Raw genomic sequence first — 57,671 nt, forward strand, 5'->3', positions numbered from 1 at the left:
ATTTCCTCCCGGTATATTTAAACTTGATACTACACCGGAACTAGCTGAAAAATTTTTCTCAGGCTGCTCTGCATTTATTCTACACTCAATAGAATGTCCTCTTACTTTTAAATCTTCTTCTCTATATTTTAATCTTTCACCATAGGCAATTCGTATTTGTTCTTTTACAATGTCAACATTAGTAACAAATTCAGTTACAGGATGCTCAACTTGAAGTCTTGTATTCATTTCCATAAAGTAGATATTCTTTTGCTCATCGATCAAAAATTCAACAGTTCCAGCACCACAATAACCACATTCAATAGCAATAGCCTTGGAAAAATCAAAAAGTTTTTCTCTCAATTCATTCTCTAATATTGCAGCTGGAGATTCCTCAATGAGTTTTTGATTTCCTCTTTGAATACTGCACTCTCTTTCCCCAAGTATAATTACATTATTGTATTTATCCACCAATATCTGTACCTCAATATGACGTGGCTTCTCAATGTATTTCTCTATATAAACCTCTTGATTGCCAAAAGCCTTATAAGACTCTTCAACACATAAAGAAAAATTTCTTTCAAAATCTTCACTTCTACATACTTTCCTTATCCCTTTTCCTCCACCACCATTTGCAGCTTTAATAAGCAGTGGGTACCCTAAAGTCCCTGCCACAATTTTTGCATGTTCTTTATTTTTGATTATCCCTTCAATTCCTGGAATTATAGGAATTCCAATAATCTTTACTTTTTCCTTAGCTAACATCTTATTTGTTCCCATAGTATTAATTACTTCTGGAGAAGGTCCTATGAAAACTATATTATTTTCCAAGCATTTTTCAGCAAACTCATAACTTTCGGATAAAAAGCCATAACCTGGATGAATAGCATCCACATTATTCTGTTTAGCAGCTTCAATTATTCTATTTACCTCCAAGTAGCTTTTACCAGCTTCTGCAGGTCCTATACATAAAGCTTTATCAGCTAACTTAACATGCATGGATTCTTTATCTTTTGAAGAATATATAGCAACAGTTTCAATTCCCATTTCCCAGCAAGCTCTTATTATTCTTACCGCGACTTCTCCTCGGTTAGCAATTAAAACTCTATTAAACATTATTTCCACCATTTTCTTTTATCTTAATTAGAGGTTGATCATATTCAACAAATTGATTACTAGTAACTAGCATTTGTGTAATTATTCCTTCCTTATCAGAAGTTATTTCATTAATCATCTTCATTGCTTCTATGGTACAAAAAGCTTGTCCTTTTGTTATTAAATCCCCAACCTTGTATTTTTCTCCTGTATTGTTGTTAATTAATATAACAACTGTCCCTAATAAAGGAGCATTAATCATATAATCTCCATCATTTACAGTTAATTCATTGAGTGAATCCATACTTTCAACACTATTTTTGTATGCATTATTTATACATTTGTCATTTTGATTTTGTTTATTCATCTCAATATTAATCTTAATTTCGTCACATTCTACTGATATTTTTAGTAAATCATGCTGTTTTGCAATTTTTATCACTTGTTCTATTAGTTCAAAATTCATTTTAAAAACCTCACAAACAACTAAAATAACTTTAATTTATTTTATTGTAACATATACATTAAATTCCAACAATACGTTTTATCTATATTTTCCATTTATTTTTCCAACCATTTTCTACAAATTATTTTTTATGTACTTTAATTATCTTTTAACATCAAGCCTTTTTCATTCACTATCCTCTATAAAACTACAGTTTTCAACGATTACAGCAGCAATATAATTATATTTGAAATTGTCGATTTTAATCGTTTGAATATATTTTTTTAACCACATACTAAAAGCAGTAACATTTTTCTCTTTATCTAATTACATAAGTATCCAGTAACTTTTTTTAACACTTTTAGTGAAATTCAAAATATTTTATAATATTATATTAATCAGAACAATATAAAATCTATAAATTCGCTTAAATGAAACACAAATACAAGTAAATATAAACATATTCTTTATAACAACTTATAGTTAATTTGTGATACTATAATGATTAAATATGATAAAATTTATTCTGAAATAAAAACATAATTACTTGTTAAAAAGCAATTCAATTATTTTTAATACATTTTTCTTTTTTTAATTAATAAAAATATTTTTTATATACAAAAAGGAGTAATAGTATGAATAGATGTTCTTGGTGCGGAAACGATGAGTTATACATTAAATATCATGATGAAGAATGGGGCGTTCCTGTCCATGACGATAAAAAACATTTTGAGTTTCTTCTTCTAGAATCAGCTCAGGCAGGTTTAAGCTGGATTACCATACTAAGAAAGAGAGAGAATTATAGAGCAGCTTATGATAATTTTGATGTTATCAAGGTATCTCAATATGATGATAAAAAGATAGATGAATTACTTAGTAATGCAGGGATAATAAGAAATAGAAGAAAGATTGAAGCCTCTATTAGCAATGCAAAAGAGTTCTTAAATATTCAAAAAGAATTTGGTAGCTTTGATAATTACATCTGGAGTTTTATTGGCAATGAACAGATAGTAAATCACTGGGGTGACTTATCACAACTTCCAGCAAATACAGATTTATCTGATAAAATCAGTAAGGATTTAAAGAAGAGAGGTTTTAAATTTCTAGGAACAACTATAGTATATTCTTACCTTCAAGCAGTAGGATTAATAGATGATCATATAGATAGTTGTTTTAAGCGAGCATAACTAAAATGCTCATATAATATCTCCTACATAACCACTTAATTTCACCAATATTCTTAAAGATAACCTAAGCAAAAAATAAGTCTAGATGATTGTGTTGTTAGACTACAATCATCTAGACTATTTAACTTTTGTACATCTTTAATTAAGATTGAATATAATAAATCTATCTTACTTTGCTTTACTTAATGCATTTTGAACTGCTTCAATGATTCCTCTACTACTAAAAGTTGCTCCTGAAACTGTATCTACACTAGTTGATTGTGCCGAAACAATTTCACTTGTCATAGTATTTTCAGCATAGCTATAGAATCTTGGAGTATCTTGAGAAGATACTGTTTCTACTTTGGTAATCTTTCCACCAACAACAGTAACAGACATTTCTGTTGTACCTCCTCTAAATCCTGTACCTGTACCTGTATAGGTTCCATCCTTATACTTAGCAGATGCTGCACTAGATGAAGAACTTGAATTGGCTCCTGAGCTACTGCTTGAAGAACTACTTGAAGTTGCATTATTAGTTGATGTGCTACTTGAAGCCCCATTACCTATAGTGTTGTTAGCTTGCCCGCTTTGGCTTGTTCCACCAGCATTATCACCTTTATGGTCAAATCCTGTATTTCCATTTGCATTGTTATTTTGCTCATTTGAATTTGTATTATTATCTGATGAAATAGATGTATTACCACTATTATCAGAAGAACTATTACTACTTGATGATTGGCTAGAATTATTTTCATCGCTAGTGCTTGTTGAAGTAGAACCATTACTCGCTTGATTTAAAGCGTCCTCAACTGCACTTATGATTCCATTACTTGTGAATGTAGCACCTGAAACTGTGTCAACTTGAGTTGATTGCGCTGAAATTATTTCATTCATTACAGTACCTGATGCTCTGTCATAATATCTTGGAGTATCTTGTGATGATACAGTTTGGATATCAGTTATTTGACCATTTTGTATTGTAACCGAAACTGTAGTTGTACCACCTCTAAATCCAGCACCACTGCCAGTATATGTTCCATCTTTATAGTTAGATGTTTTTTTTGCAATACCTGAACTTACAGTAATACTACTTGCTGAAGATATTCCAGCCTTAGTTAAAACTGCACCTGTAAGATTAGTTAATCCATAAACACCAGCAAAGGTAGCAATTGCTACAGAACTAGCTAATGCAGGGTTTAAATCTTCTCCTGCTATATTCACAACAGTATTTTTTCTAGGACATATCTCTATACATTTTAAACATTCAATACATTCTCCACCTTTTATGCTTTCATTTTTATAAAGAGGGATTCCCATTGAACATACATTAGTACAAGCTCTGCATTTTCCACACTTATCCGTTGGCTTATTTATCTTTAAAATTCCTATCTTAGATATTATTGAAAATACTGCTCCTAAAGGACATAAATATCTACAGAAGAATCTTTCAACAAAAAATGCACCTATTGTTATAAGCACTAGTAGTATAAGACCTATAAGTAAACCTGAAATAACATTTGAGAAATCAGTTATTTGAGCAAAAGCATCCCAAGGACTTGTACCTTCTAAAATATTACTTCCTAGCGTACAAGTAACTATTAAAAGCATAAGCAAAACACCATACTTTACATACTTTAATGCTGCATCTACCTTTTCATTCACTCTAAACTTAACTTTAAATACATTCTTTGCTATTAGATGTATCCAGTCATTATACGTTCCAAAAGCACAAAACCATCCACAAAAAACTCTTCCCATAAGTATAGTAAAAAGAATTACTATAACAAATTCACTTAAAGCTGGCAAAGCTTTAATAAAGTGAAAGTTACCACTGATTATCATCTTGTAAACAGTTTTAAGTTCAGTAAAGGTCAATGTATAAAGACCAGGTAATAATATAAAAAATACAAGTTGAACTATATGTCTGAATATCTGAATCTTTTTTATCTTCTTAGCCATGTTTTTACTCCTCCTAAGCGACGACCTAACTTAATATTATTATTCTTTAATTAATTCATGAGACAACTTTAATTTCTGGGCAATATTATACTGTCTCGAGTTTAAATTCTTCATTTGTTATTGTTAATAGTTGCTTAATTCCTTCAGTTGCATATATCTTTTTATCCTTAGTTATAAAAATACCATCAATTCCATCCACAGTTTCTAAAATTTTCAATGATTTTTCCACACCTAAAATGAATATTCCTGTTGATAAACCATCTCCATCTATTGAATTGTCAGATATAATTGTTGAACTAACAATTTCACTTTCCGCAGGAAATCCTGTTCTTACATCTAAAATATGATGATATTTATTTCCTCCAATATCAAAATACTTCTCATAATCTCCAGAAGTTACTACAGACTTGTCAGCTACATTTATTGTCATAACGTAGTTACCTCTTGATTTAAAAGGATCTTGTATACCTACTGTCCATGGACTTCCATTCTCTTTATTACCGAGAGCATATATATTGCCTCCAAGATCTATAAGTCCGCTTTTCACTCTACATTTCTTAAATATATTTCTAACTTCATCAGCTGCATAGCCTTTTGCAATACCGCCTAGATCTAGTTTCTGATCATATTTTCTAAGTTTTACCGAGTAGTTTATTTTATCTAGTATTATGTCTTTATAATTTATAAGCTGCATTTTTTCTGCAATCTTCTCTTTCTCAGGAATTTTGTTTTTCTTTCCATTAGAATTCCAAAGTTCTACTAATGGTCTTATAGTCGGGTCGAAGGCTCCTTCTAAAACTTCACTATACCTAACAGCTTTTTCTATTACATCATATGTGTCTCTGCTTACAATCTCATAAGAACTTCCTGCCTTAGCATTTATTCTTTTTATCTCACTTGATTCTTTGAATGCTGACATTTTATCATCTATATCATTTACTCTTGTTATTGCCTCTGCTATTGCTTTTTCAGCACCTCTTCCTGTTGCTCTTAAATGTATAATAGTACCTAAACCATAACTATTTCTTGTTACTGTACCGTTGCCATTATCACCAGTTATAAATATAACTATTATAATTACTGCAATTACTAATATAGCCAATATACCTAATACAGCCATAAACTCATTCAAATAGGACCACCTCATCAATATAATCTTTTACGCTTCTTCCAACTGATATTGTTATTATAAAAAACAAAACTGAGTAAAACATTAATACAAACTGAGAATTAGCTGAGAATTTGGTAAACTAATTTAGAACATACGAAAACTAAATAAAAAAGCTTTAGATTTAGTGAGCTCTTACCCTCTACTAAACCTAAAGCTTTTATAGATAAACCTCATTCAATTTTAAATACACAGTAAATTTAGAGCCTTTGCCTAGCTCACTTTCAACCTCAATCTTACCATTATGAGAATCGATTATACCTTTTACTATCGAAAGACCTAATCCATATCCCCCATGTTCTCTCGATCTGTGAGTGTCACTTCTAAAAAATCTATCATATATTTTATTTATATGTTCTTTAGTTATACCAGTCCCATTATCGCTTACACTTAAAACAGCAAGAACTTCATCGTTAACAGTGTCCAATCTAGTTGATATATTTATTTTACCCTTTTTCTTATCGGTATGAAGCACAGCATTCTGAGTTAGATTATATATAACTTGTTTAATTTGGTTCTTATTAATATCTACTTTTATATTTTCATTTAAATCTAGAACGAGCTCTCTATTCTCACAAAGTATTTTAAGCTGAGGGGCTATTTCTTCTACTACTTCCTTTAAATCTTCTTCATTCATTTCCGTTTTTATATTTTGATCAAGCTTACTTAGAACCAAAAGATCATTTACTAGCTTTGTAAGCCTATCACTTTCTAGTAATATACTATTTAATGCTAAATTTAACTGTTGTTCATTTTTTGCTGCGCCTCTTAATAATATTTCTACAAATCCATGAATCGAAGTTAATGGAGTCCTTAATTCATGAGAAGCATCAGAAACAAAGCGCCTCATCTTCTCTTTTATATACTGCTCCTTCTCAAAGGATGTCTCTATTCTCTCCAACATATTATTAAAGGAATGTGATAGCTTATCAATTTCCAAAAGTCCATTATCTTCAGGAATTCTTGTATGAAGTTCTTTTATATCAATTTGCTCTACAGTATTGGTCATATTTTTCAAAGGGTTCAGTGTTTGTTTAAAAACAGTCCCTCCAATCGCTCCTCCAAGCATAAGCATAAATATTGCTCCACCTAAATATATATACATTTGTTTATCAAGTATTTCTCCCACGTCATTTATAGGAGTGCTTAACTGGATCAGACCTGTTGGAGAGTTCATATCCCCTATCTTTCTCCATACTACTAGCTGTAATGTATCATCACCACTTTTATAAATTTTATAATCTTTTTCCAGGTTTCCTGGTTCATTTAATAGTTTTATATACTCACTTTTGTCATATGTAGGTGGCACTACCGGTGCAAGTTTTTCCTTAAGCTTTTCCTCAACTTTATTATCTACATATTCATTTCCTTTATTGACTTGAGGCTCACTTTCTTGCTTAACAACCTTATAGTCTGCATTACCACCTTTATCAATAATTACGGCACTAGTGATTCTATCCACCAAATTATCAACTATATTATTAAGCTCAATGTTATTGGCATCAACCTTATCAATATTTCCCAGCACCTTGAAATCAATATTATGAAACTTTGCTTGCAGTACTAGCTCTTTACTTTTACATAAATAATCTCTCATGCTAAAATATTGAGTTAATCCCATTATAAATAACAAAACTATAAGAATCATAAAGAATCTTGAAAATACTTGCCATTGGATCCCTCTGGATTTTTTAGTCCTCTTAAATAATTTCATTTAAATTACCACCTTATATCCTACTCCACGTACAGTCTTAATAATACTATGATCTTTGTCCTCAATTTTATCTCTAAGATACCTTATATACACCTCTACTATATTTTCTTCTCCATTAAAATCGTATCCCCAGACTTTTTCAAGTATCTGTGACTTACTTAATACTAACCCATTATTTACAAGCAAAAATCTTAATAAATTATATTGTGTTGGAGGTAACTCTAAAACTTTATCACTATACTTAATCTCATGAGCGCCATCATCTATAGTAAAATCACCTATCTTAATAACATCACTGAGTTCTGGAAAACTATTTCTAACTCTTGCATTAATACGAGCTAGTAATTCCTTAAAGCTAAATGGCTTTGACATATAATCATCTGCCCCTAAGTCTAGTCCTTTCACCAAGTCATCAACCTCATCCTTTGCCGTAAGCATTATTACAGAGGTCTTAACTAACTTCTTGATTCTAGAACATGCCTCATACCCATCCATTCCAGGCATCATAACATCTAAAATTACAATATGAGGGTTTATCTTTTCTACTAATTCTAATGCTTCATTACCATTAAAAGCTTCATATACTCTATATCCTTCAGATTCCAATCCCATTTTTATAAAATTAACAATACTAATTTCATCATCTACCACAAGAATATTTATTTGTTCCTTAGTAATTGGACACATACCACTACTTCCTTTCATATATGACAAATGCGCTTGGAGACATTTCCTAAGCGCAACTATACTTGCATTAAATTAAATATTATTATACACAACTACTTGTAAGTAAACAACCTAAAAAATTTTATATACGATTATGCCAAAATATCATTAACTTCGTTATTGTAAGATGGTTTCACTTAATTTTATATAATTGACATACTTTATAAAAGTAGTAAACTAATTATAAACCATTATATGTAAAATGTTACAATGACTTTAAACCATATGAAATTCTATATTATAAGGAGTGATAAAATGTCTAAAGTATTATTTTTAAACATTCATGGACATGGACATGTTAATCCAACCTTAGGATTAGTTGAGGAACTTGTGAAACGAGGTGAAGAAGTAACTTATTATTGTTATGATGAATTTAAGGAAAGGATAGAAAGTACTGGAGCTACTTTTAAAAACTTTAAAACAGAAGTATTCTCTAGAAGTTCTAGCGATCATAAAAGTAAGAATGTAAGTATGGAGCAAATGCTTAACTTTATAAATTCAGTTCTTCAATCAAGCGAATCATTTATAAATGATTTACTAGATGACATAAAAGGTATTAACTTTGATTACATAATGTATGGTGCTTCTTTCCCTTATGGAAGAATCTTATCTCAGATATTAAAAATCCCTTCAGTATCTTCCTTTGCTATATTTGCTACTCCAAAAGAACTTGAATATGGAGGTGCTAATAAAATAAATATCAACTCAATAAAAGGCCACCCAGTGGTTGATACTTATACAAAAGTATCCAATAACTTAATGCATGACTATGGGGTAGAAATGCCTGGTATTGTGGAATTATTTTTTAATAAAGGAGATTTAAATATTGCATACACTTCCGAATACTTTATTCCGCATCCTGAGTATTATGATTCCTCATTTAAATTTATAGGACCGCCTACCTACGAGATAAAAGAAAACTCAGATTTTCCATTCAATAAACTAAAAGATAAAAAAGTAATTTATATATCTCTCGGTACAGTGTTTAACAAAGCTGATCTGAATATCTACAATCTATTTTTTGAAGCTTTTGGTAATGCAGACGCTGTTGTTGTAATGACTGCTTATAATATCGATATATCTGGGTTTACTATACCTTCAAACTTTATTGTAAGTAATTACGTTCCCCAGTCAGAAATTTTAAAATACACAACTGTTGCTATAACACATGCCGGTATGAATAGTACTAATGACTTAATATATAATAATATACCTTTCATAGCTATACCTTTCGGTGCTGATCAACCGTATATAGCTTCTAGAGTGGAGGATTTGGGGGCCACCATCGTTCTTAATAAGGACAAGCTATCTGTGCAAGTTTTAAGAGCTTCAGCAGAAAAAATCATGTGTGATTCTAGTTATCTTAACAACATTAAAAAGATTAACAACTCCTTTAAACAATGCGGCGGTTATAAGGAAGCGGTTGATTCTATATTCGAACTTAAATCAAAAAACATTGTTTAAGCTACTCTCCTACTAATTATGTACACTTGTACAACTAGATACATAAACTTTAGGGATTGGATATGTATTTTTAAAAAGGACTATGTTTAATTTAAAAGTACTCTTTAAATTAAACATAGTCCTAAATATCGTAATTTATTTATTCTAATTTTTATCAAAGTTTAAAAAATTATATAAAGCCCCTATAAGATTTGAATCATTAGAAAATTCACATCTTACAACTTCTGGCTTAGGTGGATTTAATGTCCCCAGTTTCATGCAAAGTTTATCTATATTATTTCTTATGCTTTCAATTAGTATTTCTTGACTGCTTATCCCTCCACCTATAGCAACTCTTTCTGGGTCTAGAATGCATTGAAGATTAAAGATTTGTACAGCTAAACCATATGTAAACTCATCTAATATCTTTAAAACTTCCTCATCTCCAGAATTGGCATATTCAAAAACCTTATATCCATCCACTTCTTCTAAAGGTAATCCTTTTATTTTTGCAACAGGGGTAGTTAAACCTAAAGTCCCATTTTTAAAACCCCAGTGCTCATCACCTTTTCCATCAGTAAATATAAAACTGAATTCTCCTGCAAAAAAGTGTTTCCCTTTATGAAGTTTTTTATCTTTTATTATACCGCCACCTATTCCAGTACCAAGTATTACAACAACTCCATCATTGCATTCTTTAAGGCTTCCTTTCCAAACTTCAGCTAAAGCTGCACACTTTCCATCATTTTCTATAGTCATTTTTATAGGACAACGTTTTTGAAGAATTTTCACTATTTCTTTTCCTGAATTATATTCTAAGCTCCCACCTGAATATGCATACCCGCGTTTGCTATCAAGAACTCCGGGCATACTTATAGCTATTCCTTCTATATCTTTGCTGTACCTATCATATATTCCTCCAACAGTATCAATAAAATTCTGTATGTTATCTAGTGGAGTAGGAACTTTTCCTTTTTCAAGAAACTCAGCTTCTCCAGACATAACTGCGTATTTTATTGCACTTCCTCCAATATCTAAAACTAGATACTTCATAAAGATCCCCTCTCCTTGTTCGTAAATATAATTAGTGCTTGCAAGCGATCTACTTATTGTATTCATCGACTCTAATTAAATACCTTTTTCTATTTTGGAAAATACAAATATTTTTAAGGCTTCTATTAAAATAGCAGTTTTGGAGAGTTAGCCTATTTATATAATCTATCAATAAACTTGTTAACTTCTTTAATTCCCAATATTTCTTTCTTAGGAATAGCTCTATCTATTCCTTGAGTATTTAACTTCATCTTTATATTAACAGGGTGAAAAGATATATTCTTTGATAAATCCAGCAAAAATTGATTATATTTTTCTTCTTCATTTCCACTAAATCCACAACTCTTGTAGTTTATAAAATCACTAGCTTCTGTATAATCTATATGAAATTCCTCTTTACTTCCCTCTACTTTTAATTTATATAACTTCATCAATATCACTCCATTTTATATACTAATTGTAAGTTAATTTGACCTAACCTCCTAGTGGCTGTTAGGTCAAATCTCTTATATTCTTATCAATTTAGACTTAAGGTAAACATTTACAAACCTTTGTCATTTATTTAATTCAATCACGGCATATTATAAACGATAATTTCATACCAACCTTAATAATTTTAAACTAATTCTTCTTCATGCTCCATCTTATAGTTTAAAGCATCTTGCTTCTTAAAGAATGGATAGTACGCTATTGTAGACCAAGCTATTATTACAATCTGCCATAATGCACCTTTTACGCCCTGAAGAATGAAGCCTGATATTATAGGAGGTGTTGTCCAAGGCACTTCAACAGCTGAGAATGGATGCAAGAATCCAATCTTTATAGCAAAATATGTTACAACTGCAGATACTACTGGAACTAGAACGAATGGTAAGAACATGAATGGGTTCATTACTATAGGAAAACCAAATATGATAGGCTCATTTATATTAAATATAGCTGGCCAGATAGCAATCTTACCTAGAGCCTTCGATTGTTCAGATTTAGCTGCTAATAGTGCAGCTATTACAAGACCTACAGTAAGACCTGAACCTGTCACAGTTACAAACAATGCACCAAATTGTGGTGTCATTATATGAGCGCCGTTAGCTATTGTTAAATTTTTTCCACTTGTTATAAGTGCTTGGTTAGCAAGCTCATTTGCTGTATATAATGAACCTGTTACACCACCAACTATCATAGCTCCATGAACACCAAACCACCATAAGAAAGGTACCGCTGCAGTTAGTATTATAACTCCTGGTAAAGAATCTGTTAAACCTTGAAGTGGTGTCTGCAATACCTTATAAATCCATCCTATAAATGTTGTATTTAAAGCATATTTGAAAAACATATAAACAATCATAGTTCCTAAAAGTATAACAATTCCTGGTATAAGTGCGGAAAACTGATTAGCAACCCCTTGAGGTACTGATTCTGGTAATTTTATTGTGATCTTCTTAGTTAAAAACCATGAATATACTGCTCCTACTACAAGTCCAACTATAATAGCAGTTACCATACCTTGTCCACCTGTCCAACTCTTGTCAATTACATTGGTAACCGTTACTCCTTTATCAGTAGTTACAGAAAAGTTATTTAATCCCAAAAATACAACTAAAGATAAAATACCTGCAGATAACGGTTCATGTTTCTCATTCTTTGCATATGCATATCCTATACCAACAGCAGCTGCCATGGCCATTATTCCAAAGGAAGCATTATAAATTTGAAGTAATGGAGCTATCCAACCTGAACCAAATATACTTGCCATCCAGTCATTAAAAGGTTGATAAGGTATTTGTGCTAGTAGCAAAAATACAGATCCGCAAAGTGATAATGGAAGGGTGTACATTACACCATCTTTCAATGCCACTATAGCCTTTAGATTAACAAATTTCATTACAGCTGATATCATCTTGTCACTGAACTTAGCTTGTTCCATAATTAATCCCCCTTATATTTAATTAATAATTGACTACTTTTCAAACCAAAATAACTTTAGCTTTTAATCATACCTCTACTGCACTAAGGCAAGAGCTACTATCCTAACAACTTTAGTGCAAAATCTAATACTTTGTCTCCTCTCATCATTCCATAGTCAACAGAATTGATAACATCAACAGGTACATTTTTCTTCGAGCATTGTTCCCTAGCGCTATTTATCTTGAACCTTACTTGAGGCCCTAGTAATGCTATATCTATCCCCTCATCTAGTTTTGCAGACAATGTTGATTCTGGATAGGCTTCTATTTCTGCCTCAATACCTTTCTTTTCAGCTGCCTCCTTCATCTTTTTTACTAAAACACTTGTAGACATACCTGCAGCACAAAACAGTGCAATTTTTACCATAATATATTCCTCCTTAAAGAAAACTTTATATAAACGGAATCATCTAAATGATTTCGTTACTATACTGTTAAAAGTAATAAAAAGATTGTTTTCTAAATATGACTTAGTTGAACCTGATTATTTATTAAATTATTAACTACCTTCCTTAATTCAATTATCTGTTCAATAAGATTTTTTTCGGATATGGAAGTCATCAAATGATCTTGGGCATGTACAAACAATACCGAAATTTCAGTTCTTTCCCCTGCAGCTTCTCTTTGAAGTAAATCTGTTTGAACATTATGAGCTAAACTTAATGCATGATTTGCCTTCTCCATCATTTCCTCAGCCTCATGATACTGCCCTTTATTTACTTTATCTAATGCTTCGTAGGCATAAGCCTTTGCATCACCAGCATTTACTATGATATCTAGTACAATCATTTCTAATTCATTCATTTAATAAATCCCCTCTTTCTCATGATAATCTTTACACTTATTACATAGCAATTCACATGCCAAACACTACCATTATATATTTTGATAAGGTTTTCATAGACTTTGTTTTGTATTCTTATATAGTGTTAAAGTATTTATTATTAGTGTTTAAAAAGTAAGTTCTAGAGTTTAACGTATAGCATGATACAATTTCTAGTGTTTGTGATATTTTACAGTTCAATATTAAGTGTTTAATAGAAATGAGAGACATGTCGCTAGTTTATTTAATAATTTTAGATACTATCTGTTTATAAACTTTTTGATTTTAAGCTTAGTGAATAACTATTACTATGGTCTGAACATTTACTTTGCTGTATAATTAAATCAGATGTATATTTTTCCCATAGTAAGGAGGACTTTTCTTGAAAAAAGATGCAATATATGAAAAATTGTTAGAAGTAGATCCTGATCAAGGTATTGATGCAACTACTTTAGCATCAGTTTTAAATATGTCCAGATCAAACGTAAGCCACGAACTTAATAAACTATTTAAAGAAGGAAAAATATTAAAAACTTCTACCCGTCCAGTGCTATTTAGCGTACCTCCAGATTTAGTTAAGGAAAAATCCAGCATGAACAAACTAGATTTCATGCTAAAGACTCAAATAAGTTTAAAAAAGGCTATAGAACAAGTTAAAGCAGCTATTCTTTATCCGCCAAAAGGAATTCCTTCATTAATTTTTGGTGAAACCGGAGTAGGTAAATCAATGATAGCCTCATTAATGCACCAGTATGCTATAGATATGGGAATAAGAGAAAAGGACTCTCCTTTTATAGTATTTAATTGTGCTGACTACAGTAATAACTCTCAGCTATTAACATCAAGACTTTTTGGAGTGAAAAAAGGCACCTATACTGGAGCAGATTCGGATAAAGTTGGATTAATAGAGAAAGCAAACGGAGGAGTTCTATTTCTTGATGAGGTTCACAGACTTCCTCCTGAAGGTCAAGAAGCCCTATTCACATTTCTTGATAGCGGACTTTTTATACCTTTAGGATCTGATAACCCACAAAAATCAGATGTACTCATAATAACTGCTACTACTGAAGATCCTTCATCCTCCTTATTGCAAACCTTTACCAGAAGAATTCCTATGGTTATAAGAATTCCTTCTCTAAAAGAAAGGTCCTTAGATGAGAAGTTATTTTTAATAAAGAATTTTTTTAAACAAGAAAGTATTAAGATAAGTAGAGATATTTATGTTTCCCTAAACACTATGAGAGCACTACTATCTTATGATTGTCCTAGTAACGTTGGACAGCTTAAAAGTGATATTCAATTAATTTGCGCTAGAGCTTATTCTGAATATCTTACTAATATAAAATCTGATGTAAGAATAAGAAGCTCTAGTTTACCTTCTTATATTAAAGAAGGTCTTTATAAAGGCAAGGAGCATCGTCTACTTTGGAACAAAATTGTAGGAACAGAGATAGAATTTTTTAAATTCTCAAATTGCTGCCATAACCTGCAAGATGATATATCCGACGAGGATAATTGTATATATCAAATGATTGAAGAGAAATTAGAAACTTTACAATCACAAGGTATATCTAATATAGCTATCGAAAACATATTAGAAAAGAATATAACAAAATACTTTCATAGCCATGTTATTGGGGTTTCAGACGTAATTAACAGAAAAAACTTGCTCACTATTATAGATAAAGACTGTCTAGACTGCGTAGATAATGTGGTATATTTTTTAACTACTGAACTCAAAAGAAGATTAAATAGCAAAATTTATACTGCCTTAGCTCTTCATATAAACACTTTAATCAATAGGATAAATACAGACAACAGTATTGTTAACCCCGATTTAGATAAATTCAAAAATCTTTATCCTCTTCAATATGAGATTGCTTCTAAGGCTAAAAAAATAATTGAAAAATATATTAATAAATCAATTCCAGAAGATGAGGTAGGCTATCTTACAATTTTTCTTCTGCCTGAAGATGAATTTGAAAATAGCAGAAAGGATAAGGTGAAAATAATATTAATTGCTCACGGTCACTACACTGCTACATCTATGGCAGATGTAGCAAACCAGTTATTAGGAGAAACTTACGTCGTAGGTATAAATGCACCTCTTGAAGTAAGCCCTTTAAAAGTTCTGGACAAGCTAAGAGCATTAATTAAAAACAAACCAAATTCCAGCGGATATCTTTTGTTAGTAGATATGGGATCTCTTACAACTTTTGCTGATGCAATAGTAAGTGAATTTAATATACCAGCTAAAGTGGTACCTCTAGCATCAACTCTTCATGTACTTGAAGCAGCTAGAAAAGCACTCCTTGGATTTTCATTAGAAGAAATTCACAGGGAAGTAACAGCAGTAAATTCATATTTTCAAGGCGATAGATTTGATTTAAATCTTTCAAAGGAATCTAAAAAAGTTAGTATCATAACAGCCTGCTTAACTGGTGAAGGAGCCGCTGTAGCGATAAAAAGTTTCCTAAATAATACACTTAAGTATGATAAAAATTACTTTGAGATACTACATTTAAGTTGTCTCCACAAGAATCAGTTTGCTAAAAAGTTAGAAGATTTAAGAAAAAGAACTGATATATTATGCATTATCTCCTCTTTTTCTGTTTCAACAGATATTAAGCAATATGAAATGTATGATGTAATTAATATGAAAGCAATACCTGAAATCCAAGAAATGATTGATGTAAAAACCACTTTTTTAAAAATGCCTTCACTACTAAAAGAAAACATAGATAACTTTGATGGATATGAACTTTATAACTCAGTACTATCAACAGTAGAAAGGATTCAAAAAAATCTTTCTATCAAATTAGCAGATGAAAAACTTATTGGTATTCTTCTTCATTTATCATTTATGGTAAGCAGATTGTCTAAAAGTGACTACTCTATAGAGTACTTACAACGAGATGATTTTGTGAGAGAAAATCGATATTTCTTTGATATAGTAAAAGATAGCTTAAATCCACTAAAGGATAAATATTTTATAGACATATCTGATAATGAAGTATGCTATGTAACAAGCTTCTTCTTAAATCTTTCTTTTGCTTAAACTAATTAAAGATGAACCACTTCAATCCGAAATCTATTTTCAAAACTCCGCTGGGTTCTGAGTGGAGAATTTGAAAATATAAATTTAATTATGAAGTGGTTCATCTATAGCATTACTTAGCCAAAATGATTTATACTATATAAGACGCCCCAGGAACAACCTGAGGCGTCTTATATAGTATTAGCTATTTTGGGTTTAATATAAATTTCTCAATAACATAAGAAACTCCATCTTCCTCATTACTTTTAGTCACAAACTTAGCTAAAGCTTTTATTCTATCTTCTGCGTTTCCCATAGCTACGCTAAGACCTGCATATTGAAGCATCTCTCTATCATTATCAGCATCACCAATAGCTATTATCTCTTCTCTGGATATTCCAAGATACTTAGCCAAGCTTTCTACTCCTAAAGCTTTATTACAATCTTTGTTCATAAACTCTATCATGTATCCTACAGTTCTAATCACACTGTATTCTTGCTTTAAGTCTTCAGGAACTTCATTCATAATTCTATCAAGAACATCACTTTCTTCTTCAAGAACAACCTTATGTATTTCATCATTATCGTTTATCTCTTTAAGAAAATCTACTTTTTTTACCTTTAGGTTTAATCTTTTTTCCTCAGCCTCTGATAATTTGCTCAATTCACTTACTAAATCTTCTTTCTCAGTAAATGCATGAACATAAGCACCTAATTCTTTTGTTCTTGTATAAATGTATTTGAGATCTTTACCTGTAAGCACTGCACTACTGCTTACTACTGAATAATCTGAGCATCTGCATATTACAGCACCATTAAGACCAATAACATAGTCATCTTCCTTATTAAGCCCTAACTTATCTAAATAATTTTTTATCCCTTGAACGGGCCTCCCGGAAGTTAATACTATCTTTATTCCCAAATCCATTGCCTTCTTTATACTATCTCTTGTAGAATCTAATAAAGATTTATCATTTTGAAGAAGAGTACCATCCATATCTATTGCCATAAGCCTGTACATAATTCACCCCACCCTTTAAATTAATTATTATATAATTGAATTTTAAGGTTCTCCCTAAAGAAATCAGGAAGAACCTTAAAAATTTTAATACTATTAGATTTATTTTTAAACCGTAAACTTAGTTACTAATTGTTTAAAGCTTTCTTCATTCTGCTCTAACCAGTTAATAAATTCTACATTTTCTTCTTTGATAGTGTTAGCTAATTCAAATAAAAATTGTGGAACTTCATCCTGAAGTATATCCCCATAGGAATCACCTAGTCTAGTAACACCTTCTCCTAATGCACCCTTAACATAAAGTTCAAATACATTTTTAGATTCGTTATTTACTCTCTTCATCTTTCCTTGGAAACCTATAGTTCCAATTTCATGTACTCCACAGGAATTTGGACATCCTGATATATGAACTTTTGGTAATATATCTTCAGTTAAGCCTTCTTCTTTAAATTTAGATATTATTTCTTGTAAAGTTTTTTGTCCATTTAATATACCAATTTGGCATGTAGGTACGCCTATGCAAGCTACAGATTGCTCTAATCTAGTTTCTCCACCTAATGTTTTTGTAAGATTTATTAATTTTTCAGCTTCCTGCCCATTAAGATTTCTAATGTATAAGCCTTCATTCATAGTAAGTCTTACTTCTGTTTCATCGATACTTTTAAGTTCATCCAATAACATTTTTAAAACTGATAACTTTAATTGTCCCCCTATTGGATGGAAGTAGACACTATAAAGTCCTTCTTGCTTTTGTTTAAAAAGTCTAGAACTAATTAAATCTGTTTCAGCACCTTGCTTTACTACTTCTTTAGTCACTAAATCTAACTCTAGGTTTTGTGTTTCTTTAACTTGAGCTAAGTGCTTTTTATAACATTCTATAAATTGGTCAGCTCCCATTCTTTCCACTATGTATCTAATACGAGCCTTACCGTGGTTTTCGTAATCACCTTCAGCAATAAATAGATTAGTTATAGCTTCTACATGATATAGAACATCTTTAGGTTCTACTACTTCATCAAATGGCACTGCCAATCTCGGATTTCTCCCGATTCCACCACCTATATATAATTTGAAGCATTCTTTATTATTTTCTTTTACTGCCAAGAACCCTAAATCCGCAACTGTTGCATGAGCCTCATCCGCATCACTGCTTGCAAAGGCAACTTTTAGTTTTCTAGGCAGTTTATAGCTTCTTATCTTACTTACAAAATGCTCATTAACTTTTATAGCATATGGCGTTACATCAAAAGCCTCTTCAGGGTCAACCCCTGAAAGTGGTGAAAGCGCTACATTTCTTGGGTAGTTCCCACCAGCTCCCCTAGTATATATTCCTTCTTCCAATCCTTTTAACATAATCTCGCATATTTCATCTATTCCTAAACCATGAAGTTGTATTGCCTGCCTAGTTGTAAGATGTATTCCATCAAGATTATATTTGCTTGCAAAATCATATATTAATTGAAGCTTATCAATTGATATTACTCCTGAAAAAGTTCTCAATCTAACCATAAATTCTGTTCCACTTCTATGAGCATATACACCCATACCGCCTGAAGTTTTCTTGAAATTATTTCTATTTATTTCTCCACTTAAAAACTTATGTCCTACTTCTCTAAAATCTTCAATATCACTTATTAACTGTTCTTTTAAATTCTCCATTACTTTCACCCCAATAAATAAAGTTATTTTTCTGTCAATTACGCATTCTTATACAAAAGTATACTACTATATTTATTGTAAGTAAAACCATGATTTTAATCACAAACCTATTTAGATGACTAAAACACTATAAAATCTTGTTCTATCATTATCTAAGCTAATTTTCTATTCAAAGTATACTTATAAGAATAGGTGGATTAAATCAATTTATGTTTCATAAAACTATTATAAATTCCTCCCTCATCATGAGTATCAGTGATATCATATGCAATTTCCTTTAACTTATCATTTGCATTTCCCATAGCTATACCATATCCTACAAATTGAAGCATTTCAGAATCGTTAACACCATCTCCATAAGCGTAGCAATCTTCCCTAGATAAATTCAGATGTTTAAGAAGCAGCTCTATGGCTATAGCCTTATGTATACCAGGAAGTGATAATTCGCCACTGTTTTCACCAAATATAGGAATTGTAGCTGAAATAACGTTGAATTTATCTTTAAATTCCTCTTTTATTATCTCTATTGAAATATCTGACCCTAAAAAAGATACTTTATTAATATCGCTTCTGAACAAGTCTTCATCTTCTATTAAGCATTCTATAAATGGTGACATACCTTCCTCTAGTTCCGCTCTTTCTTTTGAATCTAGATTAGGATCTCCAAAAAATATTTCTCTAAGATGTTTTTTGCAGTTTTTACTTGCATATAATCCACCATTTGATTCCAGATAAAAATCTATATTATTATCATTAAAATAAGTTACTAGATGTCTTACATCTTCATCTGCTACTCTTTTATGAAATAGTACCTCTTCTCCTATTTCAATATATCCCCCAGCAGCTGCTATAACTCCATCAAATCCAATCTCCATTATGTGATCAAACAGCTCTGCCTTCGAACGGCCTGTGCACAAAAATACATAATGACCATTTTTTCTTGCTTCTTTTACTGCTATCTGTGCACTCTCTGGAATTATCCCATTATCATTTACTAAGGTTCCATCTACATCTAAAAATATTACTTTCTTACTCACTTGATTTCTCCCTTTATATAAAAAGAAGGTCAACTTTTACATCAACCTTCTAATTTACTTAATATAGATAATTTAAGCTAAATCCTCTCCATTAGTCTCAATTACTTTCTTATACCAGTAGAAACTCTTCTTAGGTCTTCTGCTCAAATCACCATTTCCATCATTATCTTTGTCTACGTAAATGAACCCATAACGCTTTTTCATCTCTCCAGTAGATGCACTTACTAAGTCTATACATCCCCACATAGTGTATCCCATAAGCTCAACACCATCCTTAACTGCCTCTTCCATTTCAATTATATGATCTCTTAAGTAATCAATTCTGTAATCATCATTAATTGAACCATCTTCTTCTACAACATCTACTGCACCTAATCCATTTTCAACAACCATTACAGGTATTTGATATCTATCATAAATATGGTTTAGTGTCCATCTTAATCCCTTAGGATCTATCTGCCATCCCCAATCTGAAGCTTTTAAGTAAGGATTTTTTAATCCTCCTAGTAAATTTCCTTTCGCTTCTTCTTGCTTAGCTGGATCAGCACTTACTGCATTAGACATATAGTAACTAAATGAATAGAAATCTACAGTACCTTCTTTTAGTATATCTAAATCTCCATCTTCCATTTTAATATCTATACCCTTTTCTTCAAAATGTCGAAGAGCAAATCCTGGATAGTAACCTCTCACCTGAACATCTCCACAAAGCATGTTTTGTATTTGATCTGCTTTTTGTGCCAATAAAATATCATCTGGATTACAAGTAAGTGGATAAAGAGTCATATATGCTATCATACATCCGATTTTAAAATCAGGGTTAATTTCATGTCCTAATTTTACAGCTTTAGCACTTGCTACGAATTGGTGATGTAACGCTTGAAATCTTAGTTTAGCTGAATCTTCTCCTTCTTTAACTAATACTCCGCCTCCCATGAAAGCGCCAAAATCAATAGTTAAACAATTTATTTCATTAAAAGTCAACCAGTACTTTACCTTATCTTTGTATCTTCTAAAAATTGTTTCACAATATCTTACATAACAGTCGATAACTTCTCTTCCTGCCCATCCGTTATACTTTTGAGTAAGTCCAAATGGAGTTTCATAATGAGATATTGTTACTAATGGCTCAATTCCGTTTTTCTTTAACTCATCAAATACATCATCATAAAATTTTAAGCCTTCTTCGTTTGGCTCTAATTCATCACCATTTGGAAATATCCTTGTCCAGTTTATTGACATACGAAAAGTCTTAAATCCCATATCTCCAAACATTTTTATATCTTCTTTATAATGTCCATAGAAGTCAATTGCTTCATGGCTTGGATAATATGTTCCTTCTTCTAAAACCGGAGTAATTCTTCTTGGGGTTGTATGTGTTCCACCAGTCATCATATCAGCAGTACTTGGCCCCTTACCACCTTTATTCCATCCGCCTTCGAATTGGTTCGCAGCTGTAGCTCCACCCCATAAAAATCCATCTTTCATCTTCATAAAAATACCTCCTAAATGTTTAATTTAAATTGTAAATTATATTAACATTTATTATCTATTACTCTAAATTACCCTACAGCTACATTATAACCTTTTCATGCTGATGAATTTTTTCTAATTTTGAAAAGATTCAGTCACTACGATTAGCTTATAAATTACCTAAACTATTCGAACTATCACTGAAATTTTACCTACATAAAGTATACTAAATAAAAAAAATCGCTTAATCGTCTTAAAACTTTTATAATTTCCTTTACAGTAAAAATAAATTTGGGATATAAAACAACCTTACAGGTAGTTTTATATCCCAATATTTTATATAAAAAATCCTTAGGTTTATACCCTTAGATTTGTTTACACATATACCTCGCAAACTTTATGTTAAGAATGTCTGGTTTAACTATATATTATTTAAATACCTTTACTCTTTCTTCTAGTGGTTGGAATTGCTTTTCACCTGGTTCTGCTGTTGGTTTTCCAAATGGCATTTGACCGATAAGCTTCCAATTGTTAGGTATGCTCCATTCTGACTTTACATCCTCTTCTATAAGTTCATTGTAGTGTTGCAATGAAGCTCCAAAACCTTCTAGTTCTAATCCTGTCCAAACAACAAATTGATGCATTCCACTTGCTTGCTGTGACCATACTGGGAAGTTATCTTTGTATAGGGCAAATTGCTTTTGTAATGATTCAACCACACTGCCATCTTCGAAGAATAAAACTGTTCCGTATCCGTTTTTAAATGAGTTTATCTTTTCTTCTGTTGAACTAAATTGATCTGCTGGCACAACCTTTCTTAAAGCTTCTTTTGTAATATCCCATAGTCTATCATGTTGAGCCCCTAATAATAGGACTACTCTCGCACTTTGTGAGTTAAATGCTGATGGTACATATTTCACTGCTTTTTCAACTATTTCCTTGATTTTATCATCAGAAACTACAGCCTCTTTACTAATCCCATAATATGACCTTCTAAGTTCTATTGCATCATAAAAATTCTTTTCCATTTTATATTACCTCCAACTAAAAATTTATATTTTATATATGTTACTAGATTTTTTATTTTTATAAACAACGTTCTTATATATTATTGTTACCAACTAACTTATTGTAACTTGGTATATTTAAATTATATGATTTTAATTCTCAATAGTCAAGTATTTTCATAAAATTTTTTAGATATTTTTATTGCATAAAGAATAAAAAACATAAAAGATTTATACTATATCTTTTATGTTTCTATGTTTCATTATATTCATTTTATATATTCGTATACTTGAGGTATACAAATTACCCTTCTATAACTTTTATGTAGACCTTTCTATCTCTCGGCCCGTCAAATTCACAGAAATATACTCCTTGCCAAACGCCTAGCATAAGTTCTCCATTTTCAATTATTATAGTTACCGATGATCCCATCAGTGAAGCCTTGATATGAGAAGCAGAGTTTCCCTCGAAATGTTTATAAGCTTTGTTTTCTGGTGATATATTCTTAAATCCTAATAACATATCACTTACTACATCAGGATCAGCGTTTTCATTGATAGTGATACCTGCAGTAGTATGAGGAACAAATACCACAACTAAACCATCATTTACGCCACTTTCCTTTACTCTTTGTCTTATGGTAGAAGTTATATTTAACATCTCATCAGTGCTGTGCGTTCTTATTTTATATTCCATTTACGATCTCCTTTTATTCTTTATAAATTATAAGCAAAAGAACCCAATCCAAAGGGTTCTTTTAATGTATTTACTATCCTTATATTAATTATTCCGCTATAGCAGATAATCTTTCTAGATCAGCAATTATCACTCTTACTAAATCAAGTTTTCCTCGTGCATAATCCTTGTCATTTAAGTACTCCATACCTAGTTCTATGCATCTTTCTGTCTCTTTATATTCACTTAATAATTTTTCTAATTCGCTCATCAATAACACCTCTAAATTTTAATAAAATCACACCTGATTGAATTTGTACTAATATACTTTAGCTTTACCAATCTTTCTCGGTAGTGCAATACCGTGGGACATCCGCCGAAAACTCGATACTTCCCATCCTCGTCAACTTAAAGATTCTTAAACCTCATTAAGTCCTGGCGCTTTATTTTTATAAAAAGTTTTGAATTTAAGTTTTATTCTAACAAAACCTTCTAAATTTACATTACCTCCTCTCTATTAATAATATGTAAATCACTGATTTATTGAACCTTTTTCTTCTGTACGATTAATAATATTGTTGCATGAATGTACTACTTCATAATAAAACTTATATTTTCAGATTGAAGCGATACATCTTTAATTAAATTTTAGCACACTATATTTATTTTTAACCTTCGTTCATTGAAATTTATTAATTCATTAAAGAACTTTTAGTCACTAATATAAGAAAGTCGCTGAAGTGATCTTCTTCAGCGACTTTCTTTGCATATCTGCCTTTCCACATATACATGAAGAAAATTTGGCACGGCAATAAGTTTTGTTTTTTAAATAATTTTATTAAATAGAGTCAAATATTCAGCATATCCTTCTTCTACTAATCTTTCTTTAGGAATAAATCTTAAAGCTGCTGAGTTAATACAATATCTGAGACCACCTTCTGCTTCTGGCCCATCTGTAAATACATGACCTAAGTGAGAATCAGCATCTGCACTCCTTACTTCTACTCTACGCATATTATGTGTCAGATCAGCTTTTTCCTTTATGAAGTCGTTGTTTATAGGTTTTGTGAATGCTGGCCATCCACAGCCTGAATCGTATTTATCATTTGATGAAAATAGTGGTTCACCAGACACGATATCAACGTATATGCCATCCTCTACATTTATATCATATTCATTTGTAAATGGTCTTTCAGTTCCATTATTTTGAGTTACTTCATATTGGATTGGAGTTAATCTCGCTCTTAATTCTTCATCACTTTCTTTTGTGTATTTAGTATTTGTCAAAATATTTCCCTCCTGTAACTATGCTAATTTTTTATTTACTCTTTAGTTCTACTAATTTTATATAATTAGTAGTTATATCTCTGTAGGTTAAATACCTATCGCATACATTAACATCTGTAGCACCTTTTACGTCTATTATCTTTTTCTTTGATGAATTAGCCTCATCAATTAAATATACGCCATCATTATTAGAGTAATATATTTTATTATCTGCTATATTAACACATATAACATCTTTCTCTAATACTTTATCCTCCTTAGTATCTATATCTTTCATGTGTAGTTCTCCTGTTGGATGACTAAAGTAGTTATAATTTATATCTTTATCATTTAACATAAAACTATACTCGTATTTTTGAGTGACTTGAGAGTACTTAGGTAGCATTTTATCTTGGGGATTTTTTATTAAAATTTCACCAGTATTTAGGTTTCTTGATTTTAAGTAATCATAATCTATACTTGAACTTTTATCACTTATTATTTCATATTGAAAATACTTTTCTGTTGAGCTATCTGGATAATACTCTTTGTAAAAAATCTCTTTATTATTTACATCAAGTATATCCGCATATTTTCCTTGAGATAAAACTTTGTAATTATCCCCATTAGTACTTACTCTAAAGACCTCAGTATAATACTCTGAGTTTATATATCCAGTTAATTTTGTCCCTATTATAGTATCATCAATAACCCTAAGATTATAAAATGTAGTTATAAGATTTTTTTCTTCTTTTACATCAGTCAATTTTTTCTTATCTGTTCCATCTAGATTCATTTTGTATAGATTGTTATTATCTTCGCCATTTACAAAGTAAATAGTTTTATCTTTTTGAACCATATGGGACTTATTATTTATGTTACCTTCTGTATTACCTGTAAATTTTACTATGTCTAACTTACACTCTACAGGTTTATTGATAAGCTCTAGATTTCCTCCTAATATATATGTTCCTGCTGTATCAGTGGTAAGAGGTTTTGCGAACCACTTTACTTTAAACTCTACTTCTTTCTTGTCTATGGTAAGTGCCTTAACTGTATCTGGCATTACCAGACTTTGACCTTCGTAAATTTTTATGCTCTCTTTATTAAACTTTAGTGAGTTTACTATCTCATCTAAACGTGACTTAAAATTTTCTTTATCACTTGTCTTTTCCATATTATCCTTTAATAGAGTTATGGCACCTATAATATCTGCCTTACCTTCTAACGCTTGTGATTTCATTAAAATGGCTTTATTATCTTTATCTGATATCTTAAGGACCTTATCACAATAAACTATAGTATCCTGATATTTTTTTGAGTTCATAGTCATTTCTGCTCTCTTTATATAGTAAAAAGTCTTTATGTTGTTTAAGTTTATAAATATTGAAACTATTAATACCAATACCACTAAAGCAGAAATCAAAGTAATTATCGGCCTTTTTAAACTCTTTTTGTTTTCTATCTTTTCCGCTTCTGCATCATTACTTGATTCATCTATCCTCATTAAACTCCCTCCAAAAAAGCTTTCTTATTATTATATTTTTACTAGGGCTTGGTTATTACTGGATAAGAATCATAACTTATTTTTATAAACTTTAAGTAACAAAATTCTTTAACTTTAATACAATATTATTAAGATATTTTAGAAAGGATTGCTGTATAAAAAAAGAACATAATAAAAAAGTCGCTGAAACGACCAAAAAGGTGCCCAGATTTGAACTGACCCCATAATTTTAGACAAATATTAATTAAGCTATTTTTAGAGACTGAATCCTGTATTGAACAGGACTCAGTCCTTTTAATTTTATCTTAATACGATTATTATTATAATAATCTATATAAGATACTAACTCTTCTATAAAGTGATCTATACTTTCAAATTCCTGTAGATATAGCAACTCTGTTTTCAGTAATCCAAAGAAGTTTTCCATAACTGAGTTATCAAGACAGTTACCTTTTCGCGACATACTTTGCTTAATACCTTTTTCCTTTAGCATCTTTTGATATTTATTCATTTGATATTGCCATCCCTGATCTGAGTGTAGTATCAATTCTATGTCATCAGGAATCTTCTCAAAGGCCTTTTTAAGCATATCAACTGTTTGATGAAATGTAGGCCTTTCGGATAAGTTATAACTTATTATTTCTCCGTTGTACAAGTCAAGGATTGGCGAAAGATATAGCTTTTTTCCAAAGACAGCGAATTCGGTCACGTCAGTAACCCACTTCTCATTAGGTCTATTAGCTTTGAAGTTACGCGATAACAAGTTTGGGGCAATCTTGCCGATTTTGCCTCGGTATGACCTGTACTTCTTAATACGAACCATACACTTTAAACATAACTGCTTCATCAGTCTTTGAACAGTTTTATGATTTACAATATATCCTCTATTGTGCAGTTCTAAAGTAATTCTCCTGTATCCATATCTACCTTTATTCTCATGGAAAATCTGGACGATACAGGACTTAACAACATCGTATTTATCAGATTTCTCCATGCTTTTTATACGATAGTAGAACGTGCTGCGAGGAATGTTTGCAATTTCTAATAAATCAGCTAACTTATATTTATGCCTTAATTCTCTAATAACAACTACTTTGTCTTTTTCGCTGATTTTTCCCTGGCTTGAACTAAGGCATTCAATTTTTTTAGGTACTCATTCTCCATTCGAAGGCGTTGAACCTCAGCAATTAAATCTTCATTTTGTGAGTTATCAGTATTAGGCTTTTTAAACTTATCCTTTTTCATTTTTGCCTTCCTCCCTCTGTTATCTCTATACAGAGCTTCGGGACCATACTCGAGATATATCCGTTCCCAAACACCTACGGTTGAACCATTTGGAATCCCAAAATGAACAGCCCCTTGGAATAGAGATAAATTATTCTTATGGATATATTCTATAACATGAACTTTAAAATCACCAGTATATGTTCCAGACTTCATAGAAAGTCCTTCTACTCCAAATTTCTCATAAAGCGCAACCCATCTTTGAACTACAACTTTTGCTGTAGGGAGTGATTTTGCTACAGAATTGACTGACATACCTTTTTCTAATACATCATTCACCACTTTCAGTTTAACTTCTAAAGTATGTTTAGACATAAAAAATGCACCTCCAAATATTAGTTTTGTCTAATATTTGGGGTGCACTTCAATTTCTGGACACCTTTTTATATTAATTATTAGCTTTTTGCTCAATTAATTTAGCTAAATCATGAGCCATTTTATCTATTTCTTCTTGGTTTTCGCCTTCAAGCATAACTCTTACCAATGGTTCTGTTCCTGAAGGTCTTATAAGAACTCTTCCTACTCCGTGAAGAGCTTCTTCTATCTTCTTTATTTCATTCTTTATTTCTTCATCTTCTTCATGTATATTCTTCTTCTCATTAGGAATCTTTGCATTGGCAAGAACTTGTGGTAATTCATGCATTATAGATGCTAGTTCACTTAAAGTTTTACCGCTTTTCTTAACTATTGAAGCCATCTGAAGAGCTGTTACTAGACCATCACCTGTAGTATTGAAATCTAAGAATATAATATGACCAGATTGTTCACCACCTAATACATACCCATTCTTAACCATTTCCTCAAGAACATATCTATCTCCAACTTTAGTATCTATTGTCTTTATTCCTTCTCTTTCACAAGCTATTTTAAGACCTAAATTACTCATTACAGTAACTACTAATGTATCATCCTTTAATCTTCCTAGTTCTTTCAAATGCTTTGCACAAAGAGTCATTGCAAAGTCTCCGTTAACAAGTTTACCTTTCTCATCAACTGCAAGACATCTATCAGCATCACCATCAAATGCAAAACCTACGTCACAACCTTTTTTTATTACATAATCCATAAGTTCTTCTGGATGAGTCGAACCACAGTTTTCATTTATATTGGTTCCATCTGGGTTGTCATTTATAACAAATACATCTGCTCCAAGATCTCTAAAAGCTTGAACAGCTGCAGAATAGCATGCACCATTAGCGCAATCTAAAGCAACTCTAAGTCCTTCTAGGTCGAAAGCTATTGTTTGCTTTGCAAATTCTATATAGTCTTCTAAAGCTCCAACTTCTCTTCTTTTTCTTCCAACATTCTCCCCTGTAGGACTTGGAACACCTTCAAAGTTACTTTCTATAACTCTTTGTATTTCATCCTCTAATTCATCTTGAAGTTTATATCCTTTATTATCAAAGAACTTAATTCCGTTGTATTCTACTGGATTATGGGATGCTGATATCATTATTCCAGCATCAGCGCCGTATTCTCTTGTTAAATAAGCTATTGCTGGAGTAGGTACAACACCTAGCGCTACAGCCTCAGCTCCCACTGACAATATTCCTGCAACTAAAGCTGATTCAAGCATATCACAAGATATTCTTGTATCTTTTCCAACTAATATCTTAGGCTTATGGGTTCCTTCTGTTAATACATATGCACCAGCTCTTCCTAAGTTATAAGCTGTAAGTGCAGTAAGCTCAGTATTAGCTATACCCCTAACTCCATCAGTTCCAAACATTCTTCCCATATAATATATACCTCACTTTTGCATTTTTACTTTTTTTGTAGAGATGACTCCATCATACTTATACGAATACTTATATTGAGGTAGTTCATCTTTATATATGACTTATTTTATCAAATTAAAGCTTTACTTAAACACATAAACGTTTAATTTGACAAACAGACTATAAATAGCCCCTAGTGTATATTATATGAATGTTGCTGCAATTAATCAACAACGAAGAAATTACAATACGTTTAATTTTCCAACAAAATTTGATATAAACCTTCTATTTATCCTTTTAATATCCAGATAGTCCTCTTTCTCTACATTTCCCCTCAACCTTCATGAAGATAAAATATCCGAGCCAAAGCAATGCAACCATGAATCCGCATAGTATTAAGAACTGCAATCTTAAATCCATTAGAGGTTTTTGTCCAACGAGTATAGACCTAACACTATCATTAAGAAATGTTAATGGTATTGCAAAGGCTATAGGAAGCAGATATTTAGGAAATATCTGAATTGGAAAATAAGCTCCTGAAAAGCCATATAACAAAGAGTTTGATATATCTACTACAGTATTAGCATTTTTTATTATTAGAACTAAGCTGGCCATTATAAGCCCTAAGCCAATCAGTGATATAATTCCAGGAATCATAAACATAATAGCTTTTATTAAATTACCACTAATATTAAATCCAAATAAGAAATGACACACTACACCAGTTACAACTATTTCAACCGTGCATCTTACAAATTCAAATATAGAACTAGAAACTACTAATATTGCTCTATTTACAGGGGCGGTCCAGTTAGCTTCCAAAACTCCATCCATCATCTCATCCTTCATTGAAAAACCTACACTCCACATTGCCGCTCCGCTATAAGATGAAAGCATAAATCCTAATATAAGAAATCCCATATAGTTAGAACTTCCAGTATAAGCCTGAAATCCACTTAGACTGTCTCCTTTTGAAAACACCTTAGCCATAAAATAAAACGGGCTTAACCATATTATTGGATCTACTACAAAGAAAAATATATTCAGAGGGTACCTAAAATATATTTTAGCTTTCATTATAAAGCGTGCTCTTATAACTCTCATAACTTTTTTTAACTCCAAAATAGCACCTCCCTAAAACCTTTCTAAAGATCCTTCCATTTTTACTTTTCTCTCTACTAAAACAAAAACTAATCTTCCTATTATAAGATATATTAAACTCACTATTAGACATGTTATTATCTGACTCAGCACTGAATTTATTCCTTCACCTTCAACCATTACTCTTCTAGCAGCTTCAATTCCATAAGTAAAAGGAAAAACTTTAGATAAAGCTTGCATCCATTCAGGCATAACACTAATAGGAAAGGAGATTCCACATAGTATCATAACTAAACCTCTTACTAGTTGTACTGCTATATTAGAATCCTTAAGCCAAAGCACAAGACTTGCAAATATCATTCCAAAACCAATTACCCCTGGAATCATAACCAAAAATATAGCCAGCCACTCTAATAAATTTCCTGAAAAACTCATTCTATAAATAAAGCTATACTCAACCATACTTACAAATATATAGGTAAATCCTATAAATATATTGACTAAAGCTCCACCAATTAAAATATCAATCTTTCTTATTGGGCAAAGCCATAAAGACTCTAGAGTTCCTCTTCTCTGTTCTTGTCTTAAAAAAGTTCCGAAAGTCCACATCATAGTATTAACCCACATGTATACCATAACCCCTACCGCTATAAAAGCAGTATAATTAGTAGTTCCTGCTATCTCTTTAAAGGTATTAAGTCCTCCTTTGTCTGGTCCTGCAAGACCAACTGCACTTAATATATATATTATTGGGAACATAAGGGGCCATATTATAAGCCCAGGTATCCAATCTTTATACCTTGTGACTTCTGTAAACTCCTTCCTTCCTACAGCAAGAATAGTTCGTATTCTATTCATAACCTCACTCCTAATCCCTAAGCTTCTTTCCTGTAAGATGTATAAATACATCTTCTAAGGATGGTATAACAACATTCATACTTTTTATTGATATTTTATTTATTCCAAGAAAATCTATTATTTCTTGAACTATGTTTTCTTTTTCATCATGATGTATTAATAGTTCATAACTACTTCTTTCTTCCATGTAACTTATAGTTACATTTTTTATATTTTCTATGTTTCTAAGCTTAGCAGTTATTTCATCGGAAATACTATTTACTTCTATCTTTATACTTCTCACATCACTTATAGTCTTTTTAAGATTGTCTGGTGTATCTAAAGTTATTATCTTTCCTCCATCAACTATAGCAATCCTATCACATAGGAAATCAGCTTCTTCCATATAGTGTGTTGTCAACAGTATAGTCTTACCTTCATTTTTAAGGGATGTTATTATCTCTCTTAGATTTAATGCTGATTGTGGATCTAATCCTAAAGTTGGTTCATCCAGCAAAACCACGGGAGCATCTGGAATTAAAGCTTTACCAAGCGCGACCTTTTGTTTCATACCAGTTGAAAATTTTTCTACTGTTTCATCTGCTTTTTCTACTATATCTAACCTTTTTAATATCTTTTCTGTTCTAAGTTTAGCTTCTTTTCTAGAAAATCCATATAAGGATGCAAAATATTCTAAGTTTTCTCTTGCTGTAAGCTTCCAGTAAATACTCCTATCTCCTGCTAGTACTGTCCCTATCTGACCTAATGCTTTAGAAGACTCCTTTTCTACATCTAAACCATTTACTAGAACTCTTCCAGACGTAGGCCTTAAAAGCCCTGTAATCATTTTTATAGTTGTGGTTTTTCCTGCTCCATTGGGACCTAAAAGTCCAAATATCTCTCCCTTATATATATCAAAAGATATTCCTTCAACAGCTATAAATTCTTTCTTCTCAATAACCTTCAAAAATTTCTTTTTTACCGAGATAAAAACCTTCCTTACATTCTCAACTTGAACCACTTTTTGCATTTATTTACACTACTCCTTCTAAAAAAATTGATACCAATTGGTATCAATTTATATTGCTAAATTGTTATCTTATGGATGTACCACTTCGCAATAAAACCTATTATTTTTAAATTCTCTCACCAGAAGCCGTGAGAGTTTTAAAAATAGATTTTGGTTTGAAGTGGTACATCTTTATAGAGTTCCTAGCTCAACTATTAATTTATACATGCCTGAAAATCCCCAGAACCCGAGATTTTCAAACAAGTATAAATTAAGTTTCGAAAGAGGAACTCTTTAATTACATTATCTCTTCTATAGCTTGTTTTTCTGGGTCATAGTTAATAACCTTCTTTACAGACTTCATGAATGCGAAACATATAATAAATAGAAGAGTCGCCCCAAAGCTTCCACATATAACTTGCTTTGCCCCCAATATCCCTCCAAGAACTCCACCTATTACCATACCAATTGGTGAAAGCGCTTGAGTAAAGGTACCAATCAAAGCAAACACCTTTCCTCTCATATCTTGTGGAACGATAAGTTGTGCTGTTGTATTTAATAAAGTGTTAAGTATCGCATTCAAGGCTCCTGCTATAAATAACAATATACAAATAGCATATATATTTTCAGTGATAGGCGCTATCATAATCATAGCCATGCTTATAATCCCACTACTTACAAAAACAAAAAACTTATTTTTAGCTGCTATCTTTATTATTGATAAAGTCAACATCCCAGAGATCATCCCTAGAGTAAATATCCCCATTGCAAGACCATATTTCTTTGCATCTAACCCTGGAGTGGAATTAAAATAAGGCATAAGCAAAACAAAACCTACTTGTGCGAAAAAGTTGATAACACATGCTAATATAATAATATTTCTTAAACCTTTGAATTTTATTGAAAATTTAAGCCCATCGACAAAATCTTCTTTAAAGTTAGATTTTTCTTTTTTATGAATAACCTTAGGAACCTTTAAGAATAATTCAAGAAAACCAGAGAAAAGATATGAAAACCCGTTTAATAAGAACATTATAGGAGCTCCTAGAATTGAAAAAATTGCACCACCAGCCATTGTTCCCATTAAATTAGCTCCTGTATTTGACATTTGATAACTAGAATTTGCTTGTAGAAGCCTTTCTTTAGGTACTAAATCAGGTAATACTGAACTTATACTCGGACCAAAGAACGCTGAGCATAGCCCGAGTACTATCCCTGCAGCCATCACCATCCATACAGACCCTACACCTTTATATATTGCAAAACCAACTGATACTATTGCTACCCCACGTATTAAATCAGCCAGTATAATAATCAATTTCCTATTGGCTCTATCTACCCAAACACCTGCAAAAGGTGATATTGCAATTCTCGGAATCATTGTAATTGCCATAATGGTTCCCATAAGGGCTGAAGATCCTGTAACTGCCAAAACCCAAAATCCCAATGCAATTTCATAAATTGCATCTCCAAAACAAGATACAAGCTGCCCTTGCCAAAGTAAAAAGAAGTTTTTATTCCAAAGTTTTTCTGTGCTTTTCGAAGCACCCTCATCTGTAGTATTGGAATATTGAATTTCTTTTATCTCTTCACTCATAACTTTTTCTCCCATTTAATAATTACTAAAACAGTATCACTTTTTCTATGCTCCATAATCTTTAATGCTCTTAGAGCATCTTCCTGCATAAATAATCCTCCCTTTTTATTATTGTGTAATATTAACCGTATTATATTTTAATCTGATTCTTAACAATTGCTCCATCTAAAATTGTTATATCCCCACTGTACTCTACTGTATCTATCTCACATCTTTCACCAATAGTTATATTTTTACCTCTCACAATACTAGCTTTTGTTGCTTCGAGGTATATGTTATCTCCTTCAATAGAATCACAAATCAATCTACTTTTACTAAAAGAAGCGAATCTTATGAAATTCATAAAAAGCGAATCCTTCGCCCTAAGCCTAACTTCAATTTCTTTCCCTCCAATTTCCTTAGTTCTGCATTCCCCACCAGGATTTATTTCTATCTTTTCTGCATTAAGCATCTCTCCAATGTTAAATGCGCCATGGCAGGTAAATTGTTCTGCTTCACAATTACCACCTACTTTTACTCCACCGAATATCTTTATTCCATCACCTTTTAAATTCCCACCAACTTTAGAATCACCTGATATCTTTAGCTGTCCAACTGATACGTCTCCACCTATTTTTGAATCTCCACTAATCTTCATCTCATCGCTAGTTATATTACCATTAATAGACGAGGCCCCTGATATCGAAAATACTGAACTTTTTACATTTCCTCTTATTGAGGTGTCTCCACTAATTTTAAATTCTTGGCATAGCACATCACCTTCAACACTAGACGAGCCTGAACATTTAAAATCAACACAGTCTAAATTCCCACGAATTTCACCATCTCCACTAATCTTAACAGAATTAAACTTCCCACCACCAAACTTACCTGATCCTGATATTCTCAAATCTGACCTATCGTTATAATAATTCTTTTCCATTATTAATTTCCTCCTTTCCTACAATTGAATCTGCTCTATAACTTTGCTGCTTGGATCAATAGATATACTGTTCTTATATTCAACTCTTTGAATAGTACATTTTTCACCTATAACTACATCAGTACCTCTTACAATTCTCGCTGTGGTCGACTCTAGATAAATCTCGTCTCCTTCAATAACGTTACAATCAAGTTCATCAAGAGCATAATTGAATATTGCTTTAGTTATTTTAGACAGAATTCCTACACTCCAAAGTCCGCGCTTTACCTTTATAGTTCTTCCGCCAATTTCAGAAACTTCACACTTACCACCAATTTCAACTAATATATTTTCACTGTTAAGAAGACCACCAATCTTAAACGCTCCAGAACACTTAAAGTCTTCTGCTTCGCAATCTCCAACTATACTTGTAGCTCCTTGTATATCAATAGTTTCACCAGTAAGATTTCCACATATCTTTAAGCTTCCTTGTATGTTGCTTCTCTTACTATTTAAATTCCCACCTATCTTACCAGCTCCACTTATGTTACATGTTTCAGCCTCTACATTTCCTGTACATTTAGTAGCACCACTAACGTTATAGGTTACAGTCTTTACATTACCTTCAAATTTTGCTGCACCAGCTGCCTCAAATTCAACACAATCTATATCTCCATTAATCTTAGCCGCACCACTAACCTCTACTCTATTAAATTTTCCACCACCAGACTTACCAGCTCCTGAAATTTCTAGATCTCCTCTATCTTCATAATATATATCATTCATAATACCCTTAACCTCCTATACTAAATTAGTAATTACTTTTTCTGAAAAACTACTTAAGTTAACTCTTTCTAAGATCTTACCATCACCTAATATAATATTTGCTGAATCGGCTAATATTCCTATTCCTACTCCCATCTTTCGAACAAATACAAGTTCATAGTCTTTATCTTTTATATTACTATAATTCTCTATTAATCCTTTTATTGTAAAATTAATTTCATCTAAATTCAAGTTACCTTGTTCCAACAGGTATTTATATAATGCTAAGAAGACTATGTCATCTCCGCTCAACTCATCTTTCAGGCTGAAGCTATTTTTGTACATATCTAGAACATGCTGCGTAACAATATTTCCTTTTAATATATCTTCTATATAAAATTTAGAGGATATAGAGCTTCCTTGAAATCTTTCTGCTAGATCATCCAAAGAAACATCATCTTTCATCTCAACTATTCTATTTATCCTATCTAATATTTTATCCTTAGGAAAATAGGTTTCTTGCCCTGTAAAAGAGGACTTCTTTATAAACCACTCCTCAGGTATTAAGTTCTTTCTTTTCCATCTATATAGCTGACCATAAGATATGCCAGTAAGTTCTAATAATTCTTTTTTTGATATCAAATTTTCTTCCATTTTCATTCCTCCTTGAATTCAGTATAACAAAACATTGTTACGTTAGCAATACTTATTTTTAAAAAATGTAAAAACCGCCATCAAAATAAAGATGGCGGCCTTTAACAAACCTATCGAATTTCCTTGCTTATATCCATGTTTAATAACTCTAAAGCAAATTATCAAAAGCTGAAAACAAATATAGGCATATGTAATTGTAAGCAAAACATTGTTTTATTACTTGTCTTTCTTATTTAATCTTTCTAAGACCGTATTATATCCGTCACTACCATAATTCAAACATCTATTAACTCTACTTATAGTAGCAGTACTCGCTCCAGTATCATTGGCTATTTCAGTATATGTTTTCTTTTCTTTAAGCATAGCTGCTACTTGTAATCTCTGCACTAAAGCTTTTATTTCATTTATTGTAGCTACATCTTCAAAAAATCTATAGCACTCTTCTATATTTTCTAAACTTAATATAGCTTCGAAAAAATAGTCCATGTCCTCACTTTTTAGCTTTGATTCATAATTGCTCATGTAATCACCTCACATCAGTATTTTAACACCTTATACTGAACTTTACCATATGTTTTAGTAATTGGTTATATTTTTATTTATTTATCACTTTACAACTTTATTATATTAAAGTATAATATGATTATCAGGTACTCAGGAGGATGTTAATTATGAATAAAATTGTTAAGAGATTATTATCAGTTGTAGCTATTACAACTATTTCATTATCATTAATAAGTTGCGGACAAACTAAGAAAGATTCTACTTCTACTGCTGCTTCGAATACTATAGTGGTTGGACTCGATGATTCTTTTCCACCAATGGGATTTAAAAACAGCAAAGGAGAACTTCAAGGTTTTGATATAGACATGGCAAAAGAAATAGCAAAACGTACAAATAAAGAAATAAAGTTCATGCCGTATAATTGGGATGGTATAATACCAGGTTTAAAGCAAAAGAAATTTGATGTAATAATTTCCGCAATGAGCGTAACACCAGAAAGAGAAAAAGAAATTGCATTTTCAACTCCATATCTAAATGAAAGACAAGTAATTGTAGTGAAGAAGGACAATACTTCTATAGCTTCACCAGATGACCTTAAAGGTAAAACAGTTGGAGTACAAAAAGGTAGTACAAGCGAAGATGCTATAAAAGATACAAAATCTACTTTTAAAGATACAAAATTATATGATGAAAACATTGCTGCTCTTCAAGACTTACAAATAGGTCGTATAGATGCAGTTGTAGTAGACGAATTAGTTGCAAGATATTATATAAAAGAAAAAGCTGACACTTACAAGGTTTTAGATAAATCAGTTGCTACAGAACCTATCGCTATAGGACTTAGACAAGAAGATAAAGATCTTAAAGCTACTTTTGATAAAGTAATAAAAGAAATGCAAGAAGACGGAACTCTTGCAAAGATATCAAAAACTTGGTTTGGTGAAGATATTACATCTTCAAAATAATTTATATCATTTACAGAAAGGTTGTTTTTTATGAAAGTCGAAATCATTTCAACATATCTTCCCATATTATTGGAAGGTTGTTTAAGAACAATAGAACTTACCGTAATATCAATTTTATGTGGATTATTATTAGCTTTCATAGTTGTTTTAATGAAGCTTTCAAAAAATAAAGTACTAAAGTCAATAGGAACATTCTATACTTGGTTCTTTAGAGGAATTCCCCTAATGATTCTACTTTTCATAATCTATTTCGGACTTCCAGAAGTAAATATAACCCTGACTTCATTTGAAGCTGCTATATTAGGACTAAGTATAAATATATCTGCATATGTAGCCGAAGCTATAAGAGGTGCTATGTTATCAGTAAACAAAAATCAATGGGAAGCTGCTCAAACAGAAGGACTTAACTTTATACAAACAGTATTTTATATAATACTTCCACAAAGTTTAGGTCGTATGCTCCCAGCTGTTGCAAATGAATTTATAGCATTACTTAAAGATACAGCTTTAGTATCAACTATAGCAATGACAGATTTGATGAACAATGCTCAACATATGGCAAATGTATCTTTTAGGCCTCTAGAAATTTTCTTCATGGCATCAATAATGTATCTTATAATGACAACATTCTTTACTACAGGTTTTAAGTTTGTTGAGAAAAAATTTGCCCTAGCAGATTTATAATATATAAAAAAAACTGAAGTGCTTTTCTTCAGTTTTTTTGCGCATCTGCCTTTCCGAATGCATATGAGGAAAATCTGGCAGGCGACACATTCTTATTTTTTATTCTTTGCAAAGACTAAGCAAATCCTCGGATGGCTAACCATTTAATCTCAATACTGTACTTTAACAGCACTTTAATTAAAAATCTAATCTAAAAATTTTCTCCGTTCCAACCCCAGTTATTTACTTCCTCATACTTAACATATATTGATTCTTTACTTATTGAAAGCTCTTCGTTGTAAAGCTCACATATTGCTTTTGTAAGCTTGCTTAAAGCCTCTTTGGATGTACTTCCAAATATCTTTACTTCTATAAATGCTCCATATTCTAATTTATCACCTTTAAAATATAATGGATATTCATCTTGGAATCCAACCATTAACCACTGTTCACTTTTTCCAGGAATCAGTTCTATCAATTTTCCAAGCTCATCCTTTATTTTATTCTTTTTCTCTTCTGTTAACTTTACAGTTACTTTTGAGTCAATGAATGGCATTATAACTCCTCCTTTTAATGCATCATATATTAAATATATATCACTTAATTCTGAAAACTACTTTAAAACTCCTGTGGTTTCTGACAATCTAAAAATGCAGGATAAATCCTGCATTTATGTATGATTTTATTTATTATTGTTCTTCATTTCTTCATGCTTAAATTGCTCGCTTTTTACTGTAACATACACTCCAACAATTGCAAATGCAGCAAGGAAAACAACAACTACTGTAGTCATAAGATCCATTCCGCTCACCTCCTTAACCTTACAAAATGAGCTATAACTTTAAATCCACACCCATTCCCATTATTTATCAAGATAATATCAATAGTTTTATTTTATCACAAAAATTAAAATCATTACATCTTGTTATTAAAGTTAAAGCTTAAATTATATATTCTTCATTAATTAAATTTTTTATTGTTCATTATCGTGACTACCTGAAGGATTTGTCATAGTATTTAACCCACTTGATTCTAGTTTATCATACACAACCTTTGTAGGCACTAACCATACCTCACCAGTTCCTTTATAGACATTAAGAAAGCCTTCTCCACTAGTGGCTGAACCAATAATTGACTTTGAGGACTTTTCCACTGTAAACTCGATTCCCCCTGTTCTCAATATAGCAAAATTACCATCAACCTTCAAAGTGTCATTTGAAAGCCTGCACTTGAATATTTCATTTTCAGGAACTGGTATTTCAAGAACTACAATTCCACTACCACTTATTTTTGTTTGAAATAATCCTTCATTACCTAATATCATTGAAGATATAGATTTTTGCATAGCTGCACCTATTTCTATACTATCTTCACAAGCATAAAATACTCCATCATCAACAATTACTTCTTCATCTTCTAATTCTAGCAAAGCGTAATGTCCAAATGAAGGTTCTAAAAATATTTCTCCTGTTCCTTCATATCTAGGCTTAAATACAGTCTCTCCAGTAAGCTTACTGTTAATAAGCTTTTTACCAAATCCTAAAACACCGCCAACTTTATTCTGAAGCTCAATATCTCCCTTAAGGTAACTTAGCGCTCCTGATTCAAGCTTAACAGCACTATCTTCAAGTATTATTCTAATCTGCTTAAGCTTTATCCCAGCATCTTTCATAAATTTAAACTTTATAGCTGAATCTATATCATTGCCTCCATTTAACTCATCAAACTCTAACACTTGAAAAACTGAATCCGCTGACATTTCAGCTAATTTTGTAAGCTTATTTGTTATATTTAGTGAAGTTCTCATTTTCCCCCTCCTTGCATCATATTTAACTTCTGACTACATATAGAAAACAGTGAATAGCTAATCATATACTATTAACCTCATATACAGCATCCATAGACATACTACTTCAATCCTTACTATGTTATAAATCTGTTACACATGCTTATAATAAATCTAGTTAAATTATAAATCTCTAAATAATAGAATAGTTAACTTATCCAATTAAAAATATAATACCATAAATTTCAAGAAATATGTATATTAAAAAAATCTCTGAAGGGACCCTTCTTCAGAGACTTTTTTGCGCATCTGCCTTTCCGAATGTATATGAGGAAAATCTGGCAGGCGAATACGATTTATTTTTTTACTGTTTATCTTAAATATCTGTTCTAAACCCTTGATATTGCTAGGTTTAGCTTTCAAAAAAATTTCATAATTTCCTAAACAGTAAAAAAGCACTATAAACTTCTAAATTACTTAGAACTTTATAGTGCTTATAAAAATCTCTATTTACAAATATTATTTATATTCCTTTGAAGTTTCTTCGCCACTTAATACTCTTATTGTGCCTTGAGCAAGAGCTAGAAGTTCATCTTCTCCTGGGTAAACTACAACTGGAGCTATCCAACCAACATTACTTGTTATTGTATCTGTAACAACTTTGCCGTATGCAATTCCACCAGTAAGTATTATAGCATCTACCTTACCTTTAAGTACAACAGCATATTCACCTATAGCTTTTGAAACTTGGTACATGAATGCATCATACACTAATTTTGCCTCAGCGTTTCCTTCAGCTGCTAACTTTTCTACATCTCTTGCATCATTTGTATTTAGGTAAGCAACGAATCCACCTTTACCAACAATCTTTTTGTATATTTCTTCTTGTGAGTATTTGCCGCTAAAGCACATTTTTACTAGATCACCAGATGGTACTGATCCTGATCTTTCAGGTGAAAATGCACCTTCTCCATCTAATGCATTATTTACATCAATAATCTTACCATTTTTATGAGCTCCTACTGAAACTCCTCCACCCATATGAACAACTACTAAGTTAACGTCCTCATATGCTTTGCCGTTTTCTTTTGCATATCTCTTAGCAACTGCCTTTTGATTTAAGGCGTGGAATATACTTTTTCTAGGAAGTTCTGGAACTCCTGAAAGTCTTGCAACATCTTGTAATTCATCAACAACAACTGGATCTACTATGAATGCTGGCTTTCTTATTTCACTTGCTATTTCATTAGCTATTATTCCTCCAAGATTTGAAGCATGTTGTCCTTGAGCACCATTCTTTAAATCTTCAAGCATAACTTCATTAACTGCATAAGTTCCACCAGCTATAGGCTTTAGCATTCCACCTCTACCAACTACAGCATCTAGAGTTTTCACATCAAAATTCTTTTCTTTTAATACATTTAGAATTACATCTTTTCTAAATTGGAATTGATCATAGATTGTAGCGTAAGCATTTATTTCTTCAGATGAATGTCTAAGTGTTTCTACAAGTACTTCTTTCTCATCTTCATAAACACCTATTTTTGTTGAAGTTGAACCTGGATTAATTATTAAAATTTTATAAGCCATTATTTTTCTCCTCCTTGAAGAATATCATATGGAAATATCTATAGTTAAACTATAAATTTATATTTGCAAAATTTTATTTAGCATCTGCTACTAGAGCTGCTAAAGCAATAGAATTTACCTTTGTTTCAAAGCTGTCTGCTCTTGAAGTTAGTATAACTGGAGCTGAAGTTCCAACTAGTATACCACCATTTCTAGATTTTGATGTCATAGTTAAACATTTGTACATAACATTTGCTGTTTCTATATTTGGTAATAAGAATATATCCGCTTTTCCTGCAACAGGTCCAGTTACATTCTTATGATGTGCAGCTTCTTCAGATAAAGCGTTATCGAATGCAAGAGGTCCATCTACTATACATCCCTTTATTTGTCCTCTGTCGTTCATCTTTGCAAGTAGTGCTGCATCTACAGTAGCAGGCATATCAGGATTTACAACTTCTACTGCACAAATTGGTGCAACCTTTGGTAAATCTAGTCCGCAAGCATGAGCTACCTTAACTGAGTTATTTAATATATCAACCTTAGCCTTTAAATCTGGATATGTATTGAAAGCAGCATCAGTAAGATATATTAATCTATCTATTCCTTCAATTTCAAACACAGCAACATGAGACATAAGCTTACCAGTTCTTAAACCTACTTCTTTATTAAGTACGCTTCTTAAGAATGTAGCTGTATCAACTAACCCCTTCATAACCATATCAGCTTTTCCCTTCGCTACTAATTCAACAGCATAAAGAGCAGCCTTCTTTGGATCTGGTTCATTGATAAGGTCGTATTCTTTTAAATCCATACCTATCTTATCAGCGATTTCTCTTATCTTAGCTTGATCTCCAACTAATATGGCATCAGCTATCCCTCTTTCCTTTGCTGCCTTGATTGCTTCAAGAACAGGTTCATCTTGTGCTACAGCAACAGATACTTTTTTCTTTGTTACTTCTTTTAGCTTCGATAATAATTCATCAAAATTCTTACTCATTTATTCCTGCACCTCTTCTTATTTTTAGTTTAATGTTATTAATACAACATAATAATCTTATATAGTTTTATCCAATTACATAAGTTAAAAAAACTACATTCTTGTTAATTTTATAACAAATTAGTTTATAAAAATTATATACTAGTCAAAAAGAAATCGAATTTATGTTTCAATATTTTAAACACAAAGTAATTATATCACTTTTAAACTGTATATAAATAAATATTATATAAAATTAATATTTTGTCATAATCACTGAAATTGAGTGTATATGCAATAAAATGGACTAACTATTCTTATCTTTATAGTTAAAAAGCCTTTAGAAACATTTAAATAAATATATTTGTTTATTTAAAATATCCTTTATCAACATTTTAACAAAAAAAACTTCTAAAATAGAAGTTTTCTGAAAATTTATAGAAATTTTTTTTATTTTTTACTTATTATATATTTGTTCAACACCACTTTTAAAACTTTCAATTGATATTCTCTCAATAAAGTCACCTAATTTTTCACCAAATTCAGCTTCTTTATTATAGAACTCGTATATAGCTTCCACCATATTATAAGCTTCATCATCTGAAAGTTTTTCTGCTATTATGTGAGGTAACTTAGGGTAAAATCCAGCACTTCCGCCTACAGTAACAATATAGCCTTCTTTATCTCCAACAACAGCAATATCTTTAGAATATGCACTTGTACAAGAATTTCTACATCCTACAACAGCAATTTTAGTTCTATTTGGTGCCGCTGCTGCATAAAATCTCTTTTCTATCTTCATCCCAAGCTTAAGTGAATTCTGCTTAGCTCTCTTGCAAAACGATGCTGGACACAACTCAACATTTTTTACTGAGTAGGCAGATACTACCCCTGGCTCCATACCTAATTCTTGCCAAGCCTTTTCAACATCCTCTGCTTTTATTCCAAGTATAGCAATTCTTTGACCTGAGGTTATCTTTATTGCACCATTGTATTTTTTAGCTACCTCAGCAAATTTAATAAGATCTTCTGGTTTTATAAAACCACCAGGAATTCTAGGCGTAATTCCATAGGTTCTGTTTTCATTCCTCACCTTTTGAAGAGTTGCATATTTAGGTTGTTGTATCATAATTATTCCCCCATCTTATTTATTATTAAATGGACAAAATTCTTTTATTATACTCTCAGCTACTTTTAATCCATCTACTGCAGCTGATACTATACCTCCAGCAAAACCAGCACCTTCTCCCGCAGGGTATAAACCTTCAAGCGATACACTTTGTAAACTTTCAGTTCTCTCTATTCTAACTGGAGCAGAAGTTCTTGTTTCTATTCCAGTCATTACAGCACTGCTATCTGCAAAGCCTTTAATTTTTTTATCGAAATTTACAAGCCCGTCCTTTAGAGCTTCTGTAACATATATAGGTAAACATTCCTTAAGCTGAACAAATTCGTAGCCTGGCTTATATGAAGGAGTGACGGTTCCAATCTTAGTACTTATCCTATCATTTAAGAAATCTCCTACAAGCTGTACTGGAGCAACATAATTTCCTCCACCAATTTTATAAGCTAATTCCTCATAATGCCTTTGAAATTTCATACCTGCTAGTGGTGAGTTATCTTGAAAATCCTTTGGACCAACTGTTACTACTATTGCTGAGTTAGCATTTTCTTTATCTCTTGCATGATAACTCATTCCATTTACTACTAGCCTTTTCTCCTCAGATGACGCTGCTACAACCTCTCCACCAGGACACATACAGAAAGAATAGACTGATCTATCTATCTTTTCACTTGAATGTGTAAGTCTATAGTCCGCAGCTCTTAGTCTCGGATGTCCAGTATACTTTCCATATTGATTTAAATCTATCAGTGATTGAGGATGCTCTATTCTTACACCTATTGCAAAAGGCTTTTGAGCCATTGCTACCCCTAAAGCATTAAGCATCTCATATGTATCTCTTGAACTATGTCCAATTGCCATAATTATGTTTTCACAAGGTATCTCATTACCATTAACTATAATGGCTCTTACCTTACCATCTTTTTGAATTATATTTTCAAGTTTTGATGAAAAGTGAATTTCACCACCAAGAGCTTTTATTTGTTCTCTTATGTTTCTTACAACTATCTTTAATATATCTGTTCCTACATGAGGTTTCCCCATATAAGCTATTTCCTGAGGTGCACCTGCTTTTATTAACTCATCAATTACAAAATCACATCTTCTATCCTTAATCCTTGTAGTCAGTTTCCCATCAGAAAATGCACCTGCTCCACCTTCTCCAAACTGTACATTTGATTCTGTATTAAGATCTCCAGTAGCCCAAAATCTTTCCACAGTTTCTGTTCTTTTGTCCACAGCCTCTCCTCTTTCAAAAACCAATGGCTTATACCCATTCTTAGCTAAAAGAAGTGCCGCAAATAGACCTGCTGGCCCCATTCCAATAACAACTGGTCTACTATTCATAAGCTTGTTTCCATGTGCTATTTCCTCACTGGAAGCATATTCTTCAAACTTAACATCTTTGTCATTTATTTTATTGAATATAGACTTCTCATTTTTATGTTGAAAGTCAACACAGTAATTAAACTTTATTATATCTTTTTTTCTAGCATCAATAGATTCCTTTATTATTCTTAAATTATCTATCTCATCCTTAGAAATCTTTAACTTTTTTGCAACTTTATTTTTAAGCAATGATATATCTTCATCTATATCAAGTATTATATTATTTATCCTTATAGGCATTTAGCTTACCTCCATATACATAAGGTCTTTGACTATTAATTTTAACAAAGGATTAGAACAATATCAACTGGTGTTTTATAGATGTAAAAAAGTTCGCTGAAGCGACTTTCTTCAGCGAACTTTTTTATAATCTCTAAAAACATATTCATATCAAAGTAAAAACTCTTATTATGGTTTCTTAACAAGTGCAGCCTTAACCTTATCTCCGCTTTGAGATACTATTTTTATCTTATCATTACTATTATTAATAACAATTGGAATAGTATTCTCACCTTCTTTAGCACCTGATAAATCTACTTCTGCTTTAATACTATCTGCTTTGAATGAACCTATGTCATCTTCTAAACCACTAATTCTAACAGTTATCTTTTGTGGGTCTATGGTTGCTTGGAAGCCGTCAGGTACATTCTTTGAAGAAATAGGTACATCTACATCCTTGACTGTATATTTGCTTAAATCAAACCTCACCTTAACCTTACTGATGTTATCAGCTACCCTTACATTCTGAGGTATCTTTAAATTAGCACTTACTTCCTTTGAATCGTTTATTGAAGACAAATCAATTGCTTCTGTATCTATACTGTTAATTCCGCTCAACACTGTATCATCACCAACAAGTTCGACTTTTTCAGTTGTAGAACCAAAATCTTTCATAACAAATCCAGCAGGTAAGTTTCCCTTTGTAATAACGTTGACAGGTACAACTTTTCCCTTCTTTACAGTTATGTAAACCTCAGCATTTGTAGGCGTTACCTTTACCTCATCTACATCTTTACCTGAATCATTTATTGCTTTTATAGGTAAGTTTAGTGTAGTATCCTGTTCGATATTTTTAAGTTCACTACTTACAACTAAACTCTTCACACTATTCACATATTCTCCAGGTCCTGATATAACAGCATTAGTAGGTTTAATAGCCGGTGAGTCTGCATAAGTTCCAGTTTTAGTTGTAACTTTTATATCAGATTTTATTGGTATGCTCTTTTCTAAATAATCATCCACTTTTATGGTGACTAACAAAAAACTATTGTTTTTTATATTAATGTTAGTTGGGTAATTAACAATATCAACCCTTATCCTGTTTTCACCCTTTTTTAGAGCGTACGATGAAAGGTCAACACTAACTTTAAATTGAGATGGTGTAACTTTGTACACTTCACTACTAGGCCCTTCTAGATTTAAAGTCACATAAAAATCCTGATGAGGCGATAAAGCTAATTTAGACTCCTTTAATGCATCTGCGTTAAGAAGTTCAACAGGTACTTTCTCTAACTTATATTCTCTAGTAGGGTTTTGCACGTTGGAAATATAAAGCCATAGTCCAAAGGAAAGAATTAGGCATACAATCCTTATAACTATTTCTGCCTTTTTATCCTTGTTATCCATACCTTCACCTTCTCTCCTAAAGTCTTTACCCTCTTTTCTCTTCTGTTTATCATAATACGTATTAATATACTTTTTAATTTATCCTTATCATAGTTTCTAGTAAGCCTTCCATTTACCGCTAATGATATAGTTCCGGTTTCTTCTGAAACTATTATTATAAGTGCATCTGAAGTTTCTGAAAGACCTATACCAGCCCTATGTCTAGTACCAAGTTTTTTATTTATAGTTGTATTATTACTTAAAGGTAATACACAACCAGCAGCTACAATTCTATCATTTCTAATAATTGTAGCTCCATCATGCAACGGGGTGTTAACTACAAAAATATTTTCAAGGAGAGCTGAAGAAACCTTGGCATCCAATTCAGTACCATTACTTATTACTTCGCCAAGCCCTGTACTTTGTTCTATAGCTATAAGCGCTCCAGTTGCTGTATCAGCTAAGTTTTCAACAGCATTTACAAGCTCTGTTATAACTTCTTCTAATGCCTCATCATCCTGCATTACATGCAAATCATCAAAGGCACTTCTTCCGATATGCTCTAGAGCTCTTCTTATTTCCGGTTGAAATATGATTATAATTGTTAAAACACCAATTGTTATTGTTTTGCTTAAAATGAAATAAAGCATATCTAATCTTAAAAGGTAACTTATTGGTAGCAATGCAACTATCAATGCAATCCCCTTCAATAATTGTTCTGCTCTTGTTTCCTTTATCAACATATATCCTTTAAAGAAAATATAAGAAACTACTAGGATATCCAAAACGGACCATATTGATATATTTTTTATTGTATTAATTATCATACTAAAAACTTCTTGCACTTCTGTCACCCCTAATATCCTAATCTATTAAAATTATACACCAATTATACCCCTCATATATATACAATCGTAATAAAATTTGTATTTTTTACTATTTTCACAATAGTAATATTTAAATTTTTTTAGAATATAACTAAACTAAAGATTAAGTTTTAACATTAACCAATAAATTCGTATTTCAAAAACATATTCATATGAAAAAATGAGGAGGTACCTTAAATGATTGAAATACTAAAAAAATACAATAAACATATAATTATTTCTGCTGGAGCAATTTTAATAATTGCTATATCAGTTTATTTTTTCGTTAATAATTTTCTTTATCCAGAACGCAAGCAATTAGCAGATATAAGTTCTACTATCATGAGTATAAACGAAAATTTAAAAAAACCAATTGTTTCTTCATCCATGGATACTGAACTGGCCGTAAGTACTCTTACAGATAATTTGTCCAAGCTGTTAAAAGAAAAAAACAAACTTGAGCAAATAAAGCCATCAGCAAAGTATAAGAATACATATGATAACTTAACTTTGGGATTGAATAATAATATGAAACTCTATGAGCAAACGTTGAATATAATGAAAAATCCTTCTTCAAAAGATATACAAGCCTCTCTTCAAAACCTAACTAAATATGAAGAGGATTGTATTAAATATTACAAGCTATGTAAAAGTAATGGAGTGAGTGTAAATCTTAGTTCAAGCTTCTCGAACTTTTTTTCTAGTGTATCTAGTTATGTAAATCAATTAGTAAAATTAAATAGAGACTCTGATATAAAGACTAGCCAAAAAAACGACTTTTTAATCGCATTTGATAACTGTATTAAAAATTTTTATCCTTTAAAAGAAGATCTAAGTGCAGCAGTAACTAGAGCTCAGGATGAAAATCGCTCTCTATCAGGCATAGAAAGTGATGTGGAAAATAAAATTGTTCAGTTAGAAAAATTAAAAACTTCCTTATATGAAATTTCAGTTCCTTCAGATGGAGTTGAATGTTTTTCAGATTTTGAGGAAACTTTAAATTCATATGATACTTATATTTCTACTTTATCTGAGGCACTAAAATCACAAAACAATCAAGCCGAAAAGCTTAAAGATGCTTTTTCAAAGTATGATGATATGAATTCATCATATGAAAATTTCAATAAAAGTTATGATGATTACAAATCTAAAAATTAAATATGTATGAAAAATATGCCTTTGGATACAATATGCTGAGAGGGTAAAAACCAAAGGAGGTTTTTTATGAATAAACTTAAATGCTGTATTTTCTTCCTTTTTATCTTTTTAACCTTTGACAGCGTTAGTGTATTTGCAAATGAATTAGTAAATTATTCTCCTATAAACGATGGCCCTAAGATTATCATGAGTAAGGATATAAAAGAAAATAATATAAAGTTTTATGGAAGAGGAATATCGAATGAATCTAGCGAATTATACCATGAAAAGGAATCAGTAGTAGAGGTTTTTAACTATCAAAATCATCATCTTTATTTAACAGATGATGATATTTACTTGATGTCTCAGGTAGTATTTGCAGAAAGTCACGGGGAACCATACGAAGGAAAAGTGGCAGTTGCATCAGTTATACTTAACAGAGTTACAAATCCTAGCTTCCCAAACTCAGTTGAAGGTGTTATAAAACAGAAAAACGCCTTTTCATGCGTGAGAGATGGAAAGATTTCTGTAACTCCTGACAACGAATGTCGTGATGCTGTTATGGATGCAATTAAAGGCAAGGACCCTACCAGTAACGCATTATTTTTTTACAACCCTCAAACATCAACTTGTAGTTGGATGAAACAAATTGATAAAAAGAATATGAAAACTATTGGAAAGCATGTGTTTTTTCAAACAAAAAAATAAGAGATGAGATCATCTCTTATTTTTTGAATCAAGATAAGTTACTGCACTTAGAGCTGCAACTTGACCTTCTCCTGCTGCCTTAATATATTGGTACGGCTTTCCAACACAATCACCAGCTGCAAAGCATCCATCAATGTTTGTTTGCATTAACCTGTTTACTAATATATGATTTTCCGACACATCTAATCCTGGTACAAGTTGTGAGGGTGAAATACTATCTTTAAGAACAAATACCCCATCAGTAATCAATTCACCTTGATCAAATAATATCTTTTCTACTTTTTTATCACCAACTATTTCTAGAGGCTTCTTATTTAATATTTCTATATTATCTTTAAGAGCATATTCTCCTTTGTACATAGGTATATAATATACCTTAGCTGCAAGTTCACTAACATAATTAGCTTCTTCTTCAGCCTCTTTATTATATCCAATTATACTAACTATCTTCCCCTTGTAAAGTGGTGCATCACATGTAGCACAATAGCCTACACCTTTACCTAATAATCTCTCTTCCCCAAGTAAAGGTTTTGTATATTCAACTCCAGTTGCAAGTATGATTGATTTCGCTTCATACATCTTTTCATTTACCATTAAAGCAAAGTAATCTCCCATTGCATAAACACTATTCACTTTTTCTTCTGTAATGCTAATTCCCATTGCTTCTATATGACTTTGAAAGTTTGCCTTTAATTCATTTCCTGTTATATCGTGAAATCCTAAATAATTATTTATTTTTGGAGCTTTAGATAATTTAGAGCTAAGTTCTTTAGTTCCAAAGATTATTACGTTTTTATTTCTAATTTTAGCGTTTATTGCAGCAGAAAGGCCAGCTGCACCTGTTCCTATAATGGCAATATCATATCTACCCATACTTTACTCTCCCTTGAAAACTTCTACATCTCTATGGCCTAAACAACTAACTAATTGATGCCACAAGAATCCTCAGAAAACAGAATTTTTGAAAAAGCATATATTAATTTTTTGTAATCTAATACTCTATTATAAATTTCTGTTGATTATATTTACCAAGTCATTTTTAGGTCTAAATCCAGTAAGTTTATCCACTTGATTTCCGCCTTTAAAGAGTATTATTGTTGGTATACTTGATATATCGTACTTATCTGCTAATCCAGGATTGTTGTCTACATCTACTTTAACAAATGTTACCTCTGTCATTTCTTCAGAAAGTTGTTCTAAAATAGGAGCAATCATCTTGCACGGACCACACCATGTAGCCCAAAAATCTACTAATACTAATTTATTGCTTTCTAATACAATTTCATTAAAATCCTTTTCTTCCACATGCTTAACCATAAAAGTTCCTCCTAATTATATACCCCCAATAGGTATTTATAATTATATTATATATCCTCATGATAAAAAGTCAAACATATGCACTTATTTTTCAAATGTTCCTTTTACAATGATATTCTTTTTATCCATTAACACTTTCCCTTTAGCAATTACAGTATCTATCTCAAGTCCTTCTCTATCTAATAAAACTAAATCAGCATCCTTCCCGGATTCTATTCTTCCTTTAGTAGTTAACTTTAATATATCTGCCACATTTGATGTTATGACTTTTATTGCTTTTTCAATAGGTATATTTTCTTCTAGAACAGCATATTTTACTTCTTCATATAAAGAATTAACTTTGCATATCCCCATACCTATCATCTCTTTCCTTTCGTTAAACATAGGCATACTTCCATTACCATCTGAAGAAAAGGTTATATGCTCTTCTGGTATTCCAGCTTGTAAGGCAAGTTTTAAGCCTCTACTTGCACGCAATTCACCTTCTTCTAAACAGTTAGGATCAAAGCTAGTAGTGAGATCAATAAATCCACCTTTCTGCACATATTTTAGACTGATATCGAATAATTCACCATTTCTATTCACATGAGTAGGTAACATCTGATCTGGGGGAATTTCAGTATTCTCTATTAATTCAAACAAATAATCCAATCTCTTAGCCCCGTCACCAAGATGTATGTTAACAATTCCAGCTTTTCCTGATAATAATCCACCAACCCTGGCCTCTGCAACGACATTTGCAAATTCATCATAAGTTGGTTGTGAACTTCTGTGGTCTGATATAGCTACCTCACCAACTCCTATGACCTTATCCAACAGCATTAGGTCTCCTTTTATATTTTCAGTTACAGTTTTTGCAGGTATTTGATATGATCCTGTATAGCAGTATGTAGTTATACCTTCTTCTTCTAAAGCATGTGCTTTAGCCAAAAGTGATACCATGTTTCTACATATGTCATCTGTTCCAATACATCCCACTACAGTGGTAATACCTGCATTAACAAGCTCACTAAAAGGCAATTCTGGAGTTCTAGTTCTAAATCCGCCTTCGCCCCCTCCACCCATTATATGTACATGACAATCAATTAGCCCTGGTACTAAGATTTTTTTATTTCCATCTATCACTGATATATCAATAAAATTATTAGGTACATTTATGCTGTCGTAAATTCCCTCAATCTTGTCTCCAACAATTACTACGTCCTTTATTCCCAAATGTTCAGGTGTATAAACATCAATATTCTTTATAACAGTTATCATAATATGCCTCCTATCTAAAAAATACACATAATCTACTGAGTATTTAGTATGTCTTTAATTGTTGAATTATAGTACATAGATTTGCTAAAATCCTTTGACATTTTTTCTGCATATTGCTTAGCCTTAGTTTTATCACTATTATTATTTATAGTTGCGAGCTTATAGAGACATTCAGCTGTATAGTCCCCACTATAATAACTATTTACATACTGATCATAATATACTAAAGATTTCTCATAATCTTCTAATTTCTCATTTGTTGTACCAAGCATATATATAATATGAGGATTTAAATAATTATCTTTAGAAAACTTGCTTGCCTTTTCAAATTCAACTTTAGCTTTTGCAAAATCCTTTGCACTGAAATAACTTCTTCCCGCATCATAAAAGCTAGCCACGCCACCATTTATTAACAACTGCTCACCACTGTTATAAGCAATCTTATCATTAACACCTAACTTATCTTTATCAAAAGAAGTTATTATGGTATATAACTTATTATAATCCTTATCATTGATAGCTGCTTTTACCTGATCTAATGGAAATTTAGCTACTTCCTGATTACTATTTTGTGCGTTTTTATCAGTTGTACTGTTGTTAGGAACTTGTTGTTTGGTATTATTAGTAGTAGCCTGATTTGTATTAATTTTATCCGTAGGATTAGTCTCACTTTTTTTAGTAGACTTCGAAGCTATATAATTTGTTCTAGCTTTGCTTATGTACTGACTAACAGGCTTATAAAGTAAATATGATATAAGACCTACAAAACATATTACCAATGGTATTATTATTAGCTTAAAGTTTATATTTGGCTTATGCCCGTCTGAAAACTCTTTTATAACCTTATAGTTATCTAAAGCAACCTTGTTATTCTTATCTATACCCCTCACAATATCGATACATTCCTTAGCTTTTTCATACTCTCCTCTTTTTATAAAACAAAAAGCTATGGCATTGTTAACATTTATCTTATTAAAATCGCTCTCACTACAAATACCTAGTTTTTTCTCAGCATCATTTATGTACATTCCTTTTATATCTTTTAACGCTTGTTCATATAGAGACAGTCTTTCCCAATCTTTTTGTATATCCTTTAAATACCCTTTCGATATTCCATCATCATTGAAATCTTTATTTATCTTCCAAGCAGCCTCTGCTGACTTTAAATCCCCCTTGATATATAAAAGTAATCCTTTGAGATTTAATGCAGAAGTATTTTTAAGATTTTCAGATATAAGCTTTTCACATATTATTAATGCTTTATCTATTTCTCCATTTTGAAATAAATGTATTGATTTATCATATTGTTTCTTCCAATCCTTCATAAGTTACCTTCCTTATGTATATAAGATGCCTATATACTGCCTTTATGTTATATTTACGTTTTTATGAATTATATATACTACTAACTTAGTTGAATATGTAATTTCCGAATCCTTTTCAATCTACATGGAATACACTCACTACTTAGACCTTAATATAAAATAATTCCAAGTATAATTATATCATTAAAGCTTTTTATAAAGAAATATATTCATGTTATATACTCATTTAGATCCAATACATATCAACCACCATAATATTTTAGAATATATATTTTAAATTACAGTAATAATAGACTTTAAAAAGCACTATGAATATTCATAAATACTCATAGTGCCATCTATAATTTCTTTATTTTTGAAATATAAATTTATAATTCAATACTTAAACTTATTATAGATATTAGTTGACATGCCCTTGTGGTAATATATATGCATAGTATATCTTCCAAGGCGCTGTTTCACTTTCTTTACCTAAAACAACCATTTGATATAAACTATTCTTCTTATCTTCAGTTAATGATTCTACACCATAAACTTTGACACTACTTAACCCAAAACTTTTAATATATTTGTTAAACTCATCATCACTTATGGTAACTATTCTTTCAATATGGGTAGAATCAGCTGCAATACCAGATTTCCCACTTATTAAATCATCTATTTTAAGACCACCAGCCAATATATTCGCATTATCCAAGGTACTCTCTCCATTTAATAGCTTATTATAATTCTCCAAGGCCATATAATCTTCATGCTTTTCTTTTGAGTCCGCTAATTCATTAAATAGCTCACTAGACTGCTTGATGGTAAAATTAACGGTCTTTCTAACGGTGCTATATGAGTTCATATTATCATCACTATATTTTGTTAATGTCAACTGAATTTTATCTGAACTTGCGGTTATTGATTTTACCTGCACTAACGGTGTATTTGCCCCATAAACCAATACTGTATTTCCCCTATTAACATCAACAGCATATACACTTCCACCTTCAGTTGCTTTACCATTTGGTAGGCCAACAACTATTAATAGGGTATTATCATCATACCATTCTAAATATAGTGGAGATCTATCTTTTGCATCCACTGCACTCACATTATAATATTTTGTAGAATTCGATGTATTATCTTTTATTACAACAATACCAGTTCCTTCTTTATCTAAATTAGATCCCTTTCCAGCTATATATGCTTGATATTTTCCGCTTGGTGAATCCTTAACTTTTGACTTCCCTTTTGAAAGAGCATCCTTAAGATTCTCCTCACTTGTTTTAACTAAATTTATAGCTGAGTAATTTTCACTCATATTAAATAATATGTTTGATATATTATTTGTACCAGCAACATCATATAAAGCTACACTATTAGCTTTTGCCCCATCCTTAGCTGCACCTGTTTTCTCATCCTGCGCAATAATACTTAAGGATTTATCTTCCTTCTCCATAGCTACAGCTTTTTCACTCTTACTTCCTATTGTAAAAAAGTTGGTGCGAGTTTTTAGAAAAGCTATACTTGTAATCATAACTACAAAAGAGGCTGCAATTGCATATCTACTTCTATTCTTTATAAAATGATACTTTATATTATTTTTATAACCTTTTTTATATCTATTTTTATCTATAGAATTTATTATTTCAACTCTCGAGCTTTTAAAGTCTACATCTTCAAAACTTAGTGATTTGCTGAGTATATCGTCAAGTTCTTTTTCTTCCTCATAAAGCTTTCTACAGCTTTCGCATTCTATAACATGCTCATCCATTAACTTCTTCATTTCTTTCTGTAATTGATTCTCTACATACAAATCTAGTTTTTTACCAAAGCTATCACAATTCATTGCTAGCACCTCCTTGCTCGAATGTTTTATTATAATATAGAGAGTTTTTGAACTTCTCTCTCAGCCTATAATACTTCCTTTTAACTGTAGATTCACTTATTGAGAGTATCTGAGAGATATCAAAAAATGTTCTCTCTCCACTATATCTAAGTAGAATAATTTGCTTATCAACTTCTTCTAAAGACTGAATAAATGTTGTTACTTCTTTTTTTAAATCTACAAATTCCAACTGCTCTTGTGGTGAAGCTTCCTTAGATCTTACATCCTTGGCATCTTCTATGTTCGCTTCATATACCCGTTTAAATTTCCTTATAAAATCAATCGCTTTATTTTTGCTTATTTGAAGTAGCCAATTTGAAAATTTATATTTTTTATCATATAGATATAGCTTATTATAGGCAGTAATAAATGTTTCTTGAGCTATATCCTCCGAGGCTTCTTTATCTTTTGTTATTGAATAAACAAATCTTAAGACTATTAACTCATATTTATTTACTAAAATATTAAAGCTATCTATATTTCCATTAAGCACTTCACTCACTAGTTCTATGTCCTCATTCAAATCTCTCACCCCTACCATACTTGTTTCAGTATAATCCACCAACTTATATATTTCACCTTATATACGGATAATTCAATATATTAGTTCATTTTCTCCAAATTTATTTTATAATTTTCCTACCAGTAAAAAATAGAGAATACGTTTATTAAGAAGTATAAACATATTCTCTAAAAATCAAACTATATACGAAATCTAGAACATTATACACTGTACTCGCGTTCCAGTTTTTTATCTCTATCATATAACTTTGCATAAATAAATATCAAGCTAAGAACTGAAACAGAAAAAATCACTCCACTTAAAGGTATAACTCTAAGAGTAAATTTATCTATCATCATCCCTGCAATGGATGAATATATTCCAGCTAATATTGAACTAACCCCACCTATTATACTGTAAGCCGTATTTTGCTGTTCCATAGGAACTGCTTCACTAGTCATATATTTACTTACTATCTCGAAAATTCCGTATGTTATTATTTGAGTAAAAGATAACAGTATTAGTTGAATATATGATGTTGCAAAATACATAAAAACAAATCTAACAATATATGCAAACATCGCAAATATCAATAAAGAACTCTTTTTTCTATTTCGCATCAATTTTTGTGCTCCAAAATAAACCGGGGCCTCTACAAGGGCTGCAATAAATGCTGAAATCCCTACATGAGTAGTAGTTCCACCTAAATCTATCATAAGTAAAGCACTAAATCCCATAACATTTAGCACTAATGCATATACTGCCGAAATAATCATAATCAACATAAACTCGGTATTTTTAAATAGTAGAATAGGATTTGACCTTTTCTTATTTTTCTCTATTTTTATATCATTAATCCCTTTTGTACTTATTAACGTTACAAGCATAAAAAAGGCATAAAAGAAAAACATGTTAGAAAGGCCAATAATCTCAAATAATTTCCCAGTTATCAAAGATGCGAATGCATATCCTAAAGCTGCATAGGCTCTTATTCCACCAAATTCCTTCCTTGTTTCCTTAGAACTATTGATAGCCCAAGTTGTCATTAACATCACAACCGGTGCCTGTACAAAAGCAAGAACTGCTATGACTATTATCAAAATAGCTCCATTAGAAAAGCTTATAAAAAGAGAAAGTATTAGCAAAATACCAAGCATAGGAATCATAAACTTTTTTATTGTACCTTTTAAATCACAAAGATACCCTAAAAAGAGTTGTCCTCCAGTGCCGGCAATTATATTAATGGCATTTATTATGCCAACCTCTACATTATCTAGCCCCTTAGATTTCAAATATACTAATATAAATAAGTTATATATGCAACTCCATATGTTTACTAATACTTGAACTTCTTTAAACTTAACCACTTCACTTTTTGCCATAATATAACTCCATCCCCCCATACCCCTACATTATTAAAAGCATCACTACTGTCCGTACAAATCTCTTATATCGTACTATCCAATTATTTAAATGTAAATTGATTTTCATAGAAAGAAAATTATTCATAGAATTATCAAATTTATTGATATAATCTTTATAAAATATTATGAAAACTTTATACTTTTCTATACAGTAAAAAAAGAATAAGGCTTTTGCAAATGCAAAAGCCTTATTCTAAGTATTTGTATTTAGGGATAAGTTGTATTTTCTTATGAGTACTATCAGCTTTTATAATATACTTCAAAAGTACATATTACTTTCATCTTTATAGGGTTTAAAAATGAAACTTTATTCAGCAATAACTATTAGGGTTAGTTATACTGTCTTATGAACTGATAATACCCTATATTAACTTAATTTAAGAATTATTCTTGTTCTATTATTATTTTCTTAGCATTTAATATTGAACTAGCACTCATTGAGAATTCATCTAATCCATATTCTACAAGTGTTGGAATTGCTGCTTCATCTCCAGCCATTTCTCCGCACATTCCAACCCACTTACCATGCTTGTGTGCTCCATCTATTGTCATCTTTATAAGTCTAAGTACAGCTGGGTGCATTGGGTTGTAT

At 31.3% G+C, this 57,671-nt stretch carries 53 protein-coding genes (2 of these 53 running past the window's edge); 7 read left to right on the forward strand and 46 right to left on the reverse strand.

The window, feature by feature from the left end; all coding sequences use genetic code 11:
• Positions 1-1,095, reverse strand: the 5' portion of a protein-coding gene (locus bsdtw1_RS19105; RefSeq protein WP_183279111.1) for an acetyl-CoA carboxylase biotin carboxylase subunit. Its footprint begins 258 nt before the window's first position; only the first 1,095 of its 1,353 coding nucleotides appear in the window; the start codon lies at positions 1,093-1,095; the stop codon falls past the left edge of the window.
• On the reverse strand, positions 1,088-1,540 hold the full coding sequence (locus tag bsdtw1_RS19110) for an acetyl-CoA carboxylase biotin carboxyl carrier protein (protein ID WP_183279112.1): 453 nt from the start codon (positions 1,538-1,540) through the stop codon (positions 1,088-1,090). Before bsdtw1_RS19110 ends, bsdtw1_RS19105 begins: the two co-directional genes overlap by 8 nt.
• Before the next feature lie 614 nt (positions 1,541-2,154).
• Here bsdtw1_RS19110 and bsdtw1_RS19115 point away from each other — a divergent pair.
• Positions 2,155-2,706: a DNA-3-methyladenine glycosylase I gene (locus tag bsdtw1_RS19115; RefSeq protein WP_183279113.1), complete on the forward strand. Its 552-nt coding sequence runs from the start codon at positions 2,155-2,157 to the stop codon at positions 2,704-2,706.
• A 168-nt stretch (positions 2,707-2,874) separates the two neighbouring features.
• Here bsdtw1_RS19115 and bsdtw1_RS19120 read toward each other — a convergent pair whose 3' ends face one another.
• The 4 genes from bsdtw1_RS19120 to bsdtw1_RS19135 form a co-directional block, all read right to left on the reverse strand.
• Entirely contained in the window at positions 2,875-4,647 is a 1,773-nt protein-coding gene (locus tag bsdtw1_RS19120; protein WP_183279114.1) for an FMN-binding protein, read from the reverse strand.
• Positions 4,648-4,732: 85 nt separating this feature from the next.
• Positions 4,733-5,779 carry an FAD:protein FMN transferase gene (locus tag bsdtw1_RS19125; RefSeq protein WP_244638191.1) on the reverse strand — a complete coding sequence of 349 codons (1,047 nt, stop codon included), beginning with the start codon at positions 5,777-5,779 and terminating at the stop codon, positions 4,733-4,735.
• Between the two features lie 196 nt (positions 5,780-5,975).
• Positions 5,976-7,529: a sensor histidine kinase gene (locus bsdtw1_RS19130; RefSeq protein ID WP_183279115.1), complete on the reverse strand. Its 1,554-nt coding sequence runs from the start codon at positions 7,527-7,529 to the stop codon at positions 5,976-5,978.
• A complete protein-coding gene (locus bsdtw1_RS19135) occupies positions 7,530-8,216 on the reverse strand; it encodes a response regulator transcription factor (protein WP_183279116.1) in 687 nt (228 codons plus the stop codon).
• 294 nt (positions 8,217-8,510) lie between these two features.
• Here bsdtw1_RS19135 and bsdtw1_RS19140 point away from each other — a divergent pair, with 294 nt between their 5' ends.
• A complete protein-coding gene (locus bsdtw1_RS19140) occupies positions 8,511-9,719 on the forward strand; it encodes a macrolide family glycosyltransferase (protein ID WP_183279117.1) in 1,209 nt (402 codons plus the stop codon).
• A gap of 144 nt (positions 9,720-9,863) precedes the next feature.
• Here bsdtw1_RS19140 and bsdtw1_RS19145 read toward each other — a convergent pair whose 3' ends face one another.
• The 5 genes from bsdtw1_RS19145 to bsdtw1_RS19165 form a co-directional block, all read right to left on the reverse strand.
• Positions 9,864-10,751: an ROK family protein gene (locus bsdtw1_RS19145; protein WP_183279118.1), complete on the reverse strand. Its 888-nt coding sequence runs from the start codon at positions 10,749-10,751 to the stop codon at positions 9,864-9,866.
• Between the two features lie 152 nt (positions 10,752-10,903).
• On the reverse strand, positions 10,904-11,182 hold the full coding sequence (locus bsdtw1_RS19150) for a hypothetical protein (RefSeq protein ID WP_183279119.1): 279 nt from the start codon (positions 11,180-11,182) through the stop codon (positions 10,904-10,906).
• Between the two features lie 185 nt (positions 11,183-11,367).
• Complete coding sequence (locus tag bsdtw1_RS19155; protein ID WP_183279120.1) at positions 11,368-12,675, reverse strand: PTS sugar transporter subunit IIC; 1,308 nt, start codon at positions 12,673-12,675, stop codon at positions 11,368-11,370.
• Between the two features lie 98 nt (positions 12,676-12,773).
• Positions 12,774-13,082, reverse strand: coding sequence for a PTS sugar transporter subunit IIB (locus bsdtw1_RS19160; protein WP_183279121.1), 309 nt, complete (start codon positions 13,080-13,082; stop codon positions 12,774-12,776).
• Between the two features lie 92 nt (positions 13,083-13,174).
• Complete coding sequence (locus bsdtw1_RS19165) at positions 13,175-13,519, reverse strand: PTS sugar transporter subunit IIA (RefSeq protein WP_183279122.1); 345 nt, start codon at positions 13,517-13,519, stop codon at positions 13,175-13,177.
• A gap of 401 nt (positions 13,520-13,920) precedes the next feature.
• Between bsdtw1_RS19165 and bsdtw1_RS19170 the strand changes: the two genes are divergently transcribed.
• Positions 13,921-16,596: a sigma-54-dependent transcriptional regulator gene (locus bsdtw1_RS19170; protein ID WP_244638192.1), complete on the forward strand. Its 2,676-nt coding sequence runs from the start codon at positions 13,921-13,923 to the stop codon at positions 16,594-16,596.
• Positions 16,597-16,780: 184 nt separating this feature from the next.
• On the opposite strand, the gene bsdtw1_RS19175 is transcribed toward bsdtw1_RS19170, so the two are convergent.
• From bsdtw1_RS19175 to bsdtw1_RS19265, 19 genes are all read right to left on the reverse strand, one after another.
• Positions 16,781-17,596, reverse strand: coding sequence for a Cof-type HAD-IIB family hydrolase (locus bsdtw1_RS19175; RefSeq protein ID WP_183279123.1), 816 nt, complete (start codon positions 17,594-17,596; stop codon positions 16,781-16,783).
• Between the two features lie 105 nt (positions 17,597-17,701).
• Entirely contained in the window at positions 17,702-19,252 is a 1,551-nt protein-coding gene (locus bsdtw1_RS19180) for a nitrite/sulfite reductase (RefSeq protein ID WP_183279124.1), read from the reverse strand.
• A gap of 197 nt (positions 19,253-19,449) precedes the next feature.
• A complete protein-coding gene (locus bsdtw1_RS19185) occupies positions 19,450-20,289 on the reverse strand; it encodes a Cof-type HAD-IIB family hydrolase (RefSeq protein ID WP_183279125.1) in 840 nt (279 codons plus the stop codon).
• A 72-nt stretch (positions 20,290-20,361) separates the two neighbouring features.
• Positions 20,362-21,783 carry a glycoside hydrolase family 1 protein gene (locus bsdtw1_RS19190; protein ID WP_183279126.1) on the reverse strand — a complete coding sequence of 474 codons (1,422 nt, stop codon included), beginning with the start codon at positions 21,781-21,783 and terminating at the stop codon, positions 20,362-20,364.
• Positions 21,784-22,190: 407 nt separating this feature from the next.
• Entirely contained in the window at positions 22,191-22,790 is a 600-nt protein-coding gene (locus bsdtw1_RS19195; RefSeq protein WP_183279127.1) for a nitroreductase family protein, read from the reverse strand.
• A 283-nt stretch (positions 22,791-23,073) separates the two neighbouring features.
• Entirely contained in the window at positions 23,074-23,466 is a 393-nt protein-coding gene (locus bsdtw1_RS19200; RefSeq protein ID WP_183279128.1) for a secondary thiamine-phosphate synthase enzyme YjbQ, read from the reverse strand.
• Between the two features lie 88 nt (positions 23,467-23,554).
• Positions 23,555-23,716 carry a hypothetical protein gene (locus tag bsdtw1_RS19205; protein ID WP_183279129.1) on the reverse strand — a complete coding sequence of 54 codons (162 nt, stop codon included), beginning with the start codon at positions 23,714-23,716 and terminating at the stop codon, positions 23,555-23,557.
• A 554-nt stretch (positions 23,717-24,270) separates the two neighbouring features.
• Complete coding sequence (gene msrB, locus bsdtw1_RS19210; RefSeq protein ID WP_205245290.1) at positions 24,271-24,732, reverse strand: peptide-methionine (R)-S-oxide reductase MsrB; 462 nt, start codon at positions 24,730-24,732, stop codon at positions 24,271-24,273.
• A gap of 31 nt (positions 24,733-24,763) precedes the next feature.
• Positions 24,764-26,218, reverse strand: coding sequence for an Ig-like domain-containing protein (locus bsdtw1_RS19215; protein WP_183279130.1), 1,455 nt, complete (start codon positions 26,216-26,218; stop codon positions 24,764-24,766).
• Between the two features lie 244 nt (positions 26,219-26,462).
• Positions 26,463-27,817, reverse strand: a protein-coding gene (locus tag bsdtw1_RS19220) for an IS3 family transposase (protein WP_183276183.1) whose coding sequence is annotated in 2 segments (ribosomal slippage) — positions 26,463-27,358 and positions 27,358-27,817 — 1,356 coding nt in all. Because the reading frame shifts where the segments join, the coding sequence is not laid out codon by codon here.
• Between the two features lie 73 nt (positions 27,818-27,890).
• Positions 27,891-29,240 carry a phosphoglucosamine mutase gene (gene glmM, locus bsdtw1_RS19225; RefSeq protein ID WP_183279131.1) on the reverse strand — a complete coding sequence of 450 codons (1,350 nt, stop codon included), beginning with the start codon at positions 29,238-29,240 and terminating at the stop codon, positions 27,891-27,893.
• A gap of 277 nt (positions 29,241-29,517) precedes the next feature.
• A complete protein-coding gene (locus bsdtw1_RS19230) occupies positions 29,518-30,342 on the reverse strand; it encodes an ABC transporter permease (protein WP_183279132.1) in 825 nt (274 codons plus the stop codon).
• Between the two features lie 12 nt (positions 30,343-30,354).
• Positions 30,355-31,179 (reverse strand): ABC transporter permease, encoded by an 825-nt coding sequence (locus bsdtw1_RS19235; RefSeq protein WP_183279133.1) that lies wholly within the window; start codon positions 31,177-31,179, stop codon positions 30,355-30,357.
• Positions 31,180-31,189: 10 nt separating this feature from the next.
• Positions 31,190-32,188, reverse strand: coding sequence for an ABC transporter ATP-binding protein (locus tag bsdtw1_RS19240; RefSeq protein ID WP_183279134.1), 999 nt, complete (start codon positions 32,186-32,188; stop codon positions 31,190-31,192).
• A gap of 277 nt (positions 32,189-32,465) precedes the next feature.
• Entirely contained in the window at positions 32,466-33,764 is a 1,299-nt protein-coding gene (locus bsdtw1_RS19245) for an MFS transporter (RefSeq protein ID WP_183279135.1), read from the reverse strand.
• Between the two features lie 130 nt (positions 33,765-33,894).
• Positions 33,895-34,686 carry a polymer-forming cytoskeletal protein gene (locus bsdtw1_RS19250; RefSeq protein ID WP_183279136.1) on the reverse strand — a complete coding sequence of 264 codons (792 nt, stop codon included), beginning with the start codon at positions 34,684-34,686 and terminating at the stop codon, positions 33,895-33,897.
• A gap of 18 nt (positions 34,687-34,704) precedes the next feature.
• Complete coding sequence (locus tag bsdtw1_RS19255; protein ID WP_183279137.1) at positions 34,705-35,451, reverse strand: cell shape determination protein CcmA; 747 nt, start codon at positions 35,449-35,451, stop codon at positions 34,705-34,707.
• A 15-nt stretch (positions 35,452-35,466) separates the two neighbouring features.
• Positions 35,467-36,084, reverse strand: coding sequence for a DUF4004 family protein (locus tag bsdtw1_RS19260; RefSeq protein ID WP_183279138.1), 618 nt, complete (start codon positions 36,082-36,084; stop codon positions 35,467-35,469).
• Positions 36,085-36,300: 216 nt separating this feature from the next.
• Positions 36,301-36,606 (reverse strand): YerC/YecD family TrpR-related protein, encoded by a 306-nt coding sequence (locus bsdtw1_RS19265; protein WP_183279139.1) that lies wholly within the window; start codon positions 36,604-36,606, stop codon positions 36,301-36,303.
• Between the two features lie 149 nt (positions 36,607-36,755).
• On the opposite strand from bsdtw1_RS19265, the gene bsdtw1_RS19270 reads away from it, so the two are divergent.
• Positions 36,756-37,553, forward strand: a complete 798-nt coding sequence (locus bsdtw1_RS19270) for an amino acid ABC transporter substrate-binding protein (RefSeq protein WP_183279140.1) — start codon at positions 36,756-36,758, stop codon at positions 37,551-37,553.
• A 30-nt stretch (positions 37,554-37,583) separates the two neighbouring features.
• Positions 37,584-38,237, forward strand: a complete 654-nt coding sequence (locus tag bsdtw1_RS19275; protein ID WP_183279141.1) for an amino acid ABC transporter permease — start codon at positions 37,584-37,586, stop codon at positions 38,235-38,237.
• Positions 38,238-38,427: 190 nt separating this feature from the next.
• Here the strand turns inward: bsdtw1_RS19275 and bsdtw1_RS19280 are convergent, their stop codons facing one another.
• From bsdtw1_RS19280 to cdaA, 8 genes are all read right to left on the reverse strand, one after another.
• Positions 38,428-38,772 carry a phenylpyruvate tautomerase MIF-related protein gene (locus bsdtw1_RS19280; protein WP_183279142.1) on the reverse strand — a complete coding sequence of 115 codons (345 nt, stop codon included), beginning with the start codon at positions 38,770-38,772 and terminating at the stop codon, positions 38,428-38,430.
• Positions 38,773-39,189: 417 nt separating this feature from the next.
• Complete coding sequence (locus bsdtw1_RS19285; RefSeq protein WP_183279143.1) at positions 39,190-40,023, reverse strand: AIM24 family protein; 834 nt, start codon at positions 40,021-40,023, stop codon at positions 39,190-39,192.
• Between the two features lie 498 nt (positions 40,024-40,521).
• Positions 40,522-41,592 carry a butyrate kinase gene (buk, locus tag bsdtw1_RS19290; RefSeq protein WP_183279144.1) on the reverse strand — a complete coding sequence of 357 codons (1,071 nt, stop codon included), beginning with the start codon at positions 41,590-41,592 and terminating at the stop codon, positions 40,522-40,524.
• Between the two features lie 73 nt (positions 41,593-41,665).
• Positions 41,666-42,571: a phosphate butyryltransferase gene (gene ptb / locus bsdtw1_RS19295; protein WP_183279145.1), complete on the reverse strand. Its 906-nt coding sequence runs from the start codon at positions 42,569-42,571 to the stop codon at positions 41,666-41,668.
• Between the two features lie 436 nt (positions 42,572-43,007).
• A complete protein-coding gene (locus bsdtw1_RS19300; RefSeq protein WP_183279146.1) occupies positions 43,008-43,679 on the reverse strand; it encodes a ferredoxin-like domain-containing protein in 672 nt (223 codons plus the stop codon).
• 15 nt (positions 43,680-43,694) lie between these two features.
• Positions 43,695-45,302, reverse strand: a complete 1,608-nt coding sequence (locus tag bsdtw1_RS19305) for an NAD(P)/FAD-dependent oxidoreductase (RefSeq protein WP_183279147.1) — start codon at positions 45,300-45,302, stop codon at positions 43,695-43,697.
• Positions 45,303-45,470: 168 nt separating this feature from the next.
• On the reverse strand, positions 45,471-46,688 hold the full coding sequence (locus tag bsdtw1_RS19310) for a CdaR family protein (protein ID WP_183279148.1): 1,218 nt from the start codon (positions 46,686-46,688) through the stop codon (positions 45,471-45,473).
• Complete coding sequence (gene cdaA / locus bsdtw1_RS19315; RefSeq protein ID WP_371874763.1) at positions 46,658-47,494, reverse strand: diadenylate cyclase CdaA; 837 nt, start codon at positions 47,492-47,494, stop codon at positions 46,658-46,660. The genes bsdtw1_RS19310 and cdaA overlap by 31 nt, the downstream gene beginning before the upstream one ends.
• 237 nt (positions 47,495-47,731) lie before the next feature.
• Between cdaA and bsdtw1_RS19320 the strand changes: the two genes are divergently transcribed.
• Positions 47,732-48,691 carry a hypothetical protein gene (locus bsdtw1_RS19320; RefSeq protein ID WP_183279150.1) on the forward strand — a complete coding sequence of 320 codons (960 nt, stop codon included), beginning with the start codon at positions 47,732-47,734 and terminating at the stop codon, positions 48,689-48,691.
• Between the two features lie 66 nt (positions 48,692-48,757).
• Entirely contained in the window at positions 48,758-49,378 is a 621-nt protein-coding gene (locus tag bsdtw1_RS19325; RefSeq protein ID WP_244638193.1) for a cell wall hydrolase, read from the forward strand.
• A 9-nt stretch (positions 49,379-49,387) separates the two neighbouring features.
• Here bsdtw1_RS19325 and bsdtw1_RS19330 read toward each other — a convergent pair whose 3' ends face one another.
• The 8 genes from bsdtw1_RS19330 to ptsP all read right to left on the reverse strand — a co-directional run.
• Complete coding sequence (locus bsdtw1_RS19330) at positions 49,388-50,251, reverse strand: NAD(P)/FAD-dependent oxidoreductase (RefSeq protein ID WP_183279151.1); 864 nt, start codon at positions 50,249-50,251, stop codon at positions 49,388-49,390.
• Positions 50,252-50,380: 129 nt separating this feature from the next.
• Complete coding sequence (gene trxA / locus bsdtw1_RS19335) at positions 50,381-50,695, reverse strand: thioredoxin (RefSeq protein WP_183279152.1); 315 nt, start codon at positions 50,693-50,695, stop codon at positions 50,381-50,383.
• A gap of 84 nt (positions 50,696-50,779) precedes the next feature.
• Positions 50,780-51,955: a beta-aspartyl-peptidase gene (gene iadA / locus bsdtw1_RS19340; protein WP_183279153.1), complete on the reverse strand. Its 1,176-nt coding sequence runs from the start codon at positions 51,953-51,955 to the stop codon at positions 50,780-50,782.
• Between the two features lie 32 nt (positions 51,956-51,987).
• Positions 51,988-53,280: a tol-pal system YbgF family protein gene (locus bsdtw1_RS19345; RefSeq protein WP_183279154.1), complete on the reverse strand. Its 1,293-nt coding sequence runs from the start codon at positions 53,278-53,280 to the stop codon at positions 51,988-51,990.
• A gap of 400 nt (positions 53,281-53,680) precedes the next feature.
• Positions 53,681-55,114: a DUF4652 domain-containing protein gene (locus tag bsdtw1_RS19350; RefSeq protein WP_183279155.1), complete on the reverse strand. Its 1,434-nt coding sequence runs from the start codon at positions 55,112-55,114 to the stop codon at positions 53,681-53,683.
• Positions 55,104-55,676: an RNA polymerase sigma factor gene (locus tag bsdtw1_RS19355; RefSeq protein ID WP_183279156.1), complete on the reverse strand. Its 573-nt coding sequence runs from the start codon at positions 55,674-55,676 to the stop codon at positions 55,104-55,106. The genes bsdtw1_RS19350 and bsdtw1_RS19355 overlap by 11 nt, the downstream gene beginning before the upstream one ends.
• 200 nt (positions 55,677-55,876) lie before the next feature.
• Positions 55,877-57,037, reverse strand: coding sequence for an MFS transporter (locus bsdtw1_RS19360; protein WP_183279157.1), 1,161 nt, complete (start codon positions 57,035-57,037; stop codon positions 55,877-55,879).
• A 426-nt stretch (positions 57,038-57,463) separates the two neighbouring features.
• A protein-coding gene (gene ptsP / locus bsdtw1_RS19365; protein WP_183279158.1) for a phosphoenolpyruvate--protein phosphotransferase crosses the window boundary here: on the reverse strand, positions 57,464-57,671 show its final stretch. It continues 1,409 nt past the right edge of the window; the window shows 208 of its 1,617 coding nt (coding positions 1,410-1,617); its start codon lies off the right edge, out of view; its stop codon occupies positions 57,464-57,466.

The organism is Clostridium fungisolvens (assembly GCF_014193895.1).
Classification (GTDB): domain Bacteria; phylum Bacillota; class Clostridia; order Clostridiales; family Clostridiaceae; genus Clostridium_AR; species Clostridium_AR fungisolvens.

Coding starts and splice junctions, on each gene's coding strand:
- bsdtw1_RS19150 (WP_183279119.1), bottom strand. CDS start 11,182: ATGAAGTTATATAAATTAAAAGTAGAGGGAAGTAAAGAGGAATTTCAT.
- bsdtw1_RS19345 (WP_183279154.1), bottom strand. CDS start 53,280: ATGAAGGATTGGAAGAAACAATATGATAAATCAATACATTTATTTCAA.
- bsdtw1_RS19145 (WP_183279118.1), bottom strand. CDS start 10,751: ATGAAGTATCTAGTTTTAGATATTGGAGGAAGTGCAATAAAATACGCA.
- bsdtw1_RS19135 (WP_183279116.1), bottom strand. CDS start 8,216: ATGTGTCCAATTACTAAGGAACAAATAAATATTCTTGTGGTAGATGAT.
- bsdtw1_RS19155 (WP_183279120.1), bottom strand. CDS start 12,675: ATGGAACAAGCTAAGTTCAGTGACAAGATGATATCAGCTGTAATGAAA.
- bsdtw1_RS19165 (WP_183279122.1), bottom strand. CDS start 13,519: ATGAATGAATTAGAAATGATTGTACTAGATATCATAGTAAATGCTGGT.
- bsdtw1_RS19320 (WP_183279150.1), top strand. CDS start 47,732: ATGATTGAAATACTAAAAAAATACAATAAACATATAATTATTTCTGCT.
- bsdtw1_RS19115 (WP_183279113.1), top strand. CDS start 2,155: ATGAATAGATGTTCTTGGTGCGGAAACGATGAGTTATACATTAAATAT.
- bsdtw1_RS19305 (WP_183279147.1), bottom strand. CDS start 45,302: ATGCCTATAAGGATAAATAATATAATACTTGATATAGATGAAGATATA.
- bsdtw1_RS19360 (WP_183279157.1), bottom strand. CDS start 57,037: ATGGCAAAAAGTGAAGTGGTTAAGTTTAAAGAAGTTCAAGTATTAGTA.
- bsdtw1_RS19300 (WP_183279146.1), bottom strand. CDS start 43,679: ATGATACAACAACCTAAATATGCAACTCTTCAAAAGGTGAGGAATGAA.
- ptb (WP_183279145.1), bottom strand. CDS start 42,571: ATGAGTAAGAATTTTGATGAATTATTATCGAAGCTAAAAGAAGTAACA.
- bsdtw1_RS19205 (WP_183279129.1), bottom strand. CDS start 23,716: ATGAGCGAATTAGAAAAATTATTAAGTGAATATAAAGAGACAGAAAGA.
- bsdtw1_RS19325 (WP_244638193.1), top strand. CDS start 48,758: ATGAATAAACTTAAATGCTGTATTTTCTTCCTTTTTATCTTTTTAACC.
- bsdtw1_RS19245 (WP_183279135.1), bottom strand. CDS start 33,764: ATGAGTGAAGAGATAAAAGAAATTCAATATTCCAATACTACAGATGAG.
- trxA (WP_183279152.1), bottom strand. CDS start 50,695: ATGGTTAAGCATGTGGAAGAAAAGGATTTTAATGAAATTGTATTAGAA.
- bsdtw1_RS19260 (WP_183279138.1), bottom strand. CDS start 36,084: ATGGAAGAAAATTTGATATCAAAAAAAGAATTATTAGAACTTACTGGC.
- bsdtw1_RS19270 (WP_183279140.1), top strand. CDS start 36,756: ATGAATAAAATTGTTAAGAGATTATTATCAGTTGTAGCTATTACAACT.
- bsdtw1_RS19250 (WP_183279136.1), bottom strand. CDS start 34,686: ATGGAAAAGAATTATTATAACGATAGGTCAGATTTGAGAATATCAGGA.
- bsdtw1_RS19200 (WP_183279128.1), bottom strand. CDS start 23,466: ATGGAATATAAAATAAGAACGCACAGCACTGATGAGATGTTAAATATA.
- bsdtw1_RS19310 (WP_183279148.1), bottom strand. CDS start 46,688: ATGGATAACAAGGATAAAAAGGCAGAAATAGTTATAAGGATTGTATGC.
- bsdtw1_RS19175 (WP_183279123.1), bottom strand. CDS start 17,596: ATGTACAGGCTTATGGCAATAGATATGGATGGTACTCTTCTTCAAAAT.
- buk (WP_183279144.1), bottom strand. CDS start 41,592: ATGGCTTATAAAATTTTAATAATTAATCCAGGTTCAACTTCAACAAAA.
- bsdtw1_RS19190 (WP_183279126.1), bottom strand. CDS start 21,783: ATGAAGATGAAAGATGGATTTTTATGGGGTGGAGCTACAGCTGCGAAC.
- bsdtw1_RS19130 (WP_183279115.1), bottom strand. CDS start 7,529: ATGAAATTATTTAAGAGGACTAAAAAATCCAGAGGGATCCAATGGCAA.
- bsdtw1_RS19330 (WP_183279151.1), bottom strand. CDS start 50,251: ATGGGTAGATATGATATTGCCATTATAGGAACAGGTGCAGCTGGCCTT.
- bsdtw1_RS19255 (WP_183279137.1), bottom strand. CDS start 35,451: ATGAATGATATATATTATGAAGATAGAGGAGATCTAGAAATTTCAGGA.
- bsdtw1_RS19350 (WP_183279155.1), bottom strand. CDS start 55,114: ATGAATTGTGATAGCTTTGGTAAAAAACTAGATTTGTATGTAGAGAAT.
- bsdtw1_RS19140 (WP_183279117.1), top strand. CDS start 8,511: ATGTCTAAAGTATTATTTTTAAACATTCATGGACATGGACATGTTAAT.
- glmM (WP_183279131.1), bottom strand. CDS start 29,240: ATGGGAAGAATGTTTGGAACTGATGGAGTTAGGGGTATAGCTAATACT.
- iadA (WP_183279153.1), bottom strand. CDS start 51,955: ATGATAACTGTTATAAAGAATATTGATGTTTATACACCTGAACATTTG.
- bsdtw1_RS19110 (WP_183279112.1), bottom strand. CDS start 1,540: ATGAATTTTGAACTAATAGAACAAGTGATAAAAATTGCAAAACAGCAT.
- bsdtw1_RS19235 (WP_183279133.1), bottom strand. CDS start 31,179: ATGAATAGAATACGAACTATTCTTGCTGTAGGAAGGAAGGAGTTTACA.
- bsdtw1_RS19180 (WP_183279124.1), bottom strand. CDS start 19,252: ATGGAGAATTTAAAAGAACAGTTAATAAGTGATATTGAAGATTTTAGA.
- bsdtw1_RS19120 (WP_183279114.1), bottom strand. CDS start 4,647: ATGGCTAAGAAGATAAAAAAGATTCAGATATTCAGACATATAGTTCAA.
- bsdtw1_RS19275 (WP_183279141.1), top strand. CDS start 37,584: ATGAAAGTCGAAATCATTTCAACATATCTTCCCATATTATTGGAAGGT.
- bsdtw1_RS19265 (WP_183279139.1), bottom strand. CDS start 36,606: ATGAGCAATTATGAATCAAAGCTAAAAAGTGAGGACATGGACTATTTT.
- bsdtw1_RS19240 (WP_183279134.1), bottom strand. CDS start 32,188: ATGCAAAAAGTGGTTCAAGTTGAGAATGTAAGGAAGGTTTTTATCTCG.
- bsdtw1_RS19195 (WP_183279127.1), bottom strand. CDS start 22,790: ATGGAAAAGAATTTTTATGATGCAATAGAACTTAGAAGGTCATATTAT.
- bsdtw1_RS19160 (WP_183279121.1), bottom strand. CDS start 13,082: ATGGTAAAAATTGCACTGTTTTGTGCTGCAGGTATGTCTACAAGTGTT.
- bsdtw1_RS19285 (WP_183279143.1), bottom strand. CDS start 40,023: ATGAGAACTTCACTAAATATAACAAATAAGCTTACAAAATTAGCTGAA.
- bsdtw1_RS19280 (WP_183279142.1), bottom strand. CDS start 38,772: ATGCCATTCATTGACTCAAAAGTAACTGTAAAGTTAACAGAAGAGAAA.
- bsdtw1_RS19215 (WP_183279130.1), bottom strand. CDS start 26,218: ATGAGGATAGATGAATCAAGTAATGATGCAGAAGCGGAAAAGATAGAA.
- cdaA (WP_371874763.1), bottom strand. CDS start 47,494: ATGATAATTAATACAATAAAAAATATATCAATATGGTCCGTTTTGGAT.